The following is a 55,306-nucleotide window of genomic DNA, read 5'->3' on the forward strand; positions in this document are numbered from 1 at the left end:
CGGAGGATGATCTCTCGGACCCCTTGACAGCGATCGCATTCTTCAAGAAAGTCGGCGACGTGAGCCGGGTCGACGAGCGCGAGGGCGCAGCATCCGTTCCCCGCTCGCGGCGGATCCATCCCGCCTGGTTCGTCGCCGCGACCGCGCTCGTCGCGCTGATCGGGGCCGCGGGGTTCCGGGCGGCGCCGGGCGTCTTGATGCTGCCGCTCGAGCAGGAGTTCGGCTGGTCGCTCACCGAGATGTCGGTCGCGGTCACGCTGAACCTCCTGCTCTTCGGGCTCACCGCGCCGTTCGCCGCCGCGCTGATGCAGCGGTTCGGCATCCGGGCGGTCACCGCCACCGCGCTCATGCTGATCGCCGCGGGCGCGGCACTCACGGTGCTCGTCACGGCGCCATGGATGCTGCTGCTGACGTGGGGACTGCTGATCGGGCTGGGGACGGGCTCGATGGCGCTCGTGTTCGCGGCGACAGTGACCGACACCTGGTTCGCGAAGCGGCGAGGCCTGGTCTCCGGTGTCCTGACCGCGGGCAGCGCGACCGGTCAGCTCATCTTCCTGCCGATCATCGCCGTCGCGGCCGAGGACTACGGCTGGCGGATCGCGTCGCTCATCATCGCAAGCGGGGCGCTGCTCGTCGTGCCGCTCGTGCTCGCGCTGCTGCGCGACCGGCCGTCGGATCTCGGCGTCGGGCGCTATGGAGAGCCCGACGCCGCGGTGGAGAAGGCGCCCGCGCGGCCTGCCCGCGCCGCGCGTGGCGAGGGCGCCGCGGCACTCGCGCTGCGGGCGCTGCGGGACGCGTCGAAGGTACGGGCGTTCTGGGCGCTCGTGGTCGGCTTCGCCATCTGCGGAGCGACGACGAACGGCCTCGTCGGCACGCACTTCATTCCGAGCGCGCACGATCATGGGATGCCGCAGACCACCGCGGCCGGGCTCCTCGCGGTCGTCGGGATCTTCGACATCGCCGGAACGGTGCTCTCCGGCTGGCTCACCGACCGGGTGAACCCCCGCATCCTGCTGGCGGTCTACTACGCGGGCCGCGGCGTGAGCCTGCTGTTCCTGCCGGGCCTGCTGTCGTCGACCGTGCAGCCGAGCATCGTCGTGTTCATCGTCGTGTACGGGCTCGACTGGGTCGCGACGGTGCCGCCCACCATCGCCCTCTGCCGGGAGATCTTCGGCGACCGCGGGCCGCTCGTGTTCGGCTGGGTGTTCGCCGCGCACCAGGTCGGCGCGGGCATCGCCTCGGTGCTCGCCGGCATCGTGCGCGACCAGACCGGGCAGTACACCGTCGCGTGGTTCGCAGCGGCCGGCCTGTGCGTCGTCGCCGCGGTGATCAGCGGGGCGATCACCCGGCGGCCGCGGTCTCGCGCGCTGCGGTGAGAAGACGCCGCGCCGCGCCGCGCCGCGCCGCACCGCGGCTGCACTTCTCTGTTGCGGCGGCACAGGTATGTGGCGCCGCAACAGGAATGTGGCGCCGAAGTGATCCCGGCGGGGCGGAGGAGCCAGAGAATTCTCGCGGCGGACTGTCGACATCGGCGGCCGCGGTGCGACGACCGGAGTGAGGCTGGCGCACGCCCGCCTGCAACCGGAAGGATCACCCCATGAAGTACATGATGTTCGTCGTCACGTCGCTCGAGCCCGACGCGGAGTCCGACGAGTCCGACGTCGACCTGTGGGTCGACCCGCTCGACGCGAGCGGCAAGAGGGTCATCGGCGAGGTGCTTGCACCGCAGTCCGACGCCACCGTGGTGAAGGTGCGCGGCGGCAAGGTGCTCACCAGCCGCGGTCCGTACGTCGAGACGGCCGAGGTGATCTGCGGCTTCGACATCCTCGAGGTCGAGAACCTCGACGAGGCGATCGAGATCGCGTCGCGGCATCCGATGGCACGCAACGGCCAGCTCGAACTGCGCCCGTTCATGGTCTGGGACCAGTGAGACGCCGAGGCGGCCCCCACCCGGAGGTGGAGGCCGCCTCGTATGCGGTGTGTCAGTCCGCGAGGTTCTCGCGACGCCTGCGGATCACGAAGAGCGCCCCGCCGGCGATCATCAGCAGCGCCGCGCCGCCGACGGCGATGCCCCACGGGAACTCCGAGCCGGTGGCGGCGAGGGCGCCGGGAGCGACGACGGTGACGCCGACCTCGATCGGGTCGAGACCCGCCGACGTGATCACCAGCCGGTGGTCGCCGAGCGCCAGGTCCGACGGGATCGCCACGGTGAAGCTCAGGCGACCCTGCGTGTCGGCGGCGGGGATGCCCGAGACGACGACCGGGTCGCTGAACAGCGTCGCGGCCACGGTCTGACCCGGCTCGAGGCCCGAGAGCGAGACGCGCAGCGTGCCGCCCTGCTCGACGCGGCCGGAGCCGACGTCGACGTTGGCCCAGTCGCCGCCGCGCTGCGCGCCCGCTGCCGGCGGGGTGCCGCCGGGGTTGACGGGCGTGGGCGGGGTCGTGGCGCCCGGGTCGGTGCCCGGGTCCGTGCCGGGGTCTGTGCCGGGGTCGGTGCCCTCGACCGGGGGCTGCTCGCCGATCAGGTAGGCACGGTTCGCGGGCGACGGCGCGACCGGCCCACCGGCGGCGGCGAAGAATTCCACCGTCGCCTGCAGGTCGATCTGGCCCGAGTCGAGCACGTTCGTGCCGTCGGCGAAGGAGAAGAAGTTGTCTCCACCGGCCGAGAGGAACGAGTTCGTCACGACGCGGAAGGTGTCCGTCGGTCCGACCTCTTCACCCTGGTACTGCATCGACACGATGTGCGCACCGCGCGCCGCCGCCGGGTCATACTCGAACGCGAACCCCTGGGAGACGCCCAGCGCGAGCTTCGGTCGCGATGCGCCGTCGGGCTGCCACTGCTGCTCGAGGATCTCCTTGATCTGCGCGCCGGTCAGGTCGAGCGTGACCAGGGTGTTGCCGAACGGCTGGACGTTCGCGACCTCCCGGTACGACATCGCGCCGTTGTCGTCGCCGAACAGCAGATCGTTGCGGAGGCCGCCCGGGTTCATGAACGCGATCTGCGCGTCCTGGCCGCCGTAGCCGGGGTTCGCGCTCGTCGCCCACAGGTAGACGTCCGCGACCGTGTTGCCCAGCGTGGAGTGCACGCCGCGGTCTTCGCTGCCGGACGAGGTCTTGCCGCGCAGGATGTCGGCCGTGATCGACCCGACCTGCACCTGGCCCTTCTCGTTCGCGACCTTCACTGCCTCGTCGACGATCGCCTTCGTCGCGGTCTGCGGGTACGCGACGTGCTGGCTCACGATCGGGTCGTACAGCGAGACGGTGCCGCCGGTGATCGACTCGAGCTCGCCGGACTCGGTCAGCTCGATGTCGAGCGTGCCCAGCGCGGTGCCGTACTGGTGCGCCTGGATGACCGGGCGACCGCCGATCTCGTGCGCGTACCGCTGGTGCGTGTGCGCCGAGACGATCGCGTCGATGTCGTCGGAGGCGTTCTCCACCAGGTCGCCGAAGGCGTCGTCGGCCTGGCCGGCCTCGATCGCCGAGCTCGCGGCACCCTCGTGGGCGAGCAGGATGACGATGTCCGCGCCTTCCGCCACCGCATCCGCCGCCGCGTCGTTCGCCGAGTCGACCAGGTCGCGGAACTCGATGCCGGCGATGCCGTCGGGGCTCACCATGCCGGCGGTCTGGGTCGTGACGACGCCGACGAACGCGATCTTCGTGCCGTTCACGGTCTTGATCGTGTACGGCTGCAGCGCGTGCTCGTCGGTGCCCTTCACGAAGACGTTCGCCCCGAGGGCGAAGTCGCTCATGGCGTCGGCGTTCTCGTCGCCCTCGAAGCTCGGGATGACGTCGTTCACGAGGTCGTCGAAGCCCTGGTCGAACTCGTGGTTGCCGACCGCACTGGCGTCGAGACCGGCGGCCACGAGCGCGTCGATGGTCGGGTCGTCGTCGTCGATGAACGACTCGAACGCCGAGGCGCCGATGTTGTCGCCCGCCGAGACGAACAGGGTGTTCGGGTTCTGCTGACGGTACTTGTCGACCGCGCCGGCGAGCACGGCGGCGCCCACGACGCCGCCGGTCTCCTGCACGAGGCGACCGTGGAAGTCGTTGATCGTGAGCACGCGCACGTCGGGCTGCGCGGTGGTGAGCTGCGCGACGTCCCACACGGTGGTGGTTCCCGAGACCTCGCTGCCCACGACGAGCTGCGGGGTTCCGGTGGAGGAGCGCAGCGCCGAGATGAACTGGATGCCCTCGGGGCCGAGGTCGCCCGCCGCCGGCGACTCGACGTTCTGCGTGAAGTCGCGGTTGTTGACGTAGGTCACGTACTGGGCTGCCGCCGGGTTCGTGATGTCGTAGACCATCACTCCGCCGACGCGCTCGAGGCCGACGAAGGCGTAGGTCTTGCCGCCCACGACGCCGATCGTGACGTTCTCGGGCTCGGGGCCCTTGTCGTCGCTGCGGTCGTTGCTGTTGTTGTTGTCGTTACTGGCGTTGAAGACCACCCCCGGGATCTGTGACGGGATCTGCTCGAAGTCGTCGCCCGAGTCGAAGACCAGGTTGCCCTTCGTGTCCCAGATCGAGAACGAGCGGCCGCCGTACGCGTACAGCTCGCTGTAGCAGTCCGCACCCTCGGCCTTGCCGAGGTCGGTGACGGCCTTCAGACGGCCGAGGTCGGCGTCGCCCTGCAGACCGGCGAGCGGGCTGCCGTCGCAGATGCCGGCGAGACCGTCCTTGCCGAAGTCCTTGATGCGTGCCTCGTCGATGAAGTAGGCGCCCTCGATCGGGTCCTCGTTCTCGTCGACACCCCACTCGCGGGCGTCACCCTCGTTCGCGGTGACGAGGTAGGTCGCGGTCTTGCCGCCGACCGTCGCCGAGAACGACTGGATGCCGTCGGGCATGTACAGACCCTTGAGACCGGGGTAGGTCTTGATGTTGACGGCCGGCGCGCCCTGCGGGTCGCGGTCGCTGGCGTCGAGTCCGTTGCCCGCGATGCCGTAGTCCTTGTAGCCGAGCGGCAGGATCGAGGTGACTTCCGGCTTGGTGAGGTCGATGACCGCGATCGCATTGGCCTCCTGCAGCGCCGCGTAGGCGGTGGTGCCGTCGACGGTGATGTACTCCGGCTCGAGGTTGCGGCTCACGCGGTTCGCCGTGAGCGGCTTGTCGCCCTGGTCGGGTGCGGCGACGTCGGGGCCGAACACGCGGACCTTCGGGTCGAGCGTCTTCGCGCCACCGGGCTCGAAGGCGCCGAAGCCGGCGGTCTTGACCGCGGCCTGAGCCGGCGCGGCGACGGCGGTCGGCAGCGTCACGACGCTCACCGAGCCCTCGGGGTCCACCGAGAAGTCGCCGGCAGGCTCGCCCTCGTTGGCCACGACCGCGTACTTGCCGTCCTTCGACACGGTGACCATGTCGGGGAGCGCTCCGACCTCGACGGTGCCGAGCACGGCAGCAGCCGCCGAGTCCTTGTTCGCGTCGAAGAAGATGAGGTGGCCCTTGTCGGTCTTCTCCTCCGCCTCGAACGCGACCACGCCGAGACCGTCGTCGCGGACGGCGAGCGAGTTCGCGACGCCCGTCGAGGCGATCGAGAACAGCTCTGTCGGGTGTTCGGGGTCGGTGTTGTCGAGCACGACCACGGTGCCGGCCTGTGCGTTGACCACGAACAGACGGTCGCGGTAGGCCTGGACGATCTCGGCCGCGGACTTCGCGTAGACGCCGGATTCGTGGGTGCCGACCGGGGTCAGCGCGAGTTCGGCGCTCGCGGCGGAGTCGCTGAAGTAGTCCGGAACGAGCGCGGCGGATGCCGCTGTGCTGCTGGTCAGCGCGAGCGCGCAGACGGCCGCGGTCGTCGCGGTGAACGCGACGGCGCGGCGGAAGAGATGCGAAGGCATGCGTGTCCTCGGTGAAGGGGGTGCGGGTGGCGACACGGATGGAACCCAGCGTCCACACCGAATCGGTTCGAGCCTGGATGGCGAAGGTGACCCCGGGGTGAACGGCACGGGACGATTCGGGTGCACGGGTTTCCGAGCAACTACATGGATGTCCTAGTATTCTGGGAGTGGTGACGAAGCCGTCACCCTGACTCACCGGAGAGACGTAATGGACGCCACCCCTGTCCCCGTGCTCGCTCCCGTCGCCATGAGCGAGGACGAGCGTGCCGCAATCATCGAAGCCGTGCGCGACTTCGCGCAGTCCGAACTGGCGCCGCACGCCCTGGAGTGGGACGCGACGTCGCACTTCCCCCGCGACACCCTGCAGAGGGGCGGCGAGCTCGGACTCGGCGGCATCTACGTGCGCGAGGACGTCGGCGGCTCGGGTCTCACGCGCTCCGACGCCGCCCTGATCTTCGAGGAGCTGGCGAAGGGCGACCCGTCCATCGCCGCCTACATCACGATCCACAACATGGTGGCGTGGATGATCGACAGCTACGGCAACGAGGCGCAGCGCCAGGAGTGGCTTCCGCTGCTGACGTCGATGCAGGGATTCGGCAGCTACTGCCTCACCGAGCCGGGTGCCGGGTCGGACGCGGCCGCCATCGCCACGAGCGCGATCCGGTCGGGCGACGAGTACGTGCTGACGGGCGTCAAACAGTTCATCTCGGGCGGGGGCGAGGCATCCGTCTACATCGTCATGGCCCGCACGGATGCCGACGCCGGCGCCCGCGGGATCACCGCGTTCCTCGTGCCCGCCGAAACCCCCGGGCTGTCGTTCGGCCAGCTCGAGCACAAGATGGGGTGGAACGCCCAGCCGACGCGGCAGGTGATCCTCGACGAGGTGCGCGTCCCGGTGGCCAGCATCCTCGGCGGCGAGGGTCAGGGGTTCAAGATCGCGATGTCGGCGCTCGACGGCGGGCGCATCAACATCGCCGCGTGCTCGCTGGGCGGCGCGCAGTGGGCGCTCGACCGCGCTGTGAAGTACGTCCACGAGCGCTTCACCTTCGGCGAGCCGCTCGCCGAGAAGCAGGCCGTGGTCTTCGCGCTCGCCGACATGGCCACCGAGCTGCGCGCGGCGCGCGCCCTCGTCCGCGACGCCGCGGCGGCACTCGACGCGAAGGCGCCCGACGCCTCGATGCAGTGCGCGATGGCCAAGCGCTTCGCCACCGACGCCGGCTTCACCGTCGCGAACCAGGCTCTCCAGCTGCACGGCGGGTACGGCTACCTCCACGAGTACGGGATCGAGAAGGTGGTGCGCGATCTGCGCGTGCATCAGATCCTGGAGGGGACCAACGAGATCATGCGCGTCATCATCGGCCGCCAGCTGCTCGCGCACTGACGATCTCAGGACGAGGAGGTCCGACATGAAGATCGCATTCCTGGGGCTCGGCCACATGGGCCTGCCGATGGCGCGGAATCTCGCCGGCACCGGGCACGACGTGGTGGGCTTCGACGTCTTCCCCGCCGCGGTCGACGCGGCGCGCGGGGCGGGGCTGACCGTCGCGGATTCGGGAACGGATGCTGCCACCGCCGCCGACGTCGTCATCACGATGTTCCAATCCGGCGCGCAGGTGCTCGAGGCCTACCGGGGTTCGGCCGGAGCCGAGGGACTCCTCGGGGTCGCAGCATCCGGAGCGCTGTTCATCGACTGCTCGACGATCGCCGTGGACGAGGCGCGCGCCGCGCACGCGCTCGCCGAGGCGGCCGGGCACCGCTCGCTGGACGCGCCCGTCTCCGGCGGCGTGGTCGGCGCCGAGAACGCCACGCTCGCGTTCATGGTGGGCGGCACGGACGACGACTTCGAGGCAGCCAGGGCGCTACTCGAGGCGATGGGGCGCCGCGTCGTGCACTGCGGCGGGGCCGGCCTCGGCCAGGCCGCGAAGGTCTGCAACAACATGATCCTCGCCGTCTCGCAGATCGCGGTGGCCGAGGCGTTCGTGCTGGGGGAGCGGCTGGGACTGTCGCACCAGGCCCTCTTCGACGTCGCCTCGAACGCGTCGGGGCAGTGCTGGGCGCTGACGACGAACTGCCCGGTGCCGGGCCCCGTGCCCACGAGTCCGGCGAACCGCGACTACCAGCCCGGGTTCGCGGGCGCGCTCATGAACAAGGACCTCGGCCTCGCCGAGCAGGCGGTGCAGCTCACCGGAGTGGACGCCCGCATGGGCATGCTCGCCCGCGAGATCTACGCGCACTACGCCGACGGCCCCGGGGCGGGCCAGGACTTCTCGGGCATCATCAACTCGATCCGCGAGTTCTCCGACTGACCCGGCTCCGCCCCCGAGTCGCTCACCTGTCACGATCTGCCCCCGAGCTCGGCACTTTGTGACAGGTGAGCAGCAGGCACCCCTGGCCCCCATCAGCTCACCTGTCACGAAGTGCCGTCGGGGGCGACACAATGTGACAGGCGAACAGCAACCCGCAACCGAGGAGAGACATGACCGAGTACGAGACGATCCTCGTGGAGACCCGCGGGCGGGTCGGATGGATCACCCTCAACCGCCCGGAGGCGCTCAACGCGCTGAACTCGCAGGTGTGCCGCGACGTCGTGGCCGCAGCATCCGTCTTCGATGCCGATGAGGGGATCGGCGCGATCGTCGTCACCGGCTCGGAGCGTGCGTTCGCCGCCGGCGCCGACATCAAGGAGATGGAGTCGAAGTCGGGGCTCGAGATGCTGATGGGCGACCACTTCGGCGGCTGGACGCAGTTCGCCGCCGTGCGCACGCCCGTGATCGCGGCCGTCTCGGGCTATGCGCTCGGGGGCGGGTGCGAGCTCGCGATGATGTGCGACATCATCCTGGCCGCCGACTCCGCGAAATTCGGGCAGCCCGAGATCAACCTCGGCGTCATCCCCGGCATGGGCGGGTCGCAGCGCCTCATCCGCGCGGTCGGCTACTACAAGGCCGCCGAGCTCATCCTCACCGGACGGATGATGGATGCTGCGGAAGCAGAGCGGTCCGGACTCGTGTCGCGCGTCGTGCCGGCCGCCGACCTGCTCGCCGAGGCGCAGAAGACGGCGGAGGCGATCGCGTCGAAGAGCCTCCCGTCGCTGTACGCCGCGAAGGCCGTGCTCGACGCCGCGCTCGAGACACCGATGGCCGAGGGACTGCGCCTCGAGAAGCACGTGTTCGCGAGCCTCTTCGACACCGAGGACCAGAAGGAGGGCATGGCCGCCTTCCGCGAGAAGCGCGCTCCGGAGTTCACGGGCCGCTGAGGTGGCACCGGCATCCCGGGCTGTCCATCGGTAGGTCAGAGGGGGTCGGGCTGGGGCCTCGGCTCGGTGAAGTCGCCGGCGTCCTTGCGGAACCGCGCGATGATGCGCACGAGCTCAGTGGTGTCGGCGTCCGTGAGGCCGGGGTCCTCGAAGACCTCGGTGTTGAGCGCCGTCGTCGCCCGCTCCACGAGGTCGCGGCCGGTCGAGGTGAGCACGAGCATCGCGGCGCGTCCGTCGCCGGGGTGGGGCTCGCGCGAGACGAGACCGTCGCGGGCCAGGCGGTCGACCGTGTTCGTGACGCTGGTCGGGTGCACCTGCAGGCGGGCGATGGCGCTGGCCATCGGCATCCGTCCCTCTCTCGTGAAGCCGAGGAGGCGCAGCATCTCGTACCGGGCGAACGACAGGCCGAACGGCCTCAGCGCGGTGTCGATGCGCGCGAACAGCAGCTGCTGCGCACGGATGATCGACGTGACGGCGGTCATGCCCGCGGCGGCGCTCTCCCAGCCATGGGCGATCCACTGGCGCTTGGCCTCGGCGATCGGGTCGACCGGAAGACGCTTGGGTGCTGCCATGACGACCTCCTCGTCCCCACCGTACCGGTCCGGGGGCGTGATGATGGACGGCGGATGCCTCGAAACCGGCTTTATGTATACACACGGCGGGTCACGGGTCGGTCATCGCCGGTTCATGTCGCGGGATTGGGTACATTGCGCCGCGAGCCATAGACTCGTGCCCAGCGTGAGGAGATCGTCATGAAGATCGTCGTCCTGGTCAAGGAAGTCCCGGATACCTATGGGGATCGCAAGCTGTCGCTGGAGACCGGCCTGGCCGATCGCGGCGCGAGCGAGACCGTGCTCGACGAGATCGGCGAGCGGGCGCTCGAGGTCGCGCTGTCGTACGCCGACAAGACGCCCGGCACCGAGGTGGTTGTGCTGTCGATGACGCCCGAGTCGGCGTCGGCGACCGTGCGCAAGGGCCTCGCGATGGGTGCCGCGTCGGCGGTGCAGGTCGTGGACGAGGGGCTGCTCGGCGCCGATCTGGGGCTGACCGCCGAGGTGCTCGCGGCGGCGCTGCAGCGCACGGGGTTCGACCTGGTGATCGGCGGCAACCTGTCGACCGACGGCACCGGGGGGATCGTGCCCGCGATGGTGGCCGAGATCCTCGATGTGCCGTCCGCGACGTACCTCAGCTCGGTCGAGATCCGCGAGGGCGAGGTGCTGGGCACACGGGCCTCCGACGGTGCGACGCTGCAGGTGACGGCGGCACTTCCGGCGGTCATCTCGATCACCGAGGCGCTGCCCGACGCGCGCTTCCCCAACTTCAAGGGCATCATGGCGGCGAAGAAGAAGCCGTTCGAGACCCTGTCGCTCGCCGAGCTCGAGATCGATCCGCACGACCCCGCCGCGTCGCGGTCGATCGTGATCGCGCTCAGCGAGAAGCCGCCGCGCGAGGCCGGCGTCAAGATCGTCGACGAGGGGGATGCGGGCCAGAAGCTCGCCGACTTCCTCATCCAGAACCGGCTCGCGTGAGGACAGCACCCATGACTTTTGCGGATGACTCGATCCTGGTCCTCCTCGACACCACGCCCGCGGGCGCGCTCGCGAAATCGGCGGCCGAGCTGCTCGGTGCCGCCGCCTCGGTGGGCACGCCGGTCGCGCTGATCGTCGGCGACGCCGCGCTGGCGACGGATGCTGCGGCCCTCGGCGCCGCGTCGGTGCTGGTCGCGCCGGCCGGCGACGGGCTGACGGTCCCGCGGGTGGACGCGTTGACGGAAGCCGCCGACCAGGTGCGTCCCGACGCGATCCTGGTGTCGAACTCGGTGGAGGGTCGCGAGGTCGCCGGCCGGTACGCCGCGCGGACCCGTTCGGGAGTCGCGGTCGACGCGATCGGCGTCTCGCGCGACGCCGAAGGCGTGGTCGCGCACCACTCCGTCTACGGCGGCGCCTACAACGTGGACTCGGCCGTGACGTGGGGCGCGCCGGTCATCACGATCCGGCAGGGCTCGATCGACGCCCGCGCCGAGGCGGTCGCCGGCGTCGAGGCCGAGCCGCTCGAGGTGCGTGCCTCCGAGCGCCGCGCCGCCACCGTGATCTCGGTGGACGAGGCCGTGGTGTCGTCGTCGCGTCCGGAGCTGCGTGGCGCGGCCCGCGTGGTGTCGGGCGGGCGCGGGCTCGGCTCCGGTGAGAAGTTCGCCCTCGTCGAGCAGCTGGCCGACGCGCTCGGGGCCGCGATCGGCGCGTCGCGCGCCGCGGTCGACGCCGGGTACGTGCCGTACTCGTACCAGGTGGGGCAGACCGGTGTGTCGGTGTCGCCGCAGCTGTATGTGGCGCTCGGCATCTCGGGTGCGATCCAGCACAAGGCGGGCATGCAGACCGCGAAGACCATCGTCGCGATCAACAAGGACGCGGACGCCCCGATCTTCGAGATCGCGGACTTCGGCGTCGTGGGCGACCTGTTCACGGTCGTGCCGCAGCTGATCGCCGCGCTCGAGGCGAAGAAGGCGTAATCCGCATGGCGACGTTCGGTTCCACGGTGCGGCGCGGTCTGCCGCGCGTGCCCGGCGGCGAGCCGTGGCCGCCCGCCGGCGCCGCGCCCGGCGCCAACGGCAACGGCTCGATCGCCGACTCGGTGGCCGAGCCCCCCCTCGTTGAGCGAGCGAGGAGCGAGCGAGACGAAACGCCCCGGACCGACGCGCAACCCGATGTTGGCGAGGCTGCGGCTGCGGTCGCTGCAGCATCGGTGGCGGAACACGGGGGAGCGGATGCCGCGACCCCGCGTGTCGCGACCCCCGAAGCGTCGGCGCCCGGTGCGCGCGCCGTGCGCCGCGGCTTGCCGCGCGTGCCCGGCGGCGAGCCCTGGCCTCCGGCTGGTGCCGCGCCGACCGCCGCGGTGGTGGCAGTCGTTGCCGCCACCGAGACCGCCACGCGGCCAGAAGCGACACCTTCCGAGGCCGCGGCCGAGGCGAAGGTGGCACCTGTGGTCGCCGCCGCCGCGGAGATCGGGCAAGACGTGACACCTTCGGCACCGACCAGCGGGGCGAGGGCGCTGCGCCGCGGGCTTCCCCGCGTGGCCGGCGGCGAGCCGTGGCCTCCGGCGGGATTCGCGCCGACCGCAGCTGCTGCAGCAGCGACGGATGCTGCGCCCGCACGGGTAGCGGAAGCACAGCCGGCGGCTGCTGCCGAGGTGGCAGCATCCGTTGCGCCTGTCGCCCCCGTCTCGCGCACCACCGCCACCGGTGTCCCGCTGTCGGAGCCGTTGCCGTTCCGCCGCACGGTGTGGGCCGGTGCGAACGCGGGCACCCGCCCGGGGGCCACGGCGGAGCCGACGCGGATCGGCCCGTTCACCCGGGTCCAGTGGGCGGGCGCGGTGATCGTCGGCGGCGCCGGCCTGCTGTACGCCGCGGGCATGGCCGTGCTCGCGGTGCGGTGGCTGCTGTCGACGCAGTGGGGGTTGGACTTCCTCGCGGCGTACCCGGGCGAGTACCACCTGCCCGAGGGGGCTCCTGTCGGGTTCCCCGCGTGGCTCGGGTGGCAGCACTTCTTCAACGTGTTCCTGATGGTGCTGATCATCCGCACCGGTCTGCAGGTGCGCACCGAGAAGCGCCCCAGCGTGTTCTGGTCGCCGCGGAACAACGGCCGCCGCAAGATCAGCCTGAACCTGTGGTTCCACCAGTCGCTGGACATCCTGTGGCTCGTCAACGGCGTGATCTTCGTGGTGCTGCTGTTCCTGACCGGGCAGTGGCTGCGGATCGTTCCCACCAGCTGGGAGGTGTTCCCCAACGCGATCAGCGCGGCGCTGCAGTACGTGTCGCTGGACTGGCCCACCGAGAACGGCTGGGTGAACTACAACTCGCTGCAGCAGCTGGCGTACTTCACGACGGTGTTCCTCGCCGCGCCACTCGCGGCGATCACCGGCGTGCGCATGTCGGGGATCTGGCCGAAGAACGCGACGGGCCTGAACAAGGCGTACCCGGTCGAGTGGGCGCGCGCCGTGCACTTCCCGGTGATGCTGTACTTCGTGGTCTTCATCGCGGTGCACGTCTTCCTCGTGTTCGCGACCGGGGCGCTGCGCAACCTCAACCACATGTACGCCGCGCAGGGCTCGGTCGACCCGAACGCCTACGCCGACAACTGGACCGGCTTCTGGTTCTTCGTGGCCTCACTCGTCGTGATCGCGGCGGCGTGGGTCGCGGCGCGCCCGCTCGTGCTCGCGCCGATCGCCCGCCTGTTCGGCAAGGTCTCCGGGCGCTGACGCGGCCGGACTATTCGACGACGACGCCGGCGAGGTCGGCGAGGGCTGCGGCCATCAGGTGCAGCTGCTCCGGTGAGATCGTCGCGCCCCGGAGGCCCTCCATCCCGATCACCTGGCCGATGTCGGCGCCTCGCAGATCGACGTCGGTGAGCTGGGCACCGCTGGCGTTCAGCGTGCCGACGCGGGCGCCGTCGAACGCGACGCGGCGGGCCGCAGCATCCAACAGGTCCATCTCGTCGATGGTGCAGTCCACGAAGGCGACGTCGAGCAGCTCGGCACCCCGCAGGTTGACGTAGCCGAGCTTGCAGCGGGTGAAACGGATGCCGCGCCACGCCACGTCGAAGGCTTCGAGCGAGCCGAGTCTGCTGTCGACGAACTCGACGTCGCGCCAGCCGCCGCGCGCGGCGGAGACCGCGGGGATGTTCGCGCCGGCGAACACGGACTCGACGACCCGCGCGCCGCGCAGCGCCCAGGTTCCGAGGTCGAGGCCGTCGAAGCGGCACGCCTCGACGGTGTCGCCGGTGCCCAGCTCCCACGTCTCGCGGCTGATGCCCGAGTACGCGACGCCGTCGAGGCGGCCCGCGTCGAGCATGGCGTCGTCGCCGGCGTCGAGTGCGCCGAGCACCGACTCGTCGAAGTCGAAGGAGGGCGACTGCGTGCCCTGGGTCTTGCGGGATCTGGCTGCTGGCATCGCGGCAACCCTAGCGCGCAGCGCCGACGCTCCGCCCGCGGGGGAGGACCGGGAGGGGGGATAACCCGAAGAGAAGTCTCCGGATGGCTCGGGCGCGCGGCGCGCCCCGCGCGCCTACCGTAAGGGGCATGACCTCCTCGGACTCTCCTCCCGTCCACCCGGTGACGCGGCCCGCACAGGTGGCGGGCGCCATCGCGCAGCTCGCCGCCCTCGGCGTCATCGGCGCCGCGGCCTTCTCGCTCCTGTTCTCGCTGCTGGGCGTCGGCATCGGTCTCGTGTTCGTGCTCGGCATCGGCCTCGTGGTGCTCGTCGGCCTCGTCTACGTGCTGTTCGCACTCGGCTGGCTCGAGACGCAGCGCGTCGACGGCCTGTACCGGTTCGGGCTCGCACCCCTGCGGCCCCGCTCGAGCGGCCGCCCCGGCTTCGGCGGCTTCCTGCGCACGCTGTGGATGCAGACGATCGACCCGGGCACCTGGCGGGCGATCGCGAACCTCGCGATCGCGACGATCCTCGGCTGGGTCGTCGTGGCCCTCGCCGGCCTCATGGTGTCGGGCGCGGTGCTCGCGTTCACGCCGCTCTTCGCCGACGCGAACGCCGTGCGTCTCGCGCGCACCGGCATCGAGGTGCCGCTCGCGTGGGCGGTGCCGGTGGGCATCTTCGCGGCGCTCTTCTCCGCCGCCGCGCTGATCGGGCTCGGCGTGCTCCACGGCATCCTCGCGCGGGCCATCATGGTGCCCTCGCGCGAGGCGCAGCTCGCCGCCGCAGCGCGCATGTCGAGCCAGCAGCACGCCGGCGCCGTCCGCGCCGCCGACGTCGAGCGCACGCGCATCGAGCGCGACCTCCACGACGGCGTGCAGCCGCGGCTCGTCTCGGTCGGCATGACCCTCGGGCTCGCGCAGCAGAAGATCGACGCCGACCCCGAGGCCGCGAAGGCCCTCATCGACGAGGCCCACACCTCGACCAAGGCGGCCATCACCGAACTGCGGCAGCTGGCCCGCGGCATCCACACCTCCGTCCTCGACGATCGCGGCCTCGACGCCGCCATCTCGGCGCTCGTCGCCCGATCCGTCGTGCCCGTGCACACCGACGTCCGTCTCGACGGCCGCTGCAGCCGCGACACCGAGGCCGCCGCGTACTTCGTGATCGCCGAGGCCCTCACCAACGCCGCCAAGCACTCGCGGGCGACCGAGGTGCGGGTGGTCGCGCGGCTGCGCGAGCCCGGCACGCTGTGGGCCCGCGTCGAGGACAACGGCGTCGGCGGCGCGCGGGTCATCCCCGGCGGCGGCCTCGACGGCATCGTCAACCGCGTGCTCGCGGCGGGCGGCGAGGCCCGCATCGACAGCCCCGCCGGCGGCCCGACGAGCGTGGAGGTGAGCATCCCGTGCGCATCCTGATCTGCGAGGACTCGGCGCTGCTGCGCGCCGGCCTGGTGCGGGTGCTCGAAGACTCGGGCCACGAGGTGGTCGCGGCCCTCCCCGATGCGACGCAGCTGGACGAGACCGTCGACCGCACCGCCCCGGACCTCTGCATCCTCGACGTGCGGCTCCCGCCGACGTGGGTGGACGAGGGCATCCGCGCGGCGCTGTCGCTGCGGGCCCGGCTCCCCGAGCTCGCGGTGCTCGTCCTCTCGCAGTACGTCGAGGAGCGCTACGCCGCCGACCTCATCTCGTCGAGCGGCGGGGCGCTCGGGTATCTCCTCAAGGACCGCGTCGCCGACGTCACCGACTTCCTCGAGGCGATCGAGCGCATCGCGGCGGGCGCCACGGTGCTCGACCCAGAAGTGGTCGCGCAGCTGCTCAGCCGCAGGACGAGGGACGAACGGATGCTGCGCCTCACCGAACGCGAGGCCTCGGTGCTCGCCCTGATCGCGGAGGGACGCTCCAACCAGGCCATCGCCAAGACGCTGCACGTCACCGAGGGCAGCGTCGAGAAGCACATCACCGCGGTCTTCCAGAAGCTGGACCTCGAACCCGACGAATCGGGCAACCGGCGAGTGCTCGCCGCGATCGCCCACCTCGAGCACGGCGGCCCGACGCCGCCGCCCCCGACGACACCCGGCGGCCGCGGGCCGCAGACAGGAACGAACCGATGAGCACGACCATCACGCCTCCGCCCTCCACCCCCACCCCTCCTCCCGTGACGCCCGAGCGTCCCGCCGGACAGCCCCGGCCGCCCGCCGGCGGATCGCGTGCCGTCGCGATCGTCGTGATCGTGCTGGGCGGGATCGTGCTGCTCGGCGCCACGGTCTCGGCCGCCGTCGGGACCATCGCGTCGGCATCCGTCCACACCTCGTCCCGCACCCTCGATGCGGCCGGCGTCGAGGAGCTCGACGTCGATGCCGCGGCCGGCACCCTGCGCGTCGAGTTCGGCGACGTGTCGGACGCGGAGCTCGAGGTGACGAGCTCGTGGGGCGCGGAGGCCTGGCGCTTCGAGCGCGACGGCGACACGCTGCAGGTGTCGTCGCCCGACCGCTTCGGCTGGTTCGGATGGCGCGGCTGGTTCGGCGACGGGGGCGCGGATGTCGTGCTGCGGCTGCCGGCCTCGCTCGATGGCCTCGATGCGGACGTGTCGCTCGCGGCCGGCGAGTTCGTCACCGACGGCGAGTTCGGCCGGCTCGACCTGTCGCTCGCAGCGGGGGCGTTCGACGTCTCCGGTTCGGCCGAGTCCCTCAGCGCCGACGTCAGTGCCGGGCGCGGCACGCTCGAGCTCGACGGCGTCCGCGAGGCCGACCTCACCGTCAGCGCGGGTTCGCTCGACGCCACCCTCACCGGCGCGCAGCCGGACGCCGTCGAGCTCGACGTGAGCGCGGGTTCGCTGCGGCTGACCGTGCCCGAGGGTGACTACGACGTGCGATCGGATGTGTCGGCGGGCGAGTTCGACAACAGCATCGGCTCGGTCCCCGGCGCATCGAGCACGGTCAACGTCCAGGTCTCAGCCGGTCAGGCCGTGCTGAAGTCCGGACGCTGAGCCGCAGCATCCGTCTCCGGCCCGTCGTCGCAGCTCAGCGACGGCGGGCCGGACTTCGCGGTCTGGTCTGCTGCCCCACCACCCCCACCCCTCGTTCGTTCGTCAGATGTATGCGGAATCGGCCGAATCGCGTACATCTGTGACGAACGAACAAAGAGATCGCGCGGAGGGATCGGGGGCGCGAGGGCGGATGCGTCGGGGAGAGACGGATGCTGCCGCCCAAGGCACGATCAGGGGCCGGAGCTGAACACCTCGGCGTCGGCGTCGCGGCCACGCGCGAGGCCCGCGGCGAATCCCTCGGCGTAGGCCTCGTCGGCGCCGAGACGGAACATGTCCTTCTCGAGCGGGCGCACGATCGAGCGGGCGCCGGGCAGGTCCAGGGCGCCGACGAGGTCGGCGCGCCCGCGCACCACGGCCACGGGCCGCCGGGCCGCCTTGCCCTTGACGAGATCCGCCGCCGCGGCCAGCTCGTCGGCGACGCACGGCATGGTGACGACGAGAGGGCGGCCCTCAGCATCCGTGCCCCCGCGGAGGTCTTCGAAGACGTGCACGCCGCCGGCGCCGATCGCGTGGTCGGTCTGCCCCTCGCGCCACGCGCGGCCGAGGGTGTCCGACACCAGGACGCCGACCTCGACGCCGAGTCGCTCGCGCAGCCCTGCGGCGATCGCCCGGGCGGAGGCGTCGGGGTCGACGGGCAGCAGCAGCACCGTGCCCTCGGGCGTGTTCGAGGCGTCGACGCCGGCGGCGGCCGACACCATGCCGAGGCGGTTCTGGACGATGCGCGTCGTCGACCCGTTGGGGGTGCTGCGGGAGGCGACGACCCGCACGGTCTCGGCGGTGATGGCGTCTTCGCGGTCGTCGGCGACGACGAAGCGGCCCTCGGCCTTGGAGACGATCTTCGAGGTCACGACGAGGATGTCGCCGTCGGCGAGGTCGTCGCCTGCTGCGCGCGCGATGACGTCGACGAGGTCGGCGCCCGCCTCGATCTCGGGGATGCCCTCGAGGGGCCAGACGGTGAGCGCGGTGCGAGGCGGCATGGGTCCAGTCTTCCGGATGCGCGGACGCGTCGGCGTCACCCCGGAACGGACGAAGGGGCGCGCCGGCGAACCGGACACGCCCCCTCGGGACAGCGATGCGTCAGCGCACGAAGCGCACCTCGGTCAGCGTCTCGCCGAGGAAGGGCTCGGTGTGCGTGGCGCCGTCCAGCGCGAAGCCGTTGCGCGTGTAGAAGCGGTGGGCGCGCGGGTTGTCGTCGGCGACCCAGAGGTACAGGTCCTCGGACGGCTCGACGACCGCGTCGAAGAGCTTCTGGCCGATGCCGGTGCCGTGGTATGCGTCGAGCAGGTAGATGAAGTACAGCTCGCGGAAACGCGGGGCGTCCTTGTCGCGGGCGGGGCCGGAGCCGGCGAAGCCGACGATCTCGCCGTTCACGAGCGCGGCGAACATCTTGAACTCGGGGCCCTGGACGGCCCAGTGGGTCCAGAGCTCGGCCAGGCGCTTGGGCGAGACGGCCTCGAGGGCGGCCTTGCTGATGAGGTGGTCGTACGTCTCGTGCCAGGCGGTCGCGTGGACGCGACCGAGGGCCTCCGCGTCGACGTCGCGCACCGGACGGACGACGATGTCGGTCTGGGTTTCGGCTTCCATGGGCCAGACTCTACGCGGGTCGGCGCGAGACCCGAAATCGGGCCAACGGCGCGTGAACGGCGGGTGGCGAACGGATGCTGCGCGCCCCGCGATCTCCGCGTTCACGCGGAATCAGTCCGCGGAGGGAGACGGCCCGGACGGATGCCGCGGCTCGCTGTCGAGAACCGACAACCGAATCGGCGCCGTCGTCGAGGATCGCTACGATCGCACCTCGTGAACGTGATGTGGCGGACCCTGATCGTGATGGTGACCGCGCGGCGGCGGCTGCGGCGAGGCGGACGCCTCGGCCCGAACGAGATCAGCCGGATCCGGCTCACCACGCTGCTCACCGACATCGACCTGCTGCGCCACATGAACAACGGGCGCTACCTCTCGCTGTTCGATCTCGGCCGGTGGGACCTGCTCGTGCGCACCGGCCTCTGGGACGTCATGAAGGCCTACGGCTGGTACGCGGTCGTCTCGAGCGAGACCGTGACGTTCCGCAAGTCGCTGAACCTCTGGCAGAAGTTCGACGTCGAGTCGCGCATGATCGGGCACGACGACAGAGCCGTCTACCTCGAGCATCGCGCCGTGGTGGGCGGCGAGGTCTACGCCCGCGCGATCATCCGTGCCCGCATGATGAAGCGCTCAGGCGGCACTCTCTCGCACGATGAGCTCTTCGCCGCGATCGGCCGCCCCGAGGGCGTTCCCGAGGTGGATGCGTGGGTGCACGACTGGGCCGCAGCATCCGCTCTTCCGTCCACGCGCGCCGAGGCGCCCAGCCTCTGGAACTGACGCGTCAGCGGAGGGCGACGGTGGCGATGAGCGACATCGCCGCGATGATGCCCACGTTGATGGTCGCGAGCAGCAGCGTCCAGAACCGGCTGGGCTCCAGGTGCGTCCAGCTGCGGTGATCGACGGCGTCCAGCGCGGCGTCGAGGGAGCGGTACCGGCCGACGGTCCGTCCGCCGCGCGTCGCCACGTAGCCTCGTTCGTCCCGCTTCACCTCGCCCACCCGGCGGCCGAACCGATCGGCGGCCCAGGAGCCGCGCTCGGGGGCCGACCAGTGGATCTCACCGACCCGATCTTCGGTGTGCTGTGTCATGCGTCCACGCTAGGGACGCGTCATCGCCCCCTGCGGGTCTTGACAGAGGCGCCCGCCGCGGTTATTGCGGTGCGGCAGGGCCGTCGGGTTCGGGGACGATGGTGAGTCCCGCGGGCGAGTTCGCCGCCTTGGTGAGCGCCTCGACCCAGGCCGGGTTCAGGCGCGGCTGGCGGCCGCCGAAGTACTCGAATGCCAGCGAGACGTTCGGGCTCAGCCACACGGAGGTGCGTCCGAGGCCGGCTCGGGTCGGGTCGGTCCACGTGAACGGGAACGATTCGCCGCGCCGCAGCTTGGCCCAGATGACCGCCTGGAGATGCGCGAGGATCCGGTCGTCGATCGACGCGGTGACGCGGGTGTCGTAGGTGAGCGTGCCCATCGCCCCCACCTTAGCCCCCGTGCCGCCGCAGAGCCCCATGGCGGCTCCGGGGCGGGGTGGCGCGCATTATACGCAGATTCCCCGTCCGTGTCCGGTGTTGCGCCGGGTTGCGAATGTCGTCGACTCTTGTGACATGCCCCGTTCTCCACAGCTCACTCGTGACTTGCGCGCCGCGCTCTCGACCGGCGAGCTGTGGATCGCGTTCCAGCCCCAGTACGACCTCCGCCCGTCGGGCGCGGACGAGGCCGCGGCACCGGTCGTCCCCGTCGCCGTGGAGGCCCTCTGCCGCTGGAATCACGCACTCCTCGGCGCCGTTCCGCCCGACACATTCATCCCCCTCGCGGAGGAGGGGCACTTCCTCGACGAGGTCGATCTGCAGGTGTTCGCCCGGGCATCCGAGCAGGTCGTGCGGTGGCGCGCGTCGGGCCATCCTCTCGGTCTCGCGGTGAACGCCTCTCCCGCGCACTTCTCGACGAGGTACGCCGACGCGGTCGTCGCGCGACTGGACGGACTCGGCATCGATCCTGCCGGTGTCACGGTGGAGATCACCGAGGCGCCGACGCCCCAGCTGCGCCCGGAGATGGTGACGGCGATGCGGGCGCTGCAGTCCGTGGGGATCTCGATCTCGGTCGACGACTTCGCCGGCGGCGACACCACGGTCGCGATGCTGGAGGCCCTGCCGATCGACGAGGTCAAGATCGACCGCTCGCTCACGCAGCGGACGGACGCCGAAGCCGACGACGTGATCGCCGCCGTGGTGCAGAGCAGCGCCCAGCACGGCTGGCGCGTGCTGGCCGAGGGCATCGAGACGGTCGCCGACCTCGAACGCTCCCGTCGGCGCGGCTGCGACCGCGGACAGGGCTACCTGTGGGGTCTTCCGCTGCCGTCGGAGGAGATGGACGCGCTGCTCGCCACGGTCTGATCAGACCGGGCCCGCGGGCGTCAGAGCCCGTAGTCGGGGAGCTCTTCGCCCGGCTCGTCGGTGGGGGCGGGCGCGTCGCCGACCTCGAACTGCGACCACGTCACCGGCATGCCGGGGGAGAACAGGATGTCGACTCCCGGGCCGCCGCGCAGCGGCGGGATGTTCACGTAGCCGCCACCCGCCTTGATCGCCTCGAGGATCTTCGTCTTCAGCTCCGACACGGGGTCGGGCAGGAAGTAGTCGCGTCCATCGACGGTGAGCCGGTTCACGATCGCCATCGCCCCAGCGTACCTGTGCCCGCGCGCCCGTAGGATCGAGCGGTGGGCACACTTCACTACGGCGCACCTCCCGCGTCCTTCACGATCGACGATCGCACGCTCGCTCACCTCGAGCTGGTCATCATGGCGAAGCTGCGGCGTCGGGAGAACCTCTCGTTCGCCCACGTCGACGAGGACACGTCGCTGCGTCAGGCCGTCTGGATCTCGCCGGTGACGCCGCTGCGATTCGAATACGAGGGTCCGATGCCGGAGATCAACCGGCTCTGGCTGCAGGACCTGATCGACGCCGCGAACTCGTCGGCCGGACTGCGGGTCCTCCCGGAGCCCGACCTCCCGTCACGCTGAGACGCGGCCGCCGCCGTCCCGCTTCGCCCGGTACATCGCGGCGTCCGCCGCATCGAGCAGTCCGCCGGGGGAGATCCCGCGCTCGGCCGCCACGACGCCCGCTGAGGCGCCCGCGGATACCTCGACGCCCCGCACGGTGATCGGCTCGGTGATCGCAGCCAGCGCACGCCCCGCGATCGCGGCGGCTTCCGCGGGCCCGGCGCCGACGCACACGATCACGAACTCGTCGCCGCCGAGTCGCACGACGATGTCGGAGCTGCGGGCCACCCCGCTCAGCCGCCGGCCGATCGCAGCCAGTACGGCGTCGCCCATCTCGTGGCCATGGGTGTCGTTGATCGCCTTGAAGTCGTCGAGGTCGAGGAACACGACGGCCAGCGCCGCCTCCGAGCCGCGCAGCAGCTCATCCAGCCGGTCGTCCAGGAAGCGGCGGTTGTGCAGACCCGTGAGAGCATCGCGCAGCGCGAGCTCGGCGAGCTCCGCCTGCGTGCGTGCGACCATGGCCGACCTGATCTCCTCGCCGAGATCGAACGCGTCCTGCGCGTGCTCGCCCCACGGGAGGCTGCGGCCCGTGACGCTCTCGCGCCAGGCGGAGAAGGACCGGCGCGGGGAGAGAGGCGTGTCGCGGTTCTCGGGTCCCTGGTCGCCGAGCCAGTCGACGGTGCGCGACACCTCGCTGCGCACGAACACCAGCGTGTCGCCGTCGGCGCCCAGCGGGACGATGAGGAGGCCGGTCACGCCGGGCACCTCGACCGCGAGCTCGGGTCGTTCGATCGGGAGCGCCTCCCACAGCAGCCTTCCCGGGCCGAGCTCGTCGATCACGGCGAAGAGACGTGCCGGAGGCGGGACCACGCCCACCGTGTGCACGGAATCGCCCATCCGCAGCAGCGCGCCGTCGGCGGGGACCACATCGAGCACGGTCCGCTCGCCGCTCATCAGCACGGCGCCGACGTCGCCGCGACCGTAGAGCGGGGCGATGAGGGCGATCCGCCGCTCGCGCGCCTCGAGCTGCCGGCGCAGGCGCCGGATCTGCTCGGCGGCGGCGAGCTGGGTGACGACCTGGGTCGCCATCACCTCGAGCGCTCGGCGGAGCAGCACGGGGAGCCGCCGCGGGCTGCGGTGCGCGCACGTGAACATCCCGACGAGACGGTCGTCGATGACGAGGCCGAACGACACCGTCGAGGCCTGCCCCATGTTGCGCATGAACTGGAGGTGGTGCGGCGACACGGCGCGCAGCTCGGTGCCGCCGAGGTCGACCGGCGCCTCCTCCGGGAGGAGGGTGTGCAGGGCGAGTCCGGGGTCTTCCGTGTCGGCGATCACCCGCGATCGCTTCTCGATGTACAGGGCACGGGCCTGCGCGGGGATGTCGGACGAGGGGAAATGCAGCCCGAAGTACGGCTCCATGTCGGGCTCGCGCTCGTCGGCCACGACCTGTCCGTGGCCGTCGTCGTGGAATTCGTAGCACATCACGCGGTCGTAGCCCGTGATGGCTTTCATCTCGCGCGCAGCCGACTGGCGCAGCTCGTCGGGGTCGGTGATGCCCGCCAGCCGCTGGATGGCGCCGACGACGCCGGTGCGGACGTACTCGAGCTCCGGAACGACGGGTTCGAGCTCGACCATGAGCGGCACGGTCCCGCGATGCGCGATGACGTCGTAGACGGCGCCCTCGAACTCCGCGCGCACCGGGTCGACGGCCAGCCCCTGGCTCAGCGCCCACGAGAGCGTGTCGCTGCCGGCCGCGCGCAGATCGCGACCGAGCCAGTGCTCGACGTTCTCGCTCACGACGACCACGACGCCGGTCGCCTCGTCGATGCCGAAGAGCGCGCCGTGCGACTGGATGCGTCCGATGGTGCGGATCTGCTCCTGCGAGCACTCCCGCAGCCGGAGCGCCTCGGCGTCATCGCGGGGGAGGTCGCCGTCGTAGACGAGTGCGGGTGAGTCGGTCAACGCGAGTCCTTACGGGCGTAGCGGGTGGGGGGAACTGCGTCGGCGAGAGGACTCATCCTATGCGGGCGCGCGTCGGGAACCTATTGCCCCGCGGCGCACGTCCGCTCTAGCGCAACCGGCGTGCGCACGCAACGGGTTTGCCGGTCGCCGGGTCCGGAGGTTGCCTGACAGTGGTGGCGCCGGTCGACCCCCGCCGGCGCCGGAGGGAGAAGGAGGAGCCGTGGACACGACCACCCTGATCTGGATCATCGTCGGCATCGTCATCCTGCTCGTGATCGTCGGCGTCGCCCTGCTGCTCACCGCGCGCGGGCGCCGCGAGCGTCGGCGGGAGCACCAGCACGATCGCGCCGAGAAGATGCGCGAAGAGGCGCGCGAGACGGAGCTGCAGGCCCGCCAGCACGAGGCCGAGGCGGCACGCGCCCGTGCGGACGCCGCCGCGGCAGCCGCCGCCGCAGAGGATGCCAAGGCACGGGCGGCCGAAGCCTCGATGGACGCCGAACGCCGCGCCGGACGCGTCGACGACCACCGCGCCGAAGCGGAGGGACTGCGCCAGCAGCACGCCGAAGCGCTCCGCAAGGCCGACGCCGTCGACCCCTACGTCGACGATGCCGACGGTCGCACCGCCGCGGCGCCGCCGGCCGCCGCGTACACGGGCGACTCCGGGGACGGCCGCGACGCCGTGCTGGAGGGCACCGAGCGTGACCGCCGGAACACCGCGGACGCCCGCGACGACGCCCGCTCCGGCGGGCCCGCCGGCACACGGGCCGACGCCCGCGCAGACACGCACGACGACGCCGCGCGCGAGAAGATCACCCGGCCGCCCGCTCCGCCGGCGCGCACCGAGCGCCCCTGATCGGGAGACGGATGCTGCGACCTCGCCGACCCGCGATGCCCGGGCTCGCCTAGGGGCCCGGGGGCGCAGCATCCGTCCGCCGCAGCGGGAACGCGTCGCGGAGCGCGCGCCGCACCTCGAGGATGCCGGCGCGCGCCTGCGAGGCCGTGCGCTGCGCCGTGAAGATCTCGCGCGCGGGGCGTCCGGGCAGATCCAGCAGCGACACCGGGATCGCCGAGCCCTCCCACAGCAGGTCGGGCAGCACCGCCACCGCCTGTCCCGCGGCGACCAGTCGCGCATGCGCGGACAGGTCGGCGAGCTCGTACCGCACGTCGGGCTCGAACCCGGCGGCGCGGCACTGCTGAACGGCCCACAGTCGCGCGGCGGTGCCGGCGGGCTCCATCACCCAGGGGCGGTCGCGCAGGTCGTCGAGCGAGCGGGCGGGATCGACGGCTGCCACCGCCAGGTGGATCGGGTCGGTGCCGAGCGGATCGCGCTCGAGGCCCTGCGCGTGCGCGCGCGTGTGACCGGGGTACTGCTCGGCGATCACGAGGTCGACGCCGCGCGCCGTGAGCTCGAAGAGGCCGAGCTCGGGCGGCATCTCGACGAGTTCGACCCGCAGATCGGGCGCGCGCTCGGCGAGGAGCGCGAGCGCCGCGGGCACGATGGCGAGCGCCGCGGTCTGCATGACCGCGACGCGGACGGGGGCGAGGCCGGGGTGCAGCGACTCGAGCTCGCCGCGTGCCCGCTCGTCGAGATCGAGGGCGCGCGCGGCGTGCGCGGCGAGGACGCGACCGTGCTCGGTGAGTCGCACGCGCCGGCCCTCGGGGGCGAGCAGCGCGACGCCGGCCTCCTTCTCGAGCTGCGCGAGCTGCTGCGAGATCGTGGACGGGCTGTACGACAGCGCCTCGGCGACGGCGGCGAGCGTGCCGCGCAGCGCGAGCTCGTGGAGCAGTCGCAGGCGTCGCAGTTCGAACATCGGAATCCCATCGAGAATCTCGAACGATATCGATCGTAGATGATCGCTATTCACGAATGAACGGATGCCTCACCCTTGACCTCATGCAGCAGGTGGAGCCGATGACGCACGATGAGGTGCAGGCTGGAAGCACGGAGTCCGACGACGTGACGGCTGGAGTGCGAATGGAAGACCGATCCGACGAGCGCCTGGCCGGCGAGGCGGTGGCCTTGGCACAGCGGTGGATCGCGGAGAGCGCCGAGGTCGCGGTCGACCCGGCGGCCGAGCGCCTGGCCGGCGTGCTGAAGGACCCGAACGGCCTGCCGTTCACCATCGGGTTCGTCGACGGCGTGATGCGTCCCGAGAGCCTGTCGGCCGCAGCATCCCATCTGCAGCGCGTCGCGCCGCTCGTGCCCGACTTCCTGCCGTGGTACCTGCGCGGTGCCGTGCGCGTGGGCGGTGTCGTCGCACCGGTGCTGCCGTCGCCGGTCGTTCCCATCGCCCGCCGGGTGCTGCGCGAGATGGTCGGCCACCTCGTCGTCGACGCCCGCCCCGACAAGCTCGGCCCCGCCATCGCCGCGCTGCGCGAGAGCGGCGCACGGCTCAACCTCAACCTGCTGGGCGAGGCGGTGCTCGGGGAGCAGGAGGCGCTGCGCCGGCTGGAGGGCATTCACGAGCTCATCCGCCGACCCGACGTCGATTACGTCTCCGTGAAGGTCTCGGCGATCGCCAGTCACATCTCGATGTGGGCGTTCGAAGAGGTCGTCGAGAAGGTCGTCGACCGGCTGCGGCCGCTGTACCTCACGGCGGCGTCGCCGACGAGCTCGGCGAGCGGGCCGACGTTCATCAACCTCGACATGGAGGAGTACCGCGACCTCGATCTCACGATCGCGGTGTTCACGCGCCTGCTGGCGGACCCGCGTCTTCGGCACCTGGAGGCGGGCATCGTGCTCCAGGCGTACCTCCCCGACGCATTGCCCGCCCTCGAGCGCCTCACCGCGTGGGCCCAGGAGCGCGTCGCCGGCGGCGGCGCCCGCATCAAGGTGCGCCTCGTGAAGGGCGCGAACCTCGCGATGGAGCGCGTCGACGCCGTCATGCACGACTGGAGCCTCGCCACCTACGGCGAGAAGGTCGACTCCGACGCCAACTACGTGCGCTGCCTGCGGTACGCGCTGGACCCGGCGCACACGCGGGCCGTGCGCATCGGCGTCGCCGGGCACAACCTCTTCGACATCGCCTATGCGTGGCTGCTCGCCGGCCGGACCGGCGTGCGCGACGCTTCGGCAGGCTCGGTGCAGGCGGGATCGAGCGCCGCCGGCGCGTCGCCCGATGTCGAGTTCGAGATGCTGCTCGGCATGGCGCAGGGCCAGGTCGAGGCGGTCACGCGCGAGGTCGGCCATGTGCTGCTGTACGTGCCGGTCGTGCGCCCCGACGAGTTCGACGTGGCCATCAGCTACCTGGTGCGCCGCCTCGAGGAGAACGCGTCGAGCGACAACTTCCTCTCGGCCGCCTTCGACCTCGCCGACGACCCCGCGATGTTCGACCGCGAGCGCGACCGGTTCCTCGCGTCGCTCGTGCGCGCCGGCGACCCTGCGCTCGCGACCGGGCCGAACCGCGGGCAGGACCGCGCCGTCGAGGCGGCGCTCGCCGCCGGCGGCGAGGACGCCGCGGCCGCGGCCGACGCCGCCCGCGCCGGGTCCCCCCGCGCACAGGCGCGCCTGCGCCGCGCGGCGGCCACCGCGGACGAGGCGGGTCTCACCCAGGCCGTGATCGGCATCGCGCGCTCCGCCGCGCCAGGCGACACGGCGCCCGTGGAGCGGTCCGTCCCCGAGCAGGTGTTCGGCGCCGAGGCGTTCGTCGAGACCGCGGTCTTCGCGCCGCGCGAGTCCGGGATCCGGGTCGCGGGCGCCCCGGGATTCCGCAACACCGCCGACAGCGACCCGGCCCTGCCCGCGAACCGGGCGTGGGCGCGCAGCATCCTGTCGCGCATCGAGACCTCCCGCGCCGGCGACGCCACCGTCGCGGCGGCCCGTGTGGCCGACGAGCCCACGCTGCAGGGAATCGTGGCACGCGTGCGCGACGCGGCGCCCGCGTGGGGTGGGCTCCCCGCGGCCGAGCGCAGCCTCGTTCTCACCGCCGCCGCACGGGCGCTCGAGGCCCGCCGCGGCGAGCTCATCGAGGTCGCCGCCTCCGAGACCGGCAAGGTCTTCGCCGAAGCGGACGTCGAGGTGAGCGAGGCCGTCGACTTCGCGAACTACTACGCCGCGACCGCGCGCGAGCTCGACCGCGTGAGCGGGGCCGTGTTCGAGCCGGCACGACTCACCGTCGTCACCCCGCCGTGGAACTTCCCTGTCGCGATCCCCGCCGGCGGCGTGCTGGCGGCGCTCGCCGCGGGCTCGGGCGTCGTCTTCAAGCCCGCCCCGCAGGCACGGCGCTGTGCGGCCGTCGTCGCCGAGGCGCTGTGGGAGGCGGGCGTGCCGCGCGACGTGCTCGCCCTCGTCGACATCGACGAAGGCGGCCTCGGGCAGACCCTGCTGTCGCACCCCGACGTCGACCGCGTGATCCTCACCGGAGCGTGGGAGACGGCGGCGCTCTTCCGCTCGTGGCGTCCCGACCTGCCGCTTCTCGCGGAGACCAGCGGCAAGAACGCGATGATCGTCATGCCGACCGCCGACCTCGACCTCGCCGCATCCGATCTCATCAAGAGCGCGTTCGGCCATGCCGGCCAGAAGTGCTCCGCCGCATCGCTCGCGATCGTCGTGGGTCCGGTCGGGCACTCGCAGCGCTTCGCGCGGCAGCTGGTGGATGCTGCGACCTCGCTGCGCGTCGGCCCGCCGTCCGACCCGCTCAGCGAGGTCGGCCCCGTCGTCGAGGTGCCGCGCGGCAAGCTCGAGTGGGCGCTCACCACCCTCGACGAAGGGGAGTCGTGGCTCGTGGAGCCGCGACGCGTGGACGGTGCGCCCGAGTACGCCGGGCGGCTCTGGACCCCCGGCATCCGCACCGGGGTGCAGCCGGGGTCGCGCTTCCATCGCGAGGAGTTCTTCGGCCCGGTGCTCGGGATCATGCACGCGTCGTCTCTCTCGCACGCGATCGAATTGCAGAACGCCGTCGCCTACGGACTCACCGCGGGGCTCTACACGCAGCACCCCGACGACCTCGCGCTGTGGCTCGACCGCGTCGAGGCGGGGAACCTCTATGTCAACCGCGGCATCACCGGCGCGATCGTGCAGCGCCAGCCGTTCGGCGGCTGGAAGCGCTCATCGGTCGGCGCGGGCGCCAAGGCCGGCGGTCCGAACTACCTCGTGGGCCTCGGTCGGTGGCGTGCGAGCTCCGGCGCCGCGGCGTCGACGACGCTGCACCTGCGCGGCCTCGACACCCGCATCGCCGCGCTCATCGAGGCCGCCCAGCCGTCGCTCGGCTACGAGGCGTTCGAGTGGCTCCGCCGCGGCGCCCTGTCGGACGCCATCGCGTGGGACCGCGAGTTCGGCCAGGTCAAGGACGTCTCGGCCCTCGGCGTCGAGCGCAACCTCTTCCGCTACCGTCCGATCCCGGCGGTCGCGCTGCGCGCCACCGCCGACGCCTCGTGGCAGGCGGTGCTGCGCGTCGTGATCGCGGGCCTGCGGGCGGGCTCGAGGCTGACCCTGAGCGCGCCTGTCGGCCTGCCGGCGGCCGTGCGCCGGGTGCTCGCCGACGAGGACGTCGCCGTGTTCGTCGAGACCGACGAGCAATGGCTCGAGCGTCTCACCGCGGTCGACATCGTCGCGGCGGCCGCCGACGCCGACCCCGAGCCGCGGCCCGCGCGCGTGCGCCTCATCGGCCAGACTGCCTCGGTGGCGGCGCTGCACACCCTCGTCGCACAGGCGGTGGGCGGCGACCCCGACCTCGCGGTCTACGACAACGAGGTGACCACCGCCGGCCGGCTGGAGCTGCTCCCGTTCCTCCACGAGCAGTCCGTGACGATCACCGCCCACCGCTTCGGCAACCCCGACCCCTGGAGCGAGCAGGTCATCTGACGGAGACGGATGCTGCGGCCCGCAGCATCCGTCCCGGCATCCGTGTCAGCCCAGCGGGTCGGCCCGCAGGTCGCGCACGTGGTAGAACTCCGGGTCCCGGCGGAGATAGACGAGCCAAGCGGGCAGGAAGCACGCCGACTGGAGGTAGTCCTCCTGGGAGGCGTGGATCTTCCCGCCCTCCATCTTCTTGCCCGTCTCGGCGATGACGGGTTGAGGCATCCTCATCCGAGCGGTGCGCGGTCCCCGTGCCACGGCGTCCTTCTACAACGTTGGAACTTTCTTTGCCGTTCGGCTTGACATCGCCTCTGCCGGCGTCGCACACTGTTCTCCACCGAACAATTCCAACGTTGTAAATCAACGAAGGCATCCCACGGTCAGCGACGATCGATCTCCCGATCCGAGCGCTGACCACCACAGCACTACGAGAGGAAACGTGATGACGAAGTCACGGAAGTCGGTCGTCGCCGCAGCGGCGATGCTCGCCGCCGGCGGTCTGATCCTGTCCGGCTGCGCCGGCGGCTCTGCCGGCGGCGGCACCGAGCAGCTGACCTTCATGTTCCGCGGTAGCGACGCCGAGAAGGCGGCCTACACCGCGGCGATCGAGCAGTTCGAGAAGGACAACGACGTCGACGTCAAGATCATCATGACGACGGCCGACGAGTACAGCACCAAGCTCAAGGCGGCGATCACGGGCAAGCAGGTCCCCGACGTCTTCTACGTCGACCCGGGCAGCGTGCAGGCGTACGTCAAGACCGGCATCATCAAGGACATCACCGAGTACGTCGAGGGCGACGAGGACCTCGATCTGGACAACGTGTGGCAGTACGGCGTCGACAGCTACCGCTTCGACGGCAAGCTCATGGGCCAGGGCGCGATCTACGCGATGCCCAAGGACGTCGGCCCGTTCTCATTCGGCTACAACCGCACGATGTTCGAGGCGGCCGGCATCGCGCTCCCCAGCACCGACGAGCCGTACACCTGGGACGAGTTCGTCGAGGTGTCGAAGCAGCTCACGAAGGACCTCAACGGCGACGGCACGCTCGACCAGTGGGGCACCGGCCTCAACGTGATGTGGAACCTGCAGCCGTTCGTCTGGTCGAACGGCGGCGACTGGCTGAACGAGGACCGCACCGAGGTCACCGTCGACAGCCCCGAGTTCGCCGAGGCGCTGCAGTGGTTCGCCGACCTGTCGAACGTCGAGGGCGTGACGCCCTCCACCACCGACGCGCAGACGCTCGACACCTACCAGCGCTGGATGCAGGGCCAGATCGGCTTCTTCCCGGTCGGCCCCTGGGACGTCCCGGTGTACGAGACGCTCGAGTTCGACTGGGATCTCATCCCCTACCCGGTCGGCGCCACCGGTGAGACGGCGACCTGGACCGGCACCCTCGGCATCGCGGTGAGCGAGAGCACGAAGGACCCCGACACCGCCGCGAAGCTCGCGATCTACCTCTCGACCGACCGGACGGCGCAGCAGTCGCTCATCGACGCCGGCGTGCAGATCCCGAACCTCATCGACATGGCCGACGAGTGGGTCACCTCGTCGACCCTCCCGCCGCAGAACAAGCAGGAGTTCCTCGACATCGTCCAGGACTACGGCCGTGCCCTCCCCGCGAACACCACCTACAGCCCCGAGTGGTACGACGAGCTGTTCAAGAACATCCAGCCCGTCCTGGACGGCGAGCAGACGGCCGCGGACTACCTGAAGGAAGTCCAGCCCCGCATGCAGGAGATGCTCGACAAGGCCAACGCCGACGCCGGCATCGGCTGACCCCGAGGCTCAGTCCTTCGAAGCCTGATCGGAGAGCGGATGCCGCGGCCCCGGCCGCGCCGAGCGCACCGGCCGCGCCGGGTCGCGGCATCCGTCCCCCCTCCTGCTGTCCTTCTCGAATCGAGGTCCCTCATGTCGACGACGACACCCGTCCGCCGCTCGCGGCTCCACCGTCGCGAGCACCGCGTGGCGCTCGCCCTGGTCGCGATCCCCGTCGTCGGGTTCCTGGTGTTCACCGGCTACCCGCTCGTCTTCTCGGTCTACGCGTCGTTCACGAAGTGGAACGGCCTGAGCGAGCCCGCCTTCAACGGCATCGACAACTTCGTCGAGATGGCCGGCGACACGTACTTCTGGCAGTCCATGGGCAACACGATCTTCTACATGATCGGCATCCCCATCGGCCTGATCCTCTCGCTGCTGCTCGCGCTCGCGCTCAATCGCAAGATGCGCGGCACCACGTTCTTCCGCACCGTCTACTACGTGCCGGTCATCTCGTCGCTCGCGGCGGTCGCGATCCTCTGGCAGTGGGCGTACAACGGCGACTTCGGCCTCGTGAACCAGGTGCTCGCGCTGTTCGGCGTCGAGGGTCCGAACTGGCTGCAGAACCCCGACACCGTCAAGCCCGCGATCATCATCATGGCGGTCTGGAAGGGCCTCGGCTACTCGATGCTGCTGTACCTCGCGGCGCTGCAGTCGGTCCCGCGCCACCTCTACGAGGCGGCCGCTCTCGACGGCGCCGGCGCGTTCCAGCAGTTCCGGCACATCACCGTGCCGATGCTCAACCCGGTCACGTTCTTCCTCGTCGTCACGAGCATCATCGGCGGCGCGCAGATCTTCATCGAGATCAACATCATGACCCCCACCGGCGGCCCGGAGTTCAGCTCCGCCTCGATCGTCTGGTACATCTGGCAGAAGGCGTTCAACTACCTGCAGATGGGCTACGCGACGGCGATGTCGGTGGTCCTCGGCCTGCTCGTCTTCGTCGTGACCGCGATCCAGTTCCGGCTCAACCGCCGCTTCCAGTTCTCGATCGACTGAGGCCATCATGACGCTCACCACCCCCGACACCCTGTCCGCGCTCGACGCGGAGGTCACCGGCAAGCCCCGACGTCTGCCGAAGCGCCGCCTCGGCCGTCCCACCGGCAACACCGCCGGCGTCACCCGCCGCGCGTCCGCATCGCGCCGCCTCGTGAACACCGTCCTCATCGCGCTGCTGTCGATCGGCGGCATCGTGATGATCGCGCCGCTGCTGTGGACGTTCAGCACCTCGCTCAAGACCCGCGAGGCAGTCTTCGCCCTGCCGCCGCAGTGGATCCCCGATCCCGTGATGTGGGAGAACTACGTGCGGGTGTGGTCGGCCGGTCCGCTGCTCTCGGGCATCGTGAACTCGATCATCGTGTCGGCGACGGTGACGATCATCGGCACGGTCACCTCGATGCTCGCGGCCTTCGCGTTCGCGAAGCTCCGCCTGCCCGCCAAGAACCTGCTGTTCCTGATGCTGCTGTCGGCGATCATGATCCCGTTCCCGACGATCATGATCCCGCAGTTCAAGCTCTTCGCCGACCTCGGCATGGTCGACACCCTGTGGCCGCTGATCCTCCCCGGGGTCTTCGGCAACATCGTGATGATCTTCTTCATCCGCCAGTACCTCGAGTCGGTGCCCGACTCGATCATCGAGGCGGCCAAGATCGACGGCGCCGGTTACCTCCGCATCTTCTTCACGCTGATCTTCCCGGCGATCCGCCCGGCGATCGCGGCGCAGTTCATCCTGTGGTTCATGGCGGTGTGGAACGACTACCTCGCACCGATCATCTACCTGAACTCGCCCGAGAAGCAGACGCTGCAGCTCGTCATCGCGAGCTTCAATGCGACCTACGCGAGCCAGACGGACTACCCGCTCATCATGGCGGCGTCCTTCATCGCGCTGATCCCCGTGCTCGTGGTGTTCGTCGTCTTCCAGCGGCAGATCATCGAGTCGGTCGCCCTCACCGGGGCGAAGGGCTGACATGGCGTTCCCGATCGCAGACCCGACCTCCGACCCGACGACGTGGGGCGCGCGCAACGCACACGATCCCACGGTGGTGCGCGCAGACGACGGCCAGTGGTACATGTTCTCGACGGATGCCGCCGCCGGTGTCGACGACATCCCCGCGGGCGTCCACGTGCGAACGTCACCCGACCTCGTCCACTGGACGTTCGTCGGCACGGCTCTGGACGGCGTCCCCGTCCCGGCCCTCGCGCACACCGGCGCCGCGGGACTCTGGGCGCCCGAGGTCGTGCGCTGGCCGACCGCCGACGGATCGCCGCGCTGGCACATGTACTACTCGGCCTCCACGTTCGGGTCGCGGACGTCCGTCATCGGACTCGCGACCGCCGCGTCCCCGGCCGGCCCCTGGACGGATGCCGGACCCGTCGTCTCGACCACGCACGACGTCGACCGGCACAACGCCATCGACGCCGCCGTCGTCTTCGACCGCGCGGGGCGCCCGTGGTTCACGTACGGATCATTCTTCGGCGGCATCCACATCCTGCCGCTCGATCCCGCGACGGGCTTCGCCCAGCACCGCGGCGATACCGGCACGCTCATCGCCCGCCGCCCGGCGAGCGTCGACGGCGCCGTCGAGGGCGCGTACATCGTGTACCGCCCCGAAGAGGACCGGTACGTGCTGTTCGTGTCGTACGACTCGCTGTTCGACAGCTACAGCGTGCGCGTCGCGGTGGCCGACGAGGTCACCGGGCCGTACGTCGACGTGAACGGCCGGTCGCTCACCGACACGGAAGGCGTCGCACCGGATGCCGTGGGCACGAAGATCCTCGGCGGCCACGTGTTCCCCGGCGGCACGGCCTGGATCGCTCCCGGCCACAACTCCGTGTTCCGCGACGGCGAGCGGCTCTTCGTCGTCCATCACGTGCGCCGAGCCGACGACCCCACGCGGCACGAGGCGCAGATCCGCCGTGTGCATGTCACCGCATCCGGCTGGCCGCTCGTGTCGCCGCACCCGTTCGCCGGGTACGAGGCCGAGCGCCTGCCGCAGGCCGAGGGCGTCGAGGGCGACTGGAACGTGGTCCGCCTGGACCCGGCACGACGCGGGGTGGAGGCATCCGTCCCGCTGCGCGTGGTCGCCGCCGCGCACACCGACGGCGACGCGGTGACGACCCCCCTCATCGTGCAGGCGGACGGCGGCGACGTCGTGCTCGACGCGGTCGTGTTCGGAGCGTGGGATCCCGTGGCCGAGCGCCCCGTGCTCGCGTTCGCGGGGCTCGATGCCGAGGGCATCGCGTGGACGGGGTCGAAGGCGGTGGCGCCATGATCACCGAGTACGCCTGGGCGGGCCGCGTGATGGCGTGGCTGCGGGTCGTCGCGGGCCTCATCGTCGTCAACCTGCTCTTCCTCGCCGGGAGCGTCGTCGGTCTCGTCGTACTCGGCGTCGCGCCGGCCGCGCTCGCGGCGACGGCGTGCCTCACCCGCATGCGCGACGGCGAGGGCGAGACGGGGCTCGTGCGCGAGTTCGCGGCCGTCTACCGCGCGCAGTTCTGGCGCGCGAACCTCATCGGCCTGCCGTTCGGCGTCGTCGCGGTGCTGCTCGCCGCCGACACCGCGGTGCTCCCGGCACTCGACGGCGTCGCGGCCGCGGCGCTCGCCGGCTTCACGTGGGTCGCGGCCGCCGTCGCGGTGCTCGTGTTCGCCTGCGCGCTGACCGTCGCGGTGCGCTACGACGAGACCGCCGGCGCGGTGCTCCGCTACGCCGCGGTGCTGCCGTTCACGTCACCCCTCATGAGCGGCGTCATGCTCGTGAGCCTCGGTGCCGTCGCGGTCACGCTCGCACTGATCCCGGTCCTCGTCCCGCTGGTCGGATTCGCCGTGCTCCTCTTCGTCGCGGGGTGGTTCGTCGACCACCGCCTCGCCGCACTCGACCCCGACCACCCCCGCGCCGGCGACCGTCGGCGTGAGCACGCACCCTCGGCCGAGGCATCCGCCGCCCGCTGAGCGCCCGCCCCGACACACCCATGCATTGCGGCGCACCCCGCGCCGGAACGTCCCTGCCGCGCTGCCCGCAGCCGGCCCGTCCCTGGAGAAGAGAACGTGACCCTCACGACCACCACGACCACCACGACCGCCACGGCCCGTGTCTCGGTCGACCGCGAGGCGGTCGTCGCGCAGATCGACCGCCGCATCTTCGGCTCGTTCGTCGAGCACCTCGGCCGCTGCGTCTACGACGGCATCTACGAGCCCGGCCACCCGACCGCCAACGAGGACGGCTTCCGCCTCGACGTCGTCGACCTCGTGCGCGAGCTCGGCTCGACCACGATCCGCTACCCCGGCGGCAACTTCGTGTCGGGATTCCGCTGGGAGGACAGCGTCGGCCCGCGGGACCAGCGCCCGGTGCGCCGCGACCTCGCGTGGCACTCGCTCGAGACCAACCAGGTCGGCGTCGACGAGTTCTCGCGCTGGCTCAAGCTCACCGGCTCCGAGCTGATGATGGCCGTCAACCTCGGCACGCGGGGGATCGAGGCGGCCCTCGACCTGCTCGAGTACTGCAACCACCCGTCGGGCACGACGCTCAGCGATCAGCGCATCGCCAACGGCTCGGTCGAGCCGCACGGCATCCGCATGTGGTGCCTGGGCAACGAGATGGACGGCCCCTGGCAGACGGGCTACATGACCGCCGACGACTACGGCAAGCTCGCCGCGCGCACGGCCCAGGCGATGAAGGCCGCCGACCGCGATCTCGAGCTCGTCGTGTGCGGCTCGTCGGGCTCGGCCATGCCGACGTTCGGCGACTGGGAGCGCACCGTGCTCGAGCACGCGTACGACCACGTGGACTTCATCTCGTGCCACGCGTACTACCAGGAGCGCGGCGGCGACCTCGCCTCGTACCTCGCGTCGTCGCTCGACATGCAGTACTTCATCGAGACGGTCGTCTCGACCGCCGACCACGTCGGCAACAAGCTGAAGTCGTCGAAGAAGATCAAGCTCTCGTTCGACGAGTGGAACATCTGGTATCTCGACGAGCACCGCGAGTCCGACGAGGTCAACGACGAGTGGCGCTACGCGCCGCGCCAGCTCGAGGACGTCTACTCGGTGGCCGACGCCGTCGTGCTCGGCAACCTCATGATCACGCTGCTGAAGAACCACGACCGCGTCGCGTCCGCCTCGCTCGCGCAGCTCGTCAACGTCATCGCGCCGATCATGACCGAGCCCGGCGGTGCGGCGTGGCGCCAGACGACGTTCTTCCCGTTCTCGGTGACATCGCGCCTCGCGCGCGGCGAGGTGCTGAAGCCGCGCATCGACGCCGGCACGTACGAGACCGCGGTGTACGGCGACGCGCCGCTCGTCGACTCGGTCGTCACGACCGACGGTGGCGCCGCCGCGGTGTTCCTCGTCAACCGCAGCCAGACCGAGGCCATCGAGGTCACCGTCGACGTCTCCGAGCTGGGCGTCGCGACGGTCGCCGAGGCCCTCACGCTGTGGGACGACGACGTGTACGCCAAGAACACGCTCGCCGACCAGGAGCGCGTGGGGCTCAGGACCCTCGACGGCGTCGTGCTCGACGACGGCATCCTCACCGTCACCCTGCCGCCGGTGTCGTGGTCGGCGATCTCGCTCGCATGACCGTGGTGGGCCGGCGGGCGGCGGCCGCAGCATCCGTTCTCGTCGCGGTCCTCGCGATCGCGAGCGGATGCGCGGCCGCCCCCGCCGTGCCCGCCCCCACGGGGGACACGTTCGTGCACGACCCCGCCTTCGTCGCGGGGGAGGAGGGCGAGCCGTCGTTCCTGTATTCGACGGGCAACGGGCAGATCGGCGACGGCAACATCCAGATCCGGCGTTCTGCCGACGGAGTCGACTGGGAGGACGCCGGCACGGTGTGGGACGAGAAGCCCGCGTGGCTCGTCGAGGCCGTGCCCGGCGTCGACAACCTGTGGGCGCCGGAGCTCTACGAGCACGACGGCACGTGGTACCTGTACTACTCGGCGTCGACGTTCGGCAAGAACACATCGCTCATCGCCCTCGCCACGAACACGACGCTCGACCCCGACGATCCGGGCTATGAGTGGGTCGACCGGGGCGTCGTGATCGAATCGGCCGGCACCGACTTCAACGCGATCGACCCCGGCATCGTCGAGGACGACGACGGCGAGCCCTGGATGGCATTCGGCTCGTTCTGGAGCGGCATCCGCATGGTGCCGCTCGAGTGGCCGAGCGGACTGCGGGCCGATGAGTCCGAACCGCTCCTGATCGCCGACCGGCAGCTGCCGCCCAACGCCATCGAGGCGCCGTACATCCTGCCCCACGACGGGTTCTACTACCTGTTCGTCTCGAGGGACTTCTGCTGCAAGGGCGTCGACAGCACGTACTCGATCGCGGTCGGCCGCTCGGAATCCGTCACCGGTCCGTACGTCGACGCCGACGGCGTCCCGCTCCTCGAGGACGGCGGCACCCCGGTGCTCGCCTCCGACGGCACCCGCGTGGGTCCGGGCGGCCAGTCGGTCTCGGCCGGACGCCTCGCCTTCCACCTCTACGACGCCGACCTCGACGGCCAGTTCCGCCTCGGCATGCTGCCGCTCGTGTGGCGGGACGGCTGGCCGACCGTGGAGTGGCCGCAGTACTGAACACCGATGCCGTCACCCCCGGGCACCGCGGGTGCGCCGGGTGGCGGCATCCGTCACGCTCGTTCGTCGTATATGCACGCCGTATCGGCCTCCACGCGTACATACACGACGAACGAGCGGATGCGCTGGAGCGGGAGGGGCGGGCGCGAGGGGAGGCGCCGGGCGGGAGCGTCAGCGGGCGACGGCGGGCGCGGACTCGCGCTGGACGATCTCGAAGTCGGCGAGGAGCAGCCGCGGCGGCGCGTCGAGGCCGGCGATGCGCTCGATGAGCGTCGAGACGGCCGTGCGCGCGATCCAGTCGCTGCCGGGATCGACCGTCGTGAGCGAGGGGATCGAGTACTGCGCCTCGTCGATGTCGTCGAAGCCCAGCACGGCGACGTCGTCGGGCACGCGCAGGCCCGCCTCCTGCAGGGCGCGCATCGCGCCGAAGGCGAGCGTGTCGTTGAGGGCGAACACGGCGTCGAAGTCCGCGCCGCGCTCGATGATCTCGCGCATGGAGCGCGCGCCGTTGGCGCGGTGCCACTCGATCGACGGACCGATCAGCTGCCCGTCGAACGGGATGCCGCGTGCCTCGAGCGCTTCGCGGTACCCCTGCAGACGCAGCGCGGCCGAGCCGATCAGCTCTCCCTCGTGGGCGCCGACGATCGCGATGCGCCGCCGGCCGGAGTCGATGAGGAACTCGGTCGCCGCGCGGGCCGCCTCGACGTTGCGCATCGTGAGGTGGTCGGTCGGGCCGTCGAAGATGCGCTCGCCCAGCAGCACGAGCGGGTAGTCGACATCGAGGTGCGCCACGTCGTCCTGGCTCATCTCGAGCGGGCTGAAGATGAGCCCGTCGCTCATCTTGCGCCGGGGGCTGGTCAGCAGGTCGAGCTCGCGCTGGCGGCCGCCGCTGCCGGTCTGCTCGATCGTGACGACGAGACCGGATGCCTCGGCCGCGGCGATGACGGCGGCGGCGAGCTCCGCGAAGTAGGCGAGGGCGAGGTCGGGCACCGCCAGCGCGATCGAGCCGGTGCGGCCCGATCGGAGGCTGCGCGCGGTGAGGTTGGGCGTGTAGTCCAGCTCCGCGATCGCGGCCTCGACGCGCTCCTTCGTTGTGGGGCGGATGTGCGGGTAGTCGTTGATGACGTTCGACACCGTCTTGATCGACACGCCGGCGAGGCGGGCGACATCGTGCAGTGTGGCGGCCATCGTCACATCCCCCCTCGTCGAGACCTCGACGTGCTTCGAGCCTACAACGTTGTACCAGCGGCGGCGGCCTCTTCGAGGTGTAAAAGATTCTTGACACGCAAGGTAGGCCCGCCTATCTTGGTGTCAAGAATCTTTTACACATCCCCGGGGAGGGGCCATGGTCTACGAAGAGCGCAACATCTGGGCGAGCCTCATCGTCAGCGTCATCGGCACGATCGTCTACGTCGTGATCGTGCTGCAGCAGGCAGACGGCGGTCCGCTCACCGACGTGGACTGGGTGCCGATCATGCTGTGGGTCATCGGCGCCGGCATCGTCGGCGCGATCGTGCTGAGCATCGTGTGGGGCATCCTCGCCGGCATGTTCGACCCCGACGGAGTGGGCAAGAGCGACCAGCGCGATCGCGACATCGCGCACATGTCGACGCGCGTCGGCCAGGCGTTCCTCATCATCGCGGGGCTCGGCGTCCTGATCCTGTGCGCATTCGAGGCCGACTGGTTCTGGATCGCCAACACCATGTACTTCGGCTTCGCGCTGTCGTCGATCGTCGGCGGCATCGCGAGCGTCATCGCGTACCGTCGTGGGCTCGTCTGATGGTCAAGCCGACCAGGGTCCAGAACTCCATCCGCGCTGTACGCGAGGCGGCGGGGATCACGCAGGCCGAGCTCGCGCGCCGGGTGGGTGTCACCCGGCAGACCCTCATCGCCATCGAGCAGGGCCGGTACTCGCCGACCCTCGAACTCGCCTTCCAGCTCGCCCGCGCCTTCGGCGTCGGGCTCGACGACCTCTTCGACTACCCGGAGGAATGACATGTCCGAACCGCTCCCCGGCCCTGCGGTCCTGCGCACCGATGCGATGCCCGCGTGGACGCAGCATCGCTACGGCGGGGCCGACGTCGTCGCCCTCGAGAGCATGGTCGTGCCGGCGCCGCGCCGCGGCCAGGTGCTGCTGCGCCTGCGGGCGACCGCTCTCAACAACGGCGACATCCGCGTGATGCGCGGCGAGCCCCTCCTCGTGCGCCTCGCGTTCGGCCTGCGCCGTCCGCGCCAGTCGGTGCGGGGGATGGATGCCGCCGCCACCGTGGTCGCCCTGGGTGACGGCGTGACCGAGTTCGCGGTCGGCGACGAGGTCGTCTGCGAGCTGCCCGCCGGCGGAGGGCTCGCCCGCTACGCCGTCTCGCCGGTCGGACGCCTGGTTCGCCGCCCGCCCGAGCTCGATCCCGCCGTCGCCGCGACCCTGCCGATCGCCGCCGGAACGGCGTGGCAGGCGCTGGAGCTCGGAGGAGTCACGGTCCCCACGCCCCCTCCACACAGCGCTGGCGCGCTGCGCGGAGCCGCCGGGCGCGTGGGCCCAGCCGCCGCCCCGGGCGCCTCGCCGCTCCGGGTGCTCGTGATCGGGGCGTCGGGAGGCGTCGGCACCTTCGCCGTGCAGCTCGCGGCGGGACGAGGGGCCGAGGTGTGGGCACTGTGCGGGGAGCGCAACCGCACGCTCGTCGAGAGCCTCGGTGCGACGCGCACGTTCGACTACCACGCCGTTCAGCCGGGGTCGCCCGAACTGGGGGACGGCCGGTTCGACGCCGTGCTCGACATCGCCGGCACCGCGCCGCTGCGGGTGCTGCAGCGGCTGGTGCGGGATGGCGGACGGGTGGTCCTGGTGTCGGGCGAGGGTGGGCGTCTCCTGGGTCCGATCGGACGGCTGGCGGCAGCATCCGTCCTGTCGATCGGCTCGAAGCGGCCGCTGCGTCCGCTCGCCGCCGTCGCGAAGTCCGACGTGCGCGAGCAGCTGGTCGCGCTCGCGGCCGCGGGCAGCCTCAGGCCGGTCATCGAGCGCCGCCACCCGTTCGCCGAGGCGGGCGCCGCGCTCGCGCGCGTCGCCGACGGCCACGTGGCCGGCAAGGTGGTGGTGCTCGCGGAGTGACGGGGCGGCAGCATCCGGCGCTCTCATTTCCCGGCCGTGCGCGGGGTCCGTGAGACAATGGACGTGGCGTGCCCGGATCGATGGCTTCCCCAGCTCCGCCGGGCCTCTGGACAGCGTCCGCCGCGCCTCTACAGGAGCAAGATGTCCACGCAGAACACCGCGCCCGCCACCACCGGTCCCCTCACCGGATCCGCTCCGGAGGGCGGCCGGATCCAGCAGATCCGCCGCTACCTGATGTGCCGCCCCGAGCACTTCACGGTGAGCTACACCATCAATCCGTGGATGGAGCCGGCGAACCCCACCGACACCGCCCTCGCGGTGCGCCAGTGGCAGGCCCTCTACGACACCTACCTCGCCCTCGGGCACGAGGTGCACCTCATCGACCCGATCGAGGGACTGCCCGACATGGTCTACACGGCCAACGGCGGCTTCGTCATCGACAACGTCGCGTACGGCGCGAAGTTCCGCTTCCAGGAGCGCGTTCCCGAAGGGCCGGCGTTCATGGACTGGTTCCGCGACAACGGCTTCGACGTCGCCGAGCCCGCCGAGGTCAACGAGGGCGAGGGCGACTTCCTGCTCGTCGGCGACACGATCCTCGCCGGCACCGGGTTCCGCTCCACCGGCGACAGCCACCGCGAGCTCGGCGACGTGTTCGGCAAGGAGGTCGTGAGCCTCACGCTCGTCGACCCGCGGTTCTACCACCTGGACACCGCCATCTCCGTGCTCGACCCCGTCGAGGGTCCCGGGGGCGTCGAGAAGGCGAACATCGCCTACCTCGAGCACGCGTTCGACGAGCGCAGCCAGGAGATCCTCGCCGAGCGCTACCCTGACGCGATCCGCGTCGCCGACGCCGACGGTGCCGTGTTCGGCCTCAACTCGGCCAGCGACGGACTCAACGTGATCATCTCGCCGCGCGCGACCGGCTTCGAGGCCCAGCTGCGCGAGCGCGGCTACAACCCGGTGCTCGTCGACCTGTCCGAGCTGCTGCTCGGCGGCGGCGGCATCAAGTGCTGCACACTCGAGCTGCGGCGCTGACCCTGCGCGAAAGAGGAGCCCTCCCATGACCGCCACTTCCGCCTCCCTCGACGCGGCGATGAGCCAGATCATCGCGGCCGAGGAGGAGCACGTCGCGCACAACTATCACCCGCTTCCCGTCGTGATCTCCCGCGGCGAGGGAGCGTGGGTGACGGATGTGGAGGGCAAGCGCTACCTCGACCTGCTCTCGGCCTACTCGGCCCTCAACTTCGGGCACGGGCATCCCGCGATCCTCGCGGCCGCCCAGGAGCAGCTGAACCGCCTCACCCTCACCAGCCGCGCGTACCACAACGACCGCCTCGGGCCCTTCGCGGCCGCGCTCGCAGAGCTCTGCGGCAAGGACCTCGTGCTGCCGATGAACACCGGCGCCGAGGCCGTCGAGACGGGCATCAAGGTCGCCCGCGCGTGGGGCTACCGCGTGAAGGGCGTCGCGCCGGACGCCGCCCGCATCATCGTGGCGCACGGCAACTTCCATGGCCGCACGACCACGATCGTCGGCTTCAGCGACGACCGGCAGGCGCGCGACGGCTTCGGGCCGTTCACGCCCGGGTTCGTGTCGGTGCCGTTCGGCGACGCGGCGGTCATCGACGCCGCGATCACCGCCGACACGGTCGCCGTGCTGATCGAGCCGATCCAGGGCGAGGCGGGCGTCATCGTCCCGCCCGAGGGCTACCTGCGGAAGGTGCGCGAGATCTGCACCCGCCGCGGCGTGCTGCTCATCGCCGACGAGATCCAGTCCGGCCTCGGCCGCGTGGGCGAGACGTTCGCGTGCGACCGCGAGGGTGTCGTGCCCGACCTCTACCTTCTCGGCAAGGCGCTGGGCGGCGGCATCCTTCCGCTGTCGGCCGTCGTCGCCGACCGCGAGATCCTCGGCGTCATCCGGCCGGGCGAGCACGGATCGACGTTCGGCGGCAACCCGCTGGCCGCAGCCGTCGGCCTGCGCGTCGTGGAGATGCTGCAGACCGGGGAGTTCCAGAGCCGCGCGAAGCTCCTCGGCGAGCACCTCGAAGCGAAGCTGCAGGAGCTCGTGGGCCACGGCGTCACCGGCGTGCGCGTCGCGGGACTGTGGGCCGGCGTCGACATCGACCCCGAAGTCGGCACGGGCCGCGAGATCGCCGAGCGCCTCATCGGGCGCGGCGTGCTCGTGAAGGACACGCACGGCCAGACCATCCGCATCGCGCCGCCGCTCGTGGTGCGCGCGACCGAGCTGGACTGGGCGGTCGAACAGCTGCGCGTCGTGCTCGCGGGCTGACGCGGCAGGCTCTACGCCACGTCGACCGTGAGACGGTGCCACCCCGTGGCGCCGTCGGGAGCCGGGTTGGCGACGGTCTCGGTCTGCTGCTCGCCGCCCCTGCTGGTGGCGCGGCATCGGATCTCGTGCGAGCCGCGCTCGGCCGCCCACGGGATCGACCACTGCACCCAGGTGTCGCCCGAGATCGCCGGGGCGAGCGCGGCCTCCTGCCAGGGGCCGTCGTCGACCTGCACCTCTACCTTCGCGACGCCGACGTGCTGCTGCCAGGCGACCCCCGCGATCGTCGTGTCGCCGGCGGTGAGCCCCTGGCCGCGACGGGGGAGGTCGATGCGCGACTGGAGCTTGATCGGCCCCTCCGCGGACCAGCCGCGGGTCGTCCAGTAGGCGCTCGCCCGATCGAACCGCGTGACCTCGAGCTCGGTCACCCACTTGGTCGCCGACACGTAGCCGTACAGGCCCGGCACGACCATGCGCACCGGGAAGCCGTGCTCGGGCGGCAGCGGCTCGTCGTTCATCCCCACCGCGAGGATCGCGTTGCGCGTGCCCTCCCGCAGCACCTCGAGCGGGGTGCTCGCGGTGAAGCCGTCGACCGACCGCGACAGCACCATGTCGGCCTCCGCCGTCGGCCGTGCGCGCTCGAGCAGCAGCCGGATCGGGTAACCGAGCCATTTCGCGTTGCCGATGAGGTCGCCGCCGACGGGATTGGAGACGCACGCGAGCGTCGTCCAGCTCTCCTCGAGGGGGAGGGCGAGCAGCTCGTCCCACCCGATCTCGACCTCGGTCTCGACGAGACCGTGGATCCTCAGGCTCCACGTGCCCGGGTCGACCTGCGGCACGATGAGCGCGGTGTCGATGCGGTAGAAGCTCGCGTTCGGCGTCACGACGGGTGTCATCCCGGCGAGATCGAGCTGGGCGCCGGCGGGGACCGGCGGCGCGGCGACGGCCGGCGCGGGAAGCCGGAGCGCCCGTCGCACGGCACTGACCGTGTGGGAGCCCGCCTGCATCGCCGTGCCCGCGATCGCCGCGATGACCCCGGCCGCGGTGGCGACGCCGGCCCACGCCAGGAATCCGCGCCGCGACGTCGAGACGGTCTCGCGGGCCGCACCCGTCGACTCCTCGGCAGGCGGGGGCGGAGGCACCGTGCTGCCCCTCGCGAGCAGCGCCAGCATCGACAGTGCCGTCGCCGCGATGAACCCGGCCGCGAGCGAGGGAAGCCATGCGAGCCCGGTCGCGTCGGGGCGGGTGACCGCGAGCACGGCCGCGCCGGCGCCGAGAGCGGCGAGGATGACGACGCCGTACCACGGGCGCCGGAGCTCCAGGATGCCGATGGCGGCCGCCACGATGAGCAGCACGAGCGCGATCCCGACGAGGAGGGCCAGCTTGTCGGCCGTGCCGAACAGGGCGATCGCGATGTCCTTCGCCCACGCCGGCGCGAGATCGATCAGCGTTCCGCCGATCACCGCGAACGGGCTCGACGAGGGTGCGACCAGCGCGGCGATCAGTTCGCCGACGCCGGCGCCGAGGACGACGGATGCTGCGCCCGCTGCCGCGCCGGAGAGCGCCGGCGCCTTCGCGGCGACGCGCGGGGAGGCATCCGCCTCACGAGTCATAGCGGGAGCATACGTCCGATCCGCAGCATCCGTCCCAGGAGAACGGCTCGGAAACACGAGCGCAACGAACCCCGCATTAGGCTCTTCGCATGGGTGATCTGTTCGACGGCTACGGCTCCACGCTCGCGCCGCGCAAGACGCCCTCGGGGGTACCCGCGTTCGACGAGATGTTCGGGAGCCCGGTCCATCCGGGTGCGCCGGCGGAGTCGCGCGAGGCCTATCGAGAGCTCTACCAGGCGCTCGCGCAGATGACCCAGGAGGAGCTGCGCGGCCGCACCGATTCCCTCGCGAGCTCGTACCTCGCCCAGGGCGTGACGTTCGACTTCGCGGGCGAGGAGCGACCCTTCCCGCTGGATGCCGTTCCCCGCGTGATCACGTACGACGAGTGGTCGCGCATCGAGGCCGGCGTCAAGCAGCGCGTGCGGGCGCTCGAGGCGTTCCTCGACGACGCGTACGGACACCAGTTCTGCGTGCGCGACGAGGTGCTCCCCGCGGGGCTCATCGCGAGCTCGCAGTACTTCTACCGCCAGGCCGCCGGCATCCACTCCGCCAACGGCGTGCGCATCCAGGTGTCGGGCATCGACCTGATCCGCGACGAGCACGGCGAGATGCGCGTGCTCGAAGACAACGTGCGCGTGCCGTCGGGCGTCAGCTACGTCATCTCGAACCGTCGGGTCATGGCGCAGACCCTGCCCGAGCTGTTCGTCTCGATGCGTGTGCGCCCGGTCGGCGACTACCCGAACAAGCTGCTCGCGGCGCTGCGCGCCTCCGCCCCCGCGGGCATCGAAGACCCGAACGTCGTCGTGCTCACCCCGGGCGTCTACAACTCCGCGTACTTCGAGCACACGCTGCTCGCACGCCTCATGGGCGTCGAGCTCGTCGAGGGGCGCGACCTGCTGTGCATCGGCGGGAAGGTCTTCATGCGCACGACGCGCGGCCCGAAGCGCGTCGACGTCATCTACCGTCGCGTCGACGACGACTTCCTCGACCCGCTGCAGTTCCGCGCCGACTCGATGCTCGGGGCTCCCGGCCTCATGCTGGCGGCGCGCCTCGGCAACGTCACCATCGCCAACGCCGTGGGCAACGGCGTCGCCGACGACAAGCTGCTCTACACCTACGTGCCCGACCTCATCCGCTACTACCTCGCGGAGGAGCCGATCCTCAAGAACGTCGACACGTGGCGCCTCGAAGACCCGAACGCCCTCGAAGAGGTGCTCGACCGGCTCGATGAGCTCGTCGTGAAGCCGGTCGACGGATCGGGCGGCAAGGGACTGGTCGTCGGACCCGACGCCTCGCCGGCGGAGCTCGAGAAGCTCCGGCAGCGCCTGCTCGCCGACCCGCGCGGCTGGATCGCGCAGCCCGTGGTCATGCTCTCCACGATCCCCACGCTCGTCGAGGACGGCATGCGCCCGCGCCACGCCGACCTCCGCCCCTTCGCGGTCAACGATGGCGAGGACGTGTGGGTGCTCCCCGGCGGCCTGACCCGCGTGGCGCTGCCCGAGGGGCAGCTCGTCGTGAACTCCAGTCAGGGCGGCGGCTCGAAGGACACCTGGATCGTGGGCGGTGCCGCACCCGGCCAGGTCGAGTACGGACAGGGCCGGGGCATGCCGGAACTGGTCGCCGACCAGGCGGCGACGGTGACCGAGGCGATCCCGATCATCTACGACCCGCAGACCGAGCCCACCCACTCGCCGCAGGACCGCCCGCGCTCGCGCGTCGAGCAGCAGGAGCAGCAGCAGCAGGCCGCCGAGGTCGCTGCGGCCGCAGCATCCGTCCCGCCCCCATCCGCGAGACTGCAGCGGAGTGCCGAGACAGCGGGAGCCGGACGCCGTCTCGGCCGCCCGATGCAGTTTCGCGCTCAGGACGGGGGTGCGTCGTGCTGAGCCGCATCGCCGAGTCGCTGTTCTGGATCGGGCGATACATCGAGCGCAGCGACGGGACCGCCCGCATCCTCGACGTGCACCTGCAGCTGCTGCTCGAAGACCCGTGGATCGACGAGGACACGGCGTGCCGATCGCTCCTGAGCGTCATGGGGTCGCTGCCGCCGGAGGGGGTCGAGCAGGTGCGCCGCGAGGACGTGCTGTCGCGTCTCGCGGTGGACCGAATGAACCCGTCGAGCATCGCCTATGCGCTCACCGCCGCGCGCGAGAACGCCCGCCGCGCGCGTGAGATCGTCTCGACGGAGCTGTGGGAGACCCTCAACACCACGAACGCGCGCATGCCGCGGCGCCTGCAGAACGACCGCGTGCACGAGTTCTTCCAGTGGGTGCGCGAGCGCGCGGCGCTCGCCGTCGGCATCGTCGACTCGTCGACGAGCCGCGACGAGGCGTGGCAGTTCTTCACCCTCGGCCGCAGCATCGAGCGCACCGACATGACGGCGCGCCTGCTCGCCACGCGGTCGCTGACCGAGGCATCCGGTCCGTCGTGGACGACCATCCTGCGCTCGTGCGGCGCCTACGAGGCGTACCTGCGGACGTACCGCGGGATGCCGAGCGCCCGCAATGCCGCCGAGTTCCTGCTGCTCGACCGCCTGTTCCCGCGCTCGATCATCTACTCGATCCAGACCGCCGAGGCCTGCATGAGCGCCATCGACCCGCGTGCCGACCGCGTGGGCCACTCCAACACCGTCCTGCGGGCGCTCGGCCAGATCCGCAACGACCTCGAGTACCGGCCGATCTCCGAGATCCTCGGCGAGCTGCCGACGCATATGGAGCGCGTCCAGACCGTCACGCGCGAGGCATCCGAAGCCATCCGCGGCCGGTTCTTCCCGACCCAGGCCGAGCCCAGCTGGATCGGAGAGATCTCATGAAGCGCCTCCGCATCGAGCACCAGACCGGCTTCAGCTATCAGGGCGACGTGACCGCGTCGTACAACGAGGCGCGCATGCTGCCCGGCTCCACCGACAGCCAGTTCGTGCTCAACTCGTCGCTCGACATCGAGCCGTCGACCTCCGTCAACCAGTACGTCGACTACTTCGGCACACGGGTCGCGGCGTTCGACGTGCTGTCGCCGCACTCGTCGCTGACGATCACGGCCCGCTCGCTCGTGGAGGTGCGCCCCCGGCCGCTCGAGCACATCGACGTCACGTGGGACGGTCTCGCGCGTGAGGCGGCCCGCTCGCTCGAGACGGTCGAGCAGATGTCGCAGACGCGGCGCACGCGACCCCACGAGGAGGTCGCCGAGCTCGCCCGCTCGATCGCCGCGGAGCACGACCACCCCGGGCGCGCCGCGCACGCGATCGCCGTCGCCATCGGAGACGCCGTCGAGTACATGCACGGCATCACCGGTGTGCACTCGACCGCGGCCGAGGCGTGGGAGGCGCGCAAGGGCGTCTGCCAGGACATGGCGCACATCGCCCTCGGGGCGCTGCGCGAGGTCGGCATCCCGGCGCGCTACGTGTCGGGCTACCTGCACCCGCGGCCGTCGGCCGAGGTCGGCGTCGCGGTGACGGGCGAATCCCACGCGTGGATCGAGTGGTTCGCGGGGGAGTGGCAGGGCTTCGACCCCACGAACAACATCGAGATCGGCGACCGCCACGTGCTCGTCGGCCGCGGCCGCGACTACGGCGACGTGCCGCCGCTGCGCGGCGTCTACGCCGGCCCGTTCAAGAGCAACCTGCACGTCAAGGTGACCATCACCCGCGAGGCGTAGGCCGGGCGCACGTCAGGCCGGGGGATTGTCGGGGTCCAGCGTTTCGAGGGTGTCCTCCTCGACGGGGTTGTCTGCCTCGAGCTGGTCCTCGGTGGTCTCGTCGCCGCCGAGCGGGCTGTCGCCTTCGGGGGTCTCGTCTTCGGTTCGCCGTTCGTCCATGCCGGTCACGCTAGCGCGGGACGGATGCTGCCGCCCGGGGCTTGACGCAGCCCGGAGGTGCGCTCGTCCACGGCGGCGGAGGACGCTTTCCGGCTCCTGGGAAGGTACGTTTGCCCTGCAGGACCTTGCCGAGGAGCAGAATGACTGGGGCCAGACCACCGCGCCGCGCGACGATCGAGGATGTCGCGGCCCGGGCAGGCGTGTCGCGTGCGGCCGTGTCGAAGGTGCTGCGCGATGCGTACGGCGTGAGCGACGCGATGCGCGAGCGGGTGACAGCGGCGATGACCGAGCTCAACTATCGCCCCAGCATCGCGGCGCGCGGCATGCGGGGCCGCACCTACACGATCGGCATCGAACTCCCGGACCTCTCGAACCAGTTCTTCGCGCGCATCGTCCGCGGGGCGGCAGGCGCGCTCGAAGGCACCCCTTACCAGCTCATTCTGGCGCCCGCCGAGTCCGGCACCCGGTACGGCTACCGCGCGCTCGAAGCGCTCGTAGACCGCCAGGTGGACGGGCTCATCGCCGTGTCGCCGCGCGTCGAGGAGCGTGCGCTGGAGCGGATCGCGGCATCCGTCCCACTCGTGATGTTCGGCCGGCTCGACACCTCCGACCGGTACGACGTGGTCGCGGGCGACGACCTGGGCGGAGCTCGCCTCGCGATGCAGCACCTGTTCGACCTCGGCCATACACGGATCGCCCATCTCACTCTCAACGAGGAGGACCCGAGCTCGCCGTTCCCGCACAGCGGGCGACTGCGCGAGTACTTCGCGGCGATGGCCGCGCGAGGCTACGACACCGAGGTGTGGAACGCCGACGACGGCCAGGACCCGGCGTATCAGGCCACGCGCCGTGCGATCGAAGGCGGCACCTCGGCCACCGCTGTGTTCGCGGCGCACGACGAGCTGGCCTTCGGCGCGATGCGCGCGATCGCCGACACCGGCGCAGATCTTTCCGTGATCGGCTATGACGACGTCGCGCTGGCCTCGCATCCGGCACTCGGCCTCACGAGCATCAATCAGCCCGGTGAGCGCATGGGCGCGCGCGCCGTGGAGATGCTGCAGGAGCGCATCGCCGGTCGCACCACCGCCGTGCACGAGGTCTTCGAGGTGCAGCTCGAGCCTCGAACGTCCACGCGTCCGCCCTCGAGCTGAGGTCGGTCAGACCCCCGCCACCACCGCGTTGTCGAGCTCGTCGGCGTCGACGCCGGGCCGCTCGGCCTGATTCGTCAGCAGCACCCACGCGACGCCCGCGGTCGGGTGCACCCAGAACTCCGTGCCGGCCCAGCCGGCGTGGCCGTACACGTCGCGGTCGATCAGCCCGGGAGCCCGCGTGCGGAGGTTGAACGTGAACCCCCAGTCCTGCCCGCGCTCGGCGGGGTAGGGCTCCAGCCGGGGGATGTCGCCGGTGAGCGGGCGGCGCATCATCGCGAGGGTCGCCGGCTGCACGACGCCGCCCGCCTCGCCGTGCCCGATCCGCAGCAGCGCCGATCCGAGGGCGAGGAGGTCGCCGGCGGTGCCGATCATCCCGGCGCCGGGGTTGCGATGGCTGGCGAAGCCCGTCATGTCGAGGCCCAGGCGTTCCGCATCGACCACGGTGTGGGCGTCGGCCGCAGGGTCGAGCGTGAACCCTGTCGCGCCGAGCGCGGGTGCCCACTCGGCGACGTCGGCATCCCATGTCCGTCCGGTGGTGTGATGCACGAGCTCGGCGATGCCGTCGAACGCCACCGTCGAGTAGCGCGAGGCGGTGCCGGCGGCGAAGTCGCGGCCCGGGGCGAGCAGCGCCGCCCGCAGGCCCTCGGCCGGGTCGAGCGTGGGCTCGCGGATGCCGGAGGTGTGGCTCACGAGATGACCGAGACGCACGACGTCCTCACGCGTGCGACCGAACTCGGGCACCGCCGTGCTGAGCGGCGTCTCGGCGGTGAGCAGTCCGCGCTCGACGGCGCGCGCGGCGGTGAGCCCGGTGAGCACCTTGGTGATCGAGAACAGCCAGTACGGGTCCTCGACCCTGGCCGTGCGCCCGTCCGTCGCGCCGAACGCATCGAGCGCGACCACGCCGTCGGCGGTCGCGACGCCGAGCACCGCGGTGGGCAGTCGCCCCGCGTCGACGTGACGCCGTGCCCAGTCGAACGCCGCCGCGTAGCCGGTCACGACCGGGGCTCGTAGCGCTCGGGAGAGACGGATGCCGCCACCACGCGCCGCAGGTCCTCGAGGGTCGCGTCGGGCCCGAACCAGCCATGGGCGCGCCCCTGCACGAGCACGTTGCCGAGTGCGGTCGCCTCGACCGGACCGGCGAGCACGGGAAGGCCCGCGCGGTCGGCGGTCGCCTGGCACAGCAGACGGTTGAGCGCTCCGCCGCCGACGACGTGGATCACGTCGACGTCGCGGTCGGTGAGACGCCCGGCGGTCGCGACGGCGTCGGCGAAGGCCTGGGCGATGCTCTCGACGATCGTCCGGGCGAACGCCTCCCGCGTCGCGGGCACCGGGGAGCCGGCCTCGCCGAGCACCGCCGCGATGCGGGCGGGCATGTCCCCGGGAGCCGACAGGCGCGGGTCGTTCGCGTCGAACAGCGGGATGTCGCCGGACACCGATGCGGCAGCATCCAGCAATCCCGGCAGATCGATCGCGGCGCCGTCCTCGGCCTCCCACGTGCGCACGGCCTCGCTCAAGAGCCACAGGCCCGTGACGTTGTGGAGGAAGCGCACGCGCCCGTCGACGCCGCCCTCGTTCGTGAAGTTCGCCTCGCGGGCCGCGTCGCTGACGACGGGTGCGTCGAGCTCGACGCCGACCAGGCCCCACGTGCCGCACGAGATGTACGCCGCGTCGGGGGTGCTGAGCGGCACCGCGACGACGGCCGAGGCCGTGTCGTGCGAACCGACCGCGATGACCTCGAGCGGGGCGCCGACGCGCTCGCGTGCCTCGCCGTGCAGTGTGCCCAGCCGCTCGCCCGGATCGACCAGCGGAGGCAGGACGGATGCTGCGATCCCGAGCCGCTCGGCGAGCTCGACGTCCCACGCGCCGGTGCGGACGTCGACGAGGCCGGTCGTCGACGCGTTCGTGCGCTCGGCGAACTGCGCCCCGGTGAGGAGGAACGCGACGAGGTCGGGGATGAGGAGCGAGACCTCGGCGTCGGGGAGACGCTGCTCGACCGCGTACTGATACAGCGTGTTGAACGGCAGGAACTGCAGGCCGTTGCGGCGGTACAGCTCCTCGAACGGCGCTTCGCCGTGCACGACCTCGACGCCGCGCGCGGTGCGCTCGTCGCGGTAGTGGAACGGCTCGTCGAGCAGCTCATCGCCGTGCACCAGGCCGTAGTCGACGGCCCACGAGTCGATGCCGATGCTCGCGATGCCGGGCTCCCGGCGCAGCGCCTCCGTCAGGCCCTCCACGATGTGCCGGTACAGCGCGCTGAAGTCCCAGTGCAGGTCGCCGTCGGCGCCGGGCACGGGTCCGTTCGGGAATCGCGCCACCTGCTCGAGGCGCAGCATCCCGTCGTCCACGTAGCCGAGCATGACGCGTCCGCTCGTCGCGCCGAGGTCGACCGCCGCGACCACCCCGCCGGTCATTCGCCACCACCGTTCAGGAATCGCGAAAGGGTGGAGTTCCGCACGTCGCGCTGTGCGGAGACGTACCCTTTCGCGGTTCCGGGTCGGGTGTGCGCGGTCATCGCAGGAACGCGGCGGCGACGCCGGAGTCGACGGGGATGTGCAGACCCGTGGTGCGGCTCAGCTCGGGGCCGGTGAGCACGTACACCGCGTCGGCCACGTTCTCGGGCACGACCTCGCGCTTGAGGATGGTGCGGTTGGCGTAGAACTGGCCGAGGTCCTCTTCCTTGACGCCGTAGGTGGCGGCGCGGTTGGCGCCCCAGCCGGCGGCGAAGATGCCCGAGCCGCGCACGACGCCGTCGGGGTTGATGCCGTTGACGCGCACGCCGTGCTCGCCGAGCTCGACCGCGAGCAGGCGCACCTGGTGGGCCTGGTCGGCCTTGGTCGCCGAGTACGCGATGTTGTTCGGGCCGGCGAAGACGGAGTTCTTCGACGAGATGTAGATCACGTCGCCGCCGAGCTTCTGCTCGATGAGGATCTTCGCGGCGGCCTTCGAGACGAGGAACGACCCCTTCGCCATGACGTCGTGCTGCAGGTCCCAGTCCTTCTCGGTGGTCTCCAGCAGCGGCTTCGAGAGCGACAGGCCGGCGTTGTTGACGACGAGGTCGACCCCGCCGAACGCGAGCACGGCCGCGTCGAACGCGGCCTGGATCGCATCGGCGTCCGCGACGTTCGCGGCGACGCCGATCGCGACGTCGGTGTTGCCGAGCTCCGCGGCGGCGGCCTGCGCCTTCTCGAGGTCGAGGTCGGCGACGACGACGCACGCACCCTCGGCCGCGAGGCGGGTTGCGATGGCCTTGCCGATTCCGGATGCTGCGCCCGTCACGAGCGCGATACGGCCCTGGTGCGTCTTGGGCTTGGGCATGCGCTGCAGTTTCGCCTCTTCGAGGGCCCAGTACTCGATGCGGAACTTCTCGGCGTCCGAGATGGGCGAGTAGGTCGACAGTGCCTCGGCGCCGCGCATCACGTTGATCGCGTTGACGTAGAACTCGCCGGCGACGCGGGCGGTCTGCTTGTTCGCGCCGTACGAGAACATGCCGACGCCCGGGATCAGCACGATGAGCGGGTCGGCGCCGCGGATCGCGGGGCTCTCGTCGGTCGCGTGCGCGTCGTAGTAGGCCTGGTAGTCGGCGCGGTACTCCTCGTGCAGCTCCTTCAGCCGCGCCATGGAGTCTTCGACGCTTGCCGATGCCGGGAGGTCGAGGATGAGCGGCTTGACCTTGGTGCGCAGGAAGTGGTCGGGGCAGCTGGTGCCGAGCGCGGCGAGCTCGGGGGCGCGCTCCGAGGCGAGGAAGTCGGTGACGACCTCGGCGTCGGTGAAGTGGCCGACCATCGGCTTGTCGGTCGACGCGAGCCCGCGGATCGTGGCCGCGAGAGCGGCGGCCTTGGCGCGGCGTTCCGCCTCGGGGAGGGCTTCGAAGCCGGCACGGACGCCGCCGAACGGGTCGCCCTTGCCGTTGGCGTCGATGTACGCCTGCGCGGTCTCGATGATCCACAGCGAGTTCTGCTCGGCCTCCTCCGACGTGTCGCCCCACGCGGTGATGCCGTGGCCGCCCAGGATCGTGCCGATCGCCTGCGGGTTCTTCGCCTTGATGGCCGCGATGTCGAGGCCCAGCTGGAAGCCCGGGCGCCGCCACGGCACCCACACGACCTTGTCGCCGAAGATCTTGGCGGTCAGCTCCTCGCCGTCGGCGGCGGTCGCGATCGCGATGCCCGAGTCGGGGTGCAGGTGGTCGACGTGGTTCGCGTCGACGAGGCCGTGCATGGCGGTGTCGATCGACGGGGCGGCGCCGCCCTTGCCGTGCAGGCAGTAGTCGAACGCGGCGACCATCTCGTCCTCGCGGTCGACGCCGGGGTAGACGTCCACCAGGGCGCGCATGCGGTCGAGGCGCAGCACCGCGAGGCCCGACTCCTTCAGCGTGCCCAGGTCCCCGCCCGAGCCCTTGACCCACAGCAGCTCGACGGGCTCGCCGGTGACCGGGTCGGTCTCCGTGCCCTTCGCGGACGTGTTCCCGCCGGCGTAGTTCGTGTTCTTCGGGTCGGCGCCGAGGCGATTCGACCGCGTGATCAGGTCGGTGACGGCCGGGTTGGTCATGATGCGTTCCTTCGTTCGGTTTGTTCACCTGTCACGATGTGCCGGTCGCGGCGGCGTTTTGCGACAGGGGAGCGGAGTGCTTTCGGCTCGCCTGTCACGATCTGCCGGGTGCGCCGGCAAGTCGTGACAGGGGAGCAGGAGAGGAGGGGGTCGACGGGGCGGGAGGCGAGGACGACAGGGCGGCGAGGCGAGTCGCGAAGCGGTCGATGGTGACGGATGCTGCGGCCTCATGCGGGCGGTTGAGATGGCCGTGCTCGGTGCCGAGCTCGGTGACGACCTCGACCGGGCGGGCGGCGGCGCGCAGCGACGCGGCGAACGCCTCACCCGAGACGCGGAGCTCGTCGACGTCGCCGTTGACGATGAGGGTCGGCGGGAACTGCACGAGGTCGACGGGGCGCGCGAGGCCGGGGATCGCGCCGAGCGGCGCACGATCGACCGGGCCGCCGAGGTAGTTCTCGTACATGCCCCGCACGGCCTCAGAGCCGAAGCGGTCGGCCTCGGGCTGCGCGTCGAGCGCGGCGCGCAGCGCGGCGTCGGGCGCCGGTTGCACGGCGAGCAGCGTCGGGTACGCGAGGAGCACGAGGGCGGGCAGCGCGGCCCGGCGCTCGATGAGACGCAGCGTCGCACCGGCGGCGAGGTTGCCGCCGGCGCTCGTGCCGCCGATCGCGAGGTGGCTCGGGTCGACGCGCAGACGGGCGGCGTTGCCGGTGAGCCACGACCAGGCCGCGAGCATGTCGTCGGATGCCGCGGGGTAGTGGTGTCCGCCGGAGCGGCGGGCCGCAGCATCCGTCCATCCGGCCGGAACGGGGGCGAGGCGGTAGTCGACCGACACGACCGTCGTGCCGCGCTTCGCGAGCTGCGCGGCGACCCAGTCGGACTCGGGCATGTCGAGATCGCCGAAGGCGAACGCACCTCCGTGCGCCCACACCAGTCCGGTGCCGTTCGGCTCGCGCGCCGGGTAGACGCGCACGAGTCCGTCAGCGGCGGAGTACGGCTCGCTCATCGGGTTCTTCCTTCTGCTCGCCTGTCACGAT

50 protein-coding genes are annotated in these 55,306 nt (G+C 71.4%); 32 read left to right on the forward strand and 18 right to left on the reverse strand.

The annotated features are described in order from the left end of the window. The first annotated feature begins 59 nt into the window (after positions 1-59). Entirely contained in the window at positions 60-1,376 is a 1,317-nt protein-coding gene (locus ACFQ7C_RS08765; RefSeq protein ID WP_378899230.1) for an MFS transporter, read from the forward strand. A 221-nt stretch (positions 1,377-1,597) separates the two neighbouring features. Further along, on the forward strand, positions 1,598-1,930 hold the full coding sequence (locus ACFQ7C_RS08770) for a YciI family protein (RefSeq protein ID WP_378899232.1): 333 nt from the start codon (positions 1,598-1,600) through the stop codon (positions 1,928-1,930). Positions 1,931-1,982: 52 nt separating this feature from the next. Here ACFQ7C_RS08770 and ACFQ7C_RS08775 read toward each other — a convergent pair whose 3' ends face one another. After that, positions 1,983-5,825, reverse strand: a complete 3,843-nt coding sequence (locus tag ACFQ7C_RS08775) for a choice-of-anchor I family protein (RefSeq protein ID WP_378899234.1) — start codon at positions 5,823-5,825, stop codon at positions 1,983-1,985. A gap of 208 nt (positions 5,826-6,033) precedes the next feature. Here ACFQ7C_RS08775 and ACFQ7C_RS08780 point away from each other — a divergent pair, with 208 nt between their 5' ends. The 3 genes from ACFQ7C_RS08780 (at position 6,034) to ACFQ7C_RS08790 (ending at position 9,078) form a co-directional block, all read left to right on the forward strand. Next, positions 6,034-7,206, forward strand: coding sequence for an acyl-CoA dehydrogenase family protein (locus tag ACFQ7C_RS08780; protein ID WP_378899236.1), 1,173 nt, complete (start codon positions 6,034-6,036; stop codon positions 7,204-7,206). Between the two features lie 25 nt (positions 7,207-7,231). Further along, positions 7,232-8,131 (forward strand): 3-hydroxyisobutyrate dehydrogenase, encoded by a 900-nt coding sequence (gene mmsB / locus ACFQ7C_RS08785; RefSeq protein WP_378899237.1) that lies wholly within the window; start codon positions 7,232-7,234, stop codon positions 8,129-8,131. Positions 8,132-8,301: 170 nt separating this feature from the next. Continuing rightward, entirely contained in the window at positions 8,302-9,078 is a 777-nt protein-coding gene (locus ACFQ7C_RS08790; RefSeq protein WP_378899239.1) for an enoyl-CoA hydratase, read from the forward strand. 35 nt (positions 9,079-9,113) lie between these two features. Here ACFQ7C_RS08790 and ACFQ7C_RS08795 read toward each other — a convergent pair whose 3' ends face one another. After that, a complete protein-coding gene (locus tag ACFQ7C_RS08795; RefSeq protein WP_378899241.1) occupies positions 9,114-9,650 on the reverse strand; it encodes a MarR family winged helix-turn-helix transcriptional regulator in 537 nt (178 codons plus the stop codon). Between the two features lie 180 nt (positions 9,651-9,830). On the opposite strand from ACFQ7C_RS08795, the gene ACFQ7C_RS08800 reads away from it, so the two are divergent. Genes ACFQ7C_RS08800 through ACFQ7C_RS08810 form a run of 3 tightly spaced genes read left to right on the forward strand, consistent with a single transcriptional unit; the run spans position 9,831 to position 13,329 of the window. Beyond that, the gene (locus ACFQ7C_RS08800) at positions 9,831-10,607 is read left to right on the forward strand and encodes an electron transfer flavoprotein subunit beta/FixA family protein (protein ID WP_378899243.1); all 777 of its coding nucleotides are present in this window, start codon (positions 9,831-9,833) and stop codon (positions 10,605-10,607) included. Positions 10,608-10,618: 11 nt separating this feature from the next. Then, the gene (locus ACFQ7C_RS08805; protein ID WP_378899245.1) at positions 10,619-11,584 is read left to right on the forward strand and encodes an electron transfer flavoprotein subunit alpha/FixB family protein; all 966 of its coding nucleotides are present in this window, start codon (positions 10,619-10,621) and stop codon (positions 11,582-11,584) included. 5 nt (positions 11,585-11,589) lie between these two features. Continuing rightward, positions 11,590-13,329: a cytochrome b/b6 domain-containing protein gene (locus tag ACFQ7C_RS08810; RefSeq protein WP_378899246.1), complete on the forward strand. Its 1,740-nt coding sequence runs from the start codon at positions 11,590-11,592 to the stop codon at positions 13,327-13,329. Between the two features lie 10 nt (positions 13,330-13,339). Here the strand turns inward: ACFQ7C_RS08810 and ACFQ7C_RS08815 are convergent, their stop codons facing one another. Further along, entirely contained in the window at positions 13,340-14,020 is a 681-nt protein-coding gene (locus tag ACFQ7C_RS08815; protein ID WP_378899248.1) for a pentapeptide repeat-containing protein, read from the reverse strand. 128 nt (positions 14,021-14,148) lie between these two features. Between ACFQ7C_RS08815 and ACFQ7C_RS08820 the strand changes: the two genes are divergently transcribed. The 3 genes from ACFQ7C_RS08820 to ACFQ7C_RS08830 are packed head-to-tail and all read left to right on the forward strand — an operon-like array spanning position 14,149 to position 16,987. Further along, a complete protein-coding gene (locus tag ACFQ7C_RS08820) occupies positions 14,149-15,414 on the forward strand; it encodes a sensor histidine kinase (RefSeq protein WP_378899250.1) in 1,266 nt (421 codons plus the stop codon). Beyond that, the gene (locus ACFQ7C_RS08825) at positions 15,402-16,112 is read left to right on the forward strand and encodes a response regulator (RefSeq protein ID WP_378899252.1); all 711 of its coding nucleotides are present in this window, start codon (positions 15,402-15,404) and stop codon (positions 16,110-16,112) included. Before ACFQ7C_RS08820 ends, ACFQ7C_RS08825 begins: the two co-directional genes overlap by 13 nt. Next, on the forward strand, positions 16,109-16,987 hold the full coding sequence (locus ACFQ7C_RS08830) for a DUF4097 family beta strand repeat-containing protein (RefSeq protein WP_378899254.1): 879 nt from the start codon (positions 16,109-16,111) through the stop codon (positions 16,985-16,987). Before ACFQ7C_RS08825 ends, ACFQ7C_RS08830 begins: the two co-directional genes overlap by 4 nt. Before the next feature lie 230 nt (positions 16,988-17,217). On the opposite strand, the gene ACFQ7C_RS08835 is transcribed toward ACFQ7C_RS08830, so the two are convergent. Both ACFQ7C_RS08835 and ACFQ7C_RS08840 read right to left on the reverse strand, forming a co-directional pair. Then, complete coding sequence (locus ACFQ7C_RS08835) at positions 17,218-18,024, reverse strand: coenzyme F420-0:L-glutamate ligase (protein ID WP_378899256.1); 807 nt, start codon at positions 18,022-18,024, stop codon at positions 17,218-17,220. A 100-nt stretch (positions 18,025-18,124) separates the two neighbouring features. Then, positions 18,125-18,631 (reverse strand): GNAT family N-acetyltransferase, encoded by a 507-nt coding sequence (locus tag ACFQ7C_RS08840; RefSeq protein WP_378899258.1) that lies wholly within the window; start codon positions 18,629-18,631, stop codon positions 18,125-18,127. 213 nt (positions 18,632-18,844) lie between these two features. On the opposite strand from ACFQ7C_RS08840, the gene ACFQ7C_RS08845 reads away from it, so the two are divergent. Further along, positions 18,845-19,405, forward strand: a complete 561-nt coding sequence (locus ACFQ7C_RS08845; RefSeq protein ID WP_378899260.1) for an acyl-CoA thioesterase — start codon at positions 18,845-18,847, stop codon at positions 19,403-19,405. Positions 19,406-19,409: 4 nt separating this feature from the next. Here ACFQ7C_RS08845 and ACFQ7C_RS08850 read toward each other — a convergent pair whose 3' ends face one another. Together ACFQ7C_RS08850 and ACFQ7C_RS08855 are read right to left on the reverse strand one after the other, a co-directional pair. Continuing rightward, positions 19,410-19,715, reverse strand: a complete 306-nt coding sequence (locus ACFQ7C_RS08850; protein WP_378899261.1) for a hypothetical protein — start codon at positions 19,713-19,715, stop codon at positions 19,410-19,412. A gap of 61 nt (positions 19,716-19,776) precedes the next feature. Beyond that, positions 19,777-20,091 (reverse strand): ATP-dependent DNA ligase, encoded by a 315-nt coding sequence (locus tag ACFQ7C_RS08855; protein ID WP_378899262.1) that lies wholly within the window; start codon positions 20,089-20,091, stop codon positions 19,777-19,779. Positions 20,092-20,224: 133 nt separating this feature from the next. Between ACFQ7C_RS08855 and ACFQ7C_RS08860 the strand changes: the two genes are divergently transcribed. After that, positions 20,225-21,013 (forward strand): EAL domain-containing protein, encoded by a 789-nt coding sequence (locus tag ACFQ7C_RS08860; protein WP_378899263.1) that lies wholly within the window; start codon positions 20,225-20,227, stop codon positions 21,011-21,013. Between the two features lie 20 nt (positions 21,014-21,033). On the opposite strand, the gene ACFQ7C_RS08865 is transcribed toward ACFQ7C_RS08860, so the two are convergent. Then, entirely contained in the window at positions 21,034-21,291 is a 258-nt protein-coding gene (locus ACFQ7C_RS08865) for a hypothetical protein (RefSeq protein ID WP_378899264.1), read from the reverse strand. A gap of 42 nt (positions 21,292-21,333) precedes the next feature. Between ACFQ7C_RS08865 and ACFQ7C_RS08870 the strand changes: the two genes are divergently transcribed. After that, complete coding sequence (locus ACFQ7C_RS08870) at positions 21,334-21,636, forward strand: hypothetical protein (RefSeq protein WP_378899265.1); 303 nt, start codon at positions 21,334-21,336, stop codon at positions 21,634-21,636. Here the strand turns inward: ACFQ7C_RS08870 and ACFQ7C_RS08875 are convergent. Beyond that, entirely contained in the window at positions 21,628-23,580 is a 1,953-nt protein-coding gene (locus tag ACFQ7C_RS08875; RefSeq protein ID WP_378899266.1) for a diguanylate cyclase domain-containing protein, read from the reverse strand. The genes ACFQ7C_RS08870 and ACFQ7C_RS08875 overlap by 9 nt on opposite strands. A gap of 220 nt (positions 23,581-23,800) precedes the next feature. Here ACFQ7C_RS08875 and ACFQ7C_RS08880 point away from each other — a divergent pair, with 220 nt between their 5' ends. Then, complete coding sequence (locus ACFQ7C_RS08880) at positions 23,801-24,433, forward strand: hypothetical protein (RefSeq protein WP_378899268.1); 633 nt, start codon at positions 23,801-23,803, stop codon at positions 24,431-24,433. Positions 24,434-24,482: 49 nt separating this feature from the next. On the opposite strand, the gene ACFQ7C_RS08885 is transcribed toward ACFQ7C_RS08880, so the two are convergent. Then, on the reverse strand, positions 24,483-25,391 hold the full coding sequence (locus tag ACFQ7C_RS08885) for a LysR family transcriptional regulator (RefSeq protein ID WP_378899269.1): 909 nt from the start codon (positions 25,389-25,391) through the stop codon (positions 24,483-24,485). A 164-nt stretch (positions 25,392-25,555) separates the two neighbouring features. On the opposite strand from ACFQ7C_RS08885, the gene ACFQ7C_RS08890 reads away from it, so the two are divergent. Next, on the forward strand, positions 25,556-29,383 hold the full coding sequence (locus tag ACFQ7C_RS08890) for a proline dehydrogenase family protein (RefSeq protein ID WP_378899270.1): 3,828 nt from the start codon (positions 25,556-25,558) through the stop codon (positions 29,381-29,383). A gap of 45 nt (positions 29,384-29,428) precedes the next feature. Here the strand turns inward: ACFQ7C_RS08890 and ACFQ7C_RS08895 are convergent, their stop codons facing one another. Further along, positions 29,429-29,602, reverse strand: coding sequence for a hypothetical protein (locus ACFQ7C_RS08895; RefSeq protein WP_378899271.1), 174 nt, complete (start codon positions 29,600-29,602; stop codon positions 29,429-29,431). Between the two features lie 217 nt (positions 29,603-29,819). On the opposite strand from ACFQ7C_RS08895, the gene ACFQ7C_RS08900 reads away from it, so the two are divergent. The 7 genes from ACFQ7C_RS08900 to ACFQ7C_RS08930 all read left to right on the forward strand — a co-directional run bounded on the left by ACFQ7C_RS08900 (position 29,820) and on the right by ACFQ7C_RS08930 (position 37,766). After that, positions 29,820-31,154, forward strand: coding sequence for an ABC transporter substrate-binding protein (locus tag ACFQ7C_RS08900; protein WP_378899272.1), 1,335 nt, complete (start codon positions 29,820-29,822; stop codon positions 31,152-31,154). 132 nt (positions 31,155-31,286) lie between these two features. Beyond that, entirely contained in the window at positions 31,287-32,192 is a 906-nt protein-coding gene (locus tag ACFQ7C_RS08905; protein ID WP_378899274.1) for a carbohydrate ABC transporter permease, read from the forward strand. Between the two features lie 7 nt (positions 32,193-32,199). After that, positions 32,200-33,159 carry a carbohydrate ABC transporter permease gene (locus ACFQ7C_RS08910; protein WP_378899275.1) on the forward strand — a complete coding sequence of 320 codons (960 nt, stop codon included), beginning with the start codon at positions 32,200-32,202 and terminating at the stop codon, positions 33,157-33,159. Between the two features lies 1 nt (position 33,160). Then, complete coding sequence (locus ACFQ7C_RS08915; protein WP_378899276.1) at positions 33,161-34,465, forward strand: arabinan endo-1,5-alpha-L-arabinosidase; 1,305 nt, start codon at positions 33,161-33,163, stop codon at positions 34,463-34,465. Beyond that, complete coding sequence (locus ACFQ7C_RS08920; protein WP_378899277.1) at positions 34,462-35,142, forward strand: YesL family protein; 681 nt, start codon at positions 34,462-34,464, stop codon at positions 35,140-35,142. The genes ACFQ7C_RS08915 and ACFQ7C_RS08920 overlap by 4 nt, the downstream gene beginning before the upstream one ends. Before the next feature lie 96 nt (positions 35,143-35,238). After that, positions 35,239-36,768 (forward strand): alpha-N-arabinofuranosidase, encoded by a 1,530-nt coding sequence (locus ACFQ7C_RS08925; RefSeq protein ID WP_378899278.1) that lies wholly within the window; start codon positions 35,239-35,241, stop codon positions 36,766-36,768. Further along, positions 36,765-37,766 carry an arabinan endo-1,5-alpha-L-arabinosidase gene (locus ACFQ7C_RS08930; protein ID WP_378899279.1) on the forward strand — a complete coding sequence of 334 codons (1,002 nt, stop codon included), beginning with the start codon at positions 36,765-36,767 and terminating at the stop codon, positions 37,764-37,766. Before ACFQ7C_RS08925 ends, ACFQ7C_RS08930 begins: the two co-directional genes overlap by 4 nt. Positions 37,767-37,937: 171 nt before the next feature. Here the strand turns inward: ACFQ7C_RS08930 and ACFQ7C_RS08935 are convergent, their stop codons facing one another. After that, positions 37,938-38,954, reverse strand: a complete 1,017-nt coding sequence (locus ACFQ7C_RS08935; protein ID WP_378899280.1) for a LacI family DNA-binding transcriptional regulator — start codon at positions 38,952-38,954, stop codon at positions 37,938-37,940. A gap of 157 nt (positions 38,955-39,111) precedes the next feature. On the opposite strand from ACFQ7C_RS08935, the gene ACFQ7C_RS08940 reads away from it, so the two are divergent. From ACFQ7C_RS08940 to rocD, 5 genes are all read left to right on the forward strand, one after another. Beyond that, positions 39,112-39,546, forward strand: a complete 435-nt coding sequence (locus tag ACFQ7C_RS08940) for a hypothetical protein (RefSeq protein ID WP_378899281.1) — start codon at positions 39,112-39,114, stop codon at positions 39,544-39,546. Beyond that, positions 39,546-39,761 (forward strand): helix-turn-helix transcriptional regulator, encoded by a 216-nt coding sequence (locus ACFQ7C_RS08945; protein WP_378899282.1) that lies wholly within the window; start codon positions 39,546-39,548, stop codon positions 39,759-39,761. Before ACFQ7C_RS08940 ends, ACFQ7C_RS08945 begins: the two co-directional genes overlap by 1 nt. A gap of 1 nt (position 39,762) precedes the next feature. Continuing rightward, positions 39,763-40,869, forward strand: a complete 1,107-nt coding sequence (locus tag ACFQ7C_RS08950; RefSeq protein WP_378899284.1) for an NAD(P)-dependent alcohol dehydrogenase — start codon at positions 39,763-39,765, stop codon at positions 40,867-40,869. Positions 40,870-41,010: 141 nt separating this feature from the next. Further along, the gene (gene ddaH / locus ACFQ7C_RS08955; protein ID WP_378899286.1) at positions 41,011-41,904 is read left to right on the forward strand and encodes a dimethylargininase; all 894 of its coding nucleotides are present in this window, start codon (positions 41,011-41,013) and stop codon (positions 41,902-41,904) included. A 25-nt stretch (positions 41,905-41,929) separates the two neighbouring features. Continuing rightward, positions 41,930-43,156 (forward strand): ornithine--oxo-acid transaminase, encoded by a 1,227-nt coding sequence (gene rocD, locus ACFQ7C_RS08960; protein WP_378899288.1) that lies wholly within the window; start codon positions 41,930-41,932, stop codon positions 43,154-43,156. An 11-nt stretch (positions 43,157-43,167) separates the two neighbouring features. Here the strand turns inward: rocD and ACFQ7C_RS08965 are convergent, their stop codons facing one another. After that, positions 43,168-44,766 carry a molybdopterin-dependent oxidoreductase gene (locus ACFQ7C_RS08965; protein WP_378899290.1) on the reverse strand — a complete coding sequence of 533 codons (1,599 nt, stop codon included), beginning with the start codon at positions 44,764-44,766 and terminating at the stop codon, positions 43,168-43,170. An 89-nt stretch (positions 44,767-44,855) separates the two neighbouring features. Between ACFQ7C_RS08965 and ACFQ7C_RS08970 the strand changes: the two genes are divergently transcribed. Genes ACFQ7C_RS08970 through ACFQ7C_RS08980 form a run of 3 tightly spaced genes read left to right on the forward strand, consistent with a single transcriptional unit; the run spans position 44,856 to position 48,417 of the window. After that, on the forward strand, positions 44,856-46,649 hold the full coding sequence (locus ACFQ7C_RS08970; protein ID WP_378899292.1) for a circularly permuted type 2 ATP-grasp protein: 1,794 nt from the start codon (positions 44,856-44,858) through the stop codon (positions 46,647-46,649). Continuing rightward, positions 46,643-47,575, forward strand: coding sequence for an alpha-E domain-containing protein (locus ACFQ7C_RS08975; protein WP_378899294.1), 933 nt, complete (start codon positions 46,643-46,645; stop codon positions 47,573-47,575). Before ACFQ7C_RS08970 ends, ACFQ7C_RS08975 begins: the two co-directional genes overlap by 7 nt. Continuing rightward, positions 47,572-48,417, forward strand: coding sequence for a transglutaminase N-terminal domain-containing protein (locus ACFQ7C_RS08980; RefSeq protein WP_378899296.1), 846 nt, complete (start codon positions 47,572-47,574; stop codon positions 48,415-48,417). Before ACFQ7C_RS08975 ends, ACFQ7C_RS08980 begins: the two co-directional genes overlap by 4 nt. 12 nt (positions 48,418-48,429) lie before the next feature. Here the strand turns inward: ACFQ7C_RS08980 and ACFQ7C_RS08985 are convergent, their stop codons facing one another. After that, a complete protein-coding gene (locus ACFQ7C_RS08985) occupies positions 48,430-48,576 on the reverse strand; it encodes a hypothetical protein (RefSeq protein WP_378899298.1) in 147 nt (48 codons plus the stop codon). Positions 48,577-48,716: 140 nt separating this feature from the next. Here ACFQ7C_RS08985 and ACFQ7C_RS08990 point away from each other — a divergent pair, with 140 nt between their 5' ends. Continuing rightward, positions 48,717-49,727, forward strand: coding sequence for a LacI family DNA-binding transcriptional regulator (locus ACFQ7C_RS08990; protein WP_378899300.1), 1,011 nt, complete (start codon positions 48,717-48,719; stop codon positions 49,725-49,727). A gap of 6 nt (positions 49,728-49,733) precedes the next feature. Here ACFQ7C_RS08990 and ACFQ7C_RS08995 read toward each other — a convergent pair whose 3' ends face one another. The 4 genes from ACFQ7C_RS08995 to ACFQ7C_RS09010 form a co-directional block, all read right to left on the reverse strand. Then, on the reverse strand, positions 49,734-50,723 hold the full coding sequence (locus tag ACFQ7C_RS08995; RefSeq protein WP_378899302.1) for a serine hydrolase domain-containing protein: 990 nt from the start codon (positions 50,721-50,723) through the stop codon (positions 49,734-49,736). Further along, on the reverse strand, positions 50,720-52,138 hold the full coding sequence (locus ACFQ7C_RS09000) for a rhamnulokinase family protein (protein WP_378899305.1): 1,419 nt from the start codon (positions 52,136-52,138) through the stop codon (positions 50,720-50,722). Before ACFQ7C_RS09000 ends, ACFQ7C_RS08995 begins: the two co-directional genes overlap by 4 nt. Before the next feature lie 97 nt (positions 52,139-52,235). Then, entirely contained in the window at positions 52,236-54,272 is a 2,037-nt protein-coding gene (locus ACFQ7C_RS09005; RefSeq protein WP_378899307.1) for a bifunctional aldolase/short-chain dehydrogenase, read from the reverse strand. Positions 54,273-54,366: 94 nt separating this feature from the next. Then, positions 54,367-55,275: an alpha/beta hydrolase fold domain-containing protein gene (locus tag ACFQ7C_RS09010; protein WP_378899309.1), complete on the reverse strand. Its 909-nt coding sequence runs from the start codon at positions 55,273-55,275 to the stop codon at positions 54,367-54,369. Between the last annotated feature and the right edge of the window lie 31 nt (positions 55,276-55,306).

The organism is Microbacterium sp. NPDC056569 (genome assembly GCF_042793475.1).
Classification (GTDB): domain Bacteria; phylum Actinomycetota; class Actinomycetes; order Actinomycetales; family Microbacteriaceae; genus Microbacterium.

Coding starts and splice junctions, on each gene's coding strand:
- ACFQ7C_RS08770 (WP_378899232.1), top strand. CDS start 1,598: ATGAAGTACATGATGTTCGTCGTCACGTCGCTCGAGCCCGACGCGGAG.
- ACFQ7C_RS08775 (WP_378899234.1), bottom strand. CDS start 5,825: ATGCCTTCGCATCTCTTCCGCCGCGCCGTCGCGTTCACCGCGACGACC.
- ACFQ7C_RS08780 (WP_378899236.1), top strand. CDS start 6,034: ATGGACGCCACCCCTGTCCCCGTGCTCGCTCCCGTCGCCATGAGCGAG.
- mmsB (WP_378899237.1), top strand. CDS start 7,232: ATGAAGATCGCATTCCTGGGGCTCGGCCACATGGGCCTGCCGATGGCG.
- ACFQ7C_RS08790 (WP_378899239.1), top strand. CDS start 8,302: ATGACCGAGTACGAGACGATCCTCGTGGAGACCCGCGGGCGGGTCGGA.
- ACFQ7C_RS08795 (WP_378899241.1), bottom strand. CDS start 9,650: ATGGCAGCACCCAAGCGTCTTCCGGTCGACCCGATCGCCGAGGCCAAG.
- ACFQ7C_RS08800 (WP_378899243.1), top strand. CDS start 9,831: ATGAAGATCGTCGTCCTGGTCAAGGAAGTCCCGGATACCTATGGGGAT.
- ACFQ7C_RS08805 (WP_378899245.1), top strand. CDS start 10,619: ATGACTTTTGCGGATGACTCGATCCTGGTCCTCCTCGACACCACGCCC.
- ACFQ7C_RS08810 (WP_378899246.1), top strand. CDS start 11,590: ATGGCGACGTTCGGTTCCACGGTGCGGCGCGGTCTGCCGCGCGTGCCC.
- ACFQ7C_RS08815 (WP_378899248.1), bottom strand. CDS start 14,020: ATGCCAGCAGCCAGATCCCGCAAGACCCAGGGCACGCAGTCGCCCTCC.
- ACFQ7C_RS08820 (WP_378899250.1), top strand. CDS start 14,149: ATGACCTCCTCGGACTCTCCTCCCGTCCACCCGGTGACGCGGCCCGCA.
- ACFQ7C_RS08830 (WP_378899254.1), top strand. CDS start 16,109: ATGAGCACGACCATCACGCCTCCGCCCTCCACCCCCACCCCTCCTCCC.
- ACFQ7C_RS08835 (WP_378899256.1), bottom strand. CDS start 18,024: ATGCCGCCTCGCACCGCGCTCACCGTCTGGCCCCTCGAGGGCATCCCC.
- ACFQ7C_RS08840 (WP_378899258.1), bottom strand. CDS start 18,631: ATGGAAGCCGAAACCCAGACCGACATCGTCGTCCGTCCGGTGCGCGAC.
- ACFQ7C_RS08850 (WP_378899261.1), bottom strand. CDS start 19,715: ATGACACAGCACACCGAAGATCGGGTCGGTGAGATCCACTGGTCGGCC.
- ACFQ7C_RS08855 (WP_378899262.1), bottom strand. CDS start 20,091: ATGGGCACGCTCACCTACGACACCCGCGTCACCGCGTCGATCGACGAC.
- ACFQ7C_RS08860 (WP_378899263.1), top strand. CDS start 20,225: ATGCCCCGTTCTCCACAGCTCACTCGTGACTTGCGCGCCGCGCTCTCG.
- ACFQ7C_RS08865 (WP_378899264.1), bottom strand. CDS start 21,291: ATGGCGATCGTGAACCGGCTCACCGTCGATGGACGCGACTACTTCCTG.
- ACFQ7C_RS08885 (WP_378899269.1), bottom strand. CDS start 25,391: ATGTTCGAACTGCGACGCCTGCGACTGCTCCACGAGCTCGCGCTGCGC.
- ACFQ7C_RS08890 (WP_378899270.1), top strand. CDS start 25,556: ATGGAAGACCGATCCGACGAGCGCCTGGCCGGCGAGGCGGTGGCCTTG.
- ACFQ7C_RS08895 (WP_378899271.1), bottom strand. CDS start 29,602: ATGCCTCAACCCGTCATCGCCGAGACGGGCAAGAAGATGGAGGGCGGG.
- ACFQ7C_RS08900 (WP_378899272.1), top strand. CDS start 29,820: ATGACGAAGTCACGGAAGTCGGTCGTCGCCGCAGCGGCGATGCTCGCC.
- ACFQ7C_RS08905 (WP_378899274.1), top strand. CDS start 31,287: ATGTCGACGACGACACCCGTCCGCCGCTCGCGGCTCCACCGTCGCGAG.
- ACFQ7C_RS08910 (WP_378899275.1), top strand. CDS start 32,200: ATGACGCTCACCACCCCCGACACCCTGTCCGCGCTCGACGCGGAGGTC.
- ACFQ7C_RS08915 (WP_378899276.1), top strand. CDS start 33,161: ATGGCGTTCCCGATCGCAGACCCGACCTCCGACCCGACGACGTGGGGC.
- ACFQ7C_RS08920 (WP_378899277.1), top strand. CDS start 34,462: ATGATCACCGAGTACGCCTGGGCGGGCCGCGTGATGGCGTGGCTGCGG.
- ACFQ7C_RS08930 (WP_378899279.1), top strand. CDS start 36,765: ATGACCGTGGTGGGCCGGCGGGCGGCGGCCGCAGCATCCGTTCTCGTC.
- ACFQ7C_RS08935 (WP_378899280.1), bottom strand. CDS start 38,954: ATGGCCGCCACACTGCACGATGTCGCCCGCCTCGCCGGCGTGTCGATC.
- ACFQ7C_RS08940 (WP_378899281.1), top strand. CDS start 39,112: ATGGTCTACGAAGAGCGCAACATCTGGGCGAGCCTCATCGTCAGCGTC.
- ACFQ7C_RS08945 (WP_378899282.1), top strand. CDS start 39,546: ATGGTCAAGCCGACCAGGGTCCAGAACTCCATCCGCGCTGTACGCGAG.
- ACFQ7C_RS08950 (WP_378899284.1), top strand. CDS start 39,763: ATGTCCGAACCGCTCCCCGGCCCTGCGGTCCTGCGCACCGATGCGATG.
- ddaH (WP_378899286.1), top strand. CDS start 41,011: ATGTCCACGCAGAACACCGCGCCCGCCACCACCGGTCCCCTCACCGGA.
- rocD (WP_378899288.1), top strand. CDS start 41,930: ATGACCGCCACTTCCGCCTCCCTCGACGCGGCGATGAGCCAGATCATC.
- ACFQ7C_RS08965 (WP_378899290.1), bottom strand. CDS start 44,766: ATGACTCGTGAGGCGGATGCCTCCCCGCGCGTCGCCGCGAAGGCGCCG.
- ACFQ7C_RS08970 (WP_378899292.1), top strand. CDS start 44,856: ATGGGTGATCTGTTCGACGGCTACGGCTCCACGCTCGCGCCGCGCAAG.
- ACFQ7C_RS08980 (WP_378899296.1), top strand. CDS start 47,572: ATGAAGCGCCTCCGCATCGAGCACCAGACCGGCTTCAGCTATCAGGGC.
- ACFQ7C_RS08985 (WP_378899298.1), bottom strand. CDS start 48,576: ATGGACGAACGGCGAACCGAAGACGAGACCCCCGAAGGCGACAGCCCG.
- ACFQ7C_RS08990 (WP_378899300.1), top strand. CDS start 48,717: ATGACTGGGGCCAGACCACCGCGCCGCGCGACGATCGAGGATGTCGCG.
- ACFQ7C_RS09000 (WP_378899305.1), bottom strand. CDS start 52,138: ATGACCGGCGGGGTGGTCGCGGCGGTCGACCTCGGCGCGACGAGCGGA.
- ACFQ7C_RS09005 (WP_378899307.1), bottom strand. CDS start 54,272: ATGACCAACCCGGCCGTCACCGACCTGATCACGCGGTCGAATCGCCTC.
- ACFQ7C_RS09010 (WP_378899309.1), bottom strand. CDS start 55,275: ATGAGCGAGCCGTACTCCGCCGCTGACGGACTCGTGCGCGTCTACCCG.